Source organism: Mucilaginibacter sp. CAU 1740 (assembly GCF_039839285.1).
Lineage (GTDB): Bacteria > Bacteroidota > Bacteroidia > Sphingobacteriales > Sphingobacteriaceae > Mucilaginibacter.
This window is the reverse complement of record NZ_JBDOQS010000003.1, coordinates 346,028-403,698: the sequence shown is the minus strand read 5'-3', so window position 1 is coordinate 403,698 and position 57,671 is coordinate 346,028. Positions and strand designations below refer to the sequence as shown.

The window sequence follows — 57,671 nt, the reverse complement described above, 5'->3', positions numbered from 1 at the left end:
CGGTATAAAGATCGTACACCAGTTCATCACCTTTAAAATCAGCAAAATCGCGGGTTATCTCGTACAAACGCAACGCCTGTACCGAGTTTGTTTGATAAAACGACTTCGGGCCGATACGGAATTTGATCCCGTTCATTTCTTCGTGAATGTATTCAGGGCCTTTAAAAGCCACCACATCCTGATCAAATATGGTATCGTTCTTTTTATGGTTTACGATGTAAAGCAACGAGGTGATCTGCGAGAATTTGGCATCGATATGGCTCATCAGTTTGTCGATCTCGCTTTGCTCTGCATAAGCAAAAACAACGATCACCATATTTTCTCCTGTTGATGAGGTACGTACAACCAGGTTGCGAAGCATGCCTTCGTGGTTACGCAGATCATAATAAGTATAACCGTTTTGTAAGGTGAAATCGCGGATCTCGTTACGTAAGCTATTAGATGGTTCGGCCTGCAGGTAGCAGTGGTTTACATCCAATATTTTATCAAAACGGCCAGGGATGTGAAAACCGAGGGCGTTCATGTTCAGTTCGCCATCTTCCTTGTTTTCGCCGTCGTAAAGCCAGCGTTTGTTGGAGAAAGTGTACTCCAGTTTATTGCGGTAATATCTATCGGCCGGAGAGGGAACGATAGGCATCATGCTATCTACATTGATCTTAGCCAAACGGCTTAACGCGTCCGAAACAGATTTCTGTTTGAATTTGAGCTGAGCCTCGTACGTCATGTGCTGCCATTTGCAGCCTCCGCAGGTGCCGAAGTGTTCGCAGAAAGCCTGTGTACGGTATTCGGAAGGGGTTTTTAGTTCGGTTATTTTGCCTTCGCCAAAGTTTTTCTTGCTGCGGTATACTTGTATATCGGCAACATCGCCGGGTACGGCTTTATCAACAAAAAGTACAAAATCGTCGGCTTTGCCTACACCTTTGCCTTCTTCGGCAATATCAATGATCTGTACGTTCTCAAAAAACTTGGGTTTATTCGCTTTACTCATCAGGCTGCAAAGTTAACCCTATTTATTTAATCCTGAAAATGGGAGGGAGGTGAAAGGGAAAGGTTAAAGGCGAAAGGAAAAAGAAAGGGTTGAAGGGAGGATATTGCCTGTCAAATAAACCCGAGCGGTGGCCTGACAGAAAAGCGGGCCGGAGTTGGCCTTATGGGTAGAAACTTTTTTCTGTCTTGGGTTTTTGGTTACTTTTGGGCCAAGCCAAAAGTAACAGCCTCCGCGGCAAATGAGCGGCCAATGTTCTTAATATTGAACCAAAGCCTGTTATTTAACAAGAATAACGAATGCTGCATGCATAGCACCATTAGAAGTTAATCAAAAAGCTTAATAAATAAGCAATTGCATCTTCCTCAACCTCTATAGCTTCTATCTCAAATTGTTCATCTATCAATTCAGAAAAATAAATTAGTTCGCGGCTCATAATATTAAATTTTACTATGCTAACATAATAAAATTAAACCAAAAACCAAATTGGTATATGGTTTAATTTCGAAGGTTTGAAAAATCTTAATATTTTAGAGATATGGAAAGGACGAATGAATATATGCTTAACCGGATAATGTGGAAAGCCGGTAAACATGGGATTTACAAGAGAGCAAACCCTTATACATTGTTCTTTAATGAACTTTCTGAATCTATAAAAGCTTATTTGAAATCAAATATAAATGAAGAGGTAAGTGGACTTCCGGTCATTTTTTTTACAAAGCCCTCTAATCAATGGACATTGTTGTGCACAAAACAGGTTATCGGCTATACGGGTGAAAAAATATTCAGTATTAGCTTCCAGGATATTGCTGATATTAAAACCTACCCATTTCAGATAACGAAAAAGAATAAGCCGGAATGGGATGAATTACCCATTTTAGATAAACAAAACAATGAATTTGTTTTTCATACCAGCGATGGTTACGAACACAACCTATTGCACAATGTTTTGTTGATGTGCTGGCGATTAGTTAGCTAAACTGAAATAGCTGCTTTCACCAAATAAGGCAAAATCTCCTTCTGAAAAGAAACAAAATTCTTCCTCACATCCGAATCACTCACTGAAGTAAACGCGAAACTAAACACAATACTCTTACTGCATTTGATCAAAAAGCGTAAACGCTGCTGATAAGTTTCGTGCTTGCGGATGCCGGGTAGCTGGATAAATGAAGCCATAAGTAACTCTTCCAACTCATTAGAAAGGTTCTTTAAAAAATCCTGTGAGTTGGCCGATTCGCGGATAAAATCCCAGCCGATAAACTCGTTACAGATGGTGTAGGAAAGGCGGCAGGTTTTCATGATGAGGCCGTTAAGATAGGCTTCTTCATCAATATCCGGGGCATTGCTTTCTACCAGGTCGTCAACGCTGGCTTTAATGTAGTCCATTAGCAGTACGTGTAGTACAGCCTCTTTACTGTCGAAATATTTATAGATGGTAGCCTTGGCAATTTTGGCTTTTTTGGCAATTTCGTTTACGCTGGTTTTATGGTACCCGAATTTGCGGAAAAGCTCCTGTGCCGCCCTTTTAATACTATCTTTAATTTTATCGGCTTCCATTAATTAATTAGTCACTTGAATTTCAAACTGGGTAACAGATACCCTGTAGCTTCTTAAAGCTTTTGTGGCCGGCGCTTTAACCGGTGTGCCATCCTCTAAACTAAATTTCGAGCCGCTGCATGGGTCGGTAACGGTAAATCCGGTACCATCGGGGGTACAGGCGCATTTTTTTTCGGGCTGGTAGCTGCTGCACCTGTCGTAAGCGGCGTAAGTACCGTTTATTTTGCGATAGATGATCAGTCCGGCTACGCCATAGCCATTAATTACAACTGTTCCGCCGGCAACGTTAAGCGGCGATAGAGCAGGCGTACCCAAAGCGGCCTGGTAATTTACCGGGATGCTGGGTATGTTATCAGTTGCTTTTCCGCACGAAAAGCAACTGATAGCTACCAGTAGTATTATCGTGAGTTGCCTCATAGCATTTCAGTTTGGAACTGTTTCAGGAAGCGTATATCATTTTCAGAGAACAAGCGCAAATCGCGGATCACGTATTTAAGGTTGGCGATACGCTCCATTCCCATACCAAAGGCAAAGCCGGTATATTTTTTACTGTCGATACCGCAGTTTTCCAAAACGTTAGGATCAACCATGCCACAGCCTAAAATCTCAACCCAACCGGTGTGTTTACACATGTTACAGCCTGCGCCGCCGCAAATGGTACATGAAATATCCATCTCGGCCGATGGCTCGGTGAACGGGAAGTACGACGGGCGGAACCTTACTTTGGTACCCTCGCCATAAAGCTCCTGTACAAAGTGGTAAAGTGTTTGTTTCAAATCAGAGAATGATACATTCTCATCAACATATAAACCCTCCACCTGGTGAAAAAAGCAATGCGCACGGGCAGAAATAGCCTCGTTACGATAAACCCTGCCCGGCATAATAGCGCGGAACGGTGGTTTACCATGTTCCATCATCCTTACCTGTACCGATGAGGTATGGGTACGCAGGGCGATATCATCTTTACCGTTGTTCTTTTTAATAAAGAAGGTATCCTGCATATCACGGGCCGGGTGCTCATCTGGGAAGTTCAGGGCAGAGAAGTTATGCCAGTCGTCTTCAATTTCGGGACCTTCGGCAACAACGAAACCTAAACGTTTAAAAATATCGATGATCTCGTTACGGATTAATGATAACGGGTGACGTGAACCTACCGCGAAACCATCACCAGGTAAAGTAAGGTCAAGGTCATTGCCTTTACTTTGTGTGCTGGTGCCGATGTTTTCTTTCAGTTCGTTGTATTTGGCGTCGGCAAGTTGTTTAAACTCGTTAAGTACTTTACCAAAGGTGCGTTTCTCTTCGGGGCCAACGGTTTTAAATTGCTCAAAAAGGTCTTTAATAATACCCTTGGTGCCTAAAAATTTAATACGGAACGCTTCCACTTCATCGGCATTTGCCGGCGAAAAAGCATTGATCTCGGCGGTATATTGGTCTATCTGAGCTTGCATTATAATGTATTTAAAAATTGTTCGGCTGTTAAAACCGGTATTGTTGAGTTTGTATAGTCTTTTATATTTCGGGTGATGATTGCATCAGCCCCGGCGCTTTTTGCCGCAAAATATTGAACCGCATCTTCAAAGTCTTTAAAATCAGACTGCATAGCCTGTTCAATAGTTGTGCTGTCTTCAGGTATGATATGTACTTTATTAAATAATACCACCACTGCCTCATTGGCAATTTTTAAACCCAAATGCCTTTTTGTAACATAATGTACATTTAACAAAGCATGTACAGTGGTGCAGCAATAAAAATCTGGTTGATCAGCAAGTAACAGAACCTGGCCGGAGAACTCGTAGTGAGGGATACGATCTAAAATAACATCCAATAAAATGTCAGAATCTAAGAAAAGATTCATAGTCCGTATTTCCTCATAATATGATCACCATATTCTTTTTTGGCATCAAAATCTGGTGTCGGTTCTTTAGCAAACGTTAGCTTTTTTATCCAATCAGGAAAATCTTCCCTTTTAACCGGCACATAAGTACTGGTTTCAGTTTCTTTGATAAATAGCTTTTTTGCTAATTCTGAAAGACTGATATTTCTCTTCTCAGCTACATCCCTGATCTTGTCGATCAAATCCGGCTCAATATCTAAAATCAGCTTTGCCATAATTTTTTATTGTCAATATACAAAAATAAGACAATTTACCTTATTTCAATACCCCAAGCTCCTTACCAACCTTTGTAAACGCTGCGATAGCCTTATCCAAATGATGCTGATCGTGTGCTGCCGAGATCTGTACCCTGATCCTCGCTTTGCCTTGAGGTACTACCGGATAATAAAAACCTATCACGTAAATACCTTCATCCAACATTTTAGCAGCAAACTCCTGGGCCAGCTTGGCATCGTACAACATAACTGGGACTATAGGATGCACGCCTGGTTTAATGTCAAAACCGGCTTCGGTCATTTTTTGGCGGAAGTACTGGGTATTGCTTTCCAGCTTGTCGCGCAGTTCGGTAGTTTCGCTCAGCATATCCAGTACCGCTATTGAAGCGCCGGTAATAGCCGGAGCCAAAGTGTTCGAGAACAGGTACGGGCGTGAACGCTGGCGCAGCATATCAATAATTTCTTTACGACCAGATGTAAAACCACCTGATGCGCCGCCTAATGCTTTACCTAAAGTACCTGTAATGATATCAATACGGCCCATCACATTGTGATGCTCGTGCGTACCGCGACCGCTTTTGCCCATAAAGCCCGAGCAATGACTCTCATCAATCATTACCAAAGCATTGTATTTGTCAGCCAGATCGCAAATTTTATCCAACTGGGCAATGGTGCCGTCCATGCTGAACGCGCCATCGGTTACAATGATGCGGTGACGCAGATCCTGGGTAGCTTTTAGCTTTTCTTCCAGATCGGCCATGTCATCGTGTTTGTAGCGGTGGCGTTGTGCTTTGCACAGGCGCACACCGTCTATGATCGAGGCGTGGTTCAATTCGTCAGAAATAATAGCGTCCTGGTCATTGAACAATGGCTCGAACACGCCGCCGTTGGCATCAAATGCCGCGGCGTAAAGTATAGTATCTTCAGTGCCTAAAAATTCGGCGATCTTTTTTTCAAGTTCTTTGTGGATATCCTGAGTGCCGCAAATAAAACGTACAGAAGATAAGCCGTAACCATGCGTATCCATAGCATCTTTAGCAGCCTGGATCACTTTGGCATTGCCCGATAAACCGAGGTAGTTGTTAGCGCAAAAGTTGATCACTTCGGCACCGCTTTGCACGGTAATATCGGCACCTTGCGGCGATGTAATGATGCGTTCTTTTTTGTATAAACCGGCATTCTCAATGTCGGTAAGTTCCTGCTGTAAAACCGGCTTTAGGGTGTTGTACATAGTATGCGTGTTTTATAAGGGTGCAAAATTAAGCATTAAGCGGCATTTACTAAGGTTTATTAAACCTTAAATAATTATTAAGTGTGTAATAAAACATTTTTAGGGCATAACGCATTAAACAGTTGAAAGATATGAGAAGATATATACTACTATTCATAGCCGTTTTATGCGCCATAACCGCATCGGCACAACAAGCCCTGCTATCGGGGAAAATAACTGATAAAAACGGCGCGGTAATTCCGTTCGTGTCTATCTATATCCGCAATTCAACTTACGGTACTACCGCTAATGAGAACGGTGTTTACCAGTTTAAATTAGCGCCCGGCACCTATAAAGTAATTTATCGGAGTGTAGGTTATACTGAAAAAATAGAAGATGTAACCGTAGCCGACCAGGATCAGCAACACAACGTACAAATGGCTGATGAGCAGTTTAATACCGGCAGGGTATCTGAAACCTACCGCAAAAACCGCGATGCTGCCGATACCATCATTAAGCAAGTAATTAAAAAGCGCAAGTACTATATGGAGGAAGCCACTTCGTTTTCCTGCGCGGTTTATATAAAAGGCGTGCAAAAGCTGCTGAGTGTTCCTAAATCAATGATAGGGCAGGAGGTACAGAAAACTTTAGATCTGGATTCGAACGGCCGTGGGATCCTTTATCAATCAGAATCGTTATCAGAATATAATTTTCAAAAACCCAACAAGATCAAGGAGATAACCATAGCCAACCGTATGGCTGGTCAGAATACAGCTTTCGGCTATAAAAAAGCCTCCGACCTGCAGGCTAACTTTTACGAGAATGTATTTACTATTCCCGGTTTGGCATCAAGGGGCTTCGTATCACCTATAGCATCTTACGGACCGCAGTTTTATAATTATAAGTTGCTGGGTACATCCGTAGAGAACGGACATACTATCGATAAGATCCATATTACCCCAAAGCGCGACCATGGGCAATATTTTCAGGGAGATATTTATATTGTAGAAGGCGACTGGCGTATTTACAGTGTCGATTTTTTTGTTGATAACAAAGTAAGCAACCTTAACCTGGTTGATACATTAAGCATCAGGCAGCAATACATAGCTATTACAGATAGCGTATGGATGCCGGCCTCAACCCAATATAACTTTAAAGGTGCTGTTTTAGGCTTCAAATTTGGTGGATATTATGCAGCGGTTTACAATAATTATAAGGTAAACCCAACCTTCCCTGATGGCTTTTTTACCGGCGAGATATTGAAGGTAGATACCGTAGCTAATAGCAAAAAGCCTAATTACTGGGCCGAAGCACGCCCTATTCCTTTAACCGCTTTTGAAGAGCGCGACTACCAAAAGAAAGACGCCATTACCGAATACCAAAAAACCGATAAATATCTCGATTCGCTGCAGCATCATAAAAACCATATTAATTACCCAGGTTATTTGATATTTGGTTACGCGGCAAGTAATAAAAGCAAGCGCGATTCGCTGTACATATTCCCCTTTATTCAAACGTTTTACTACAACACGGTAGAAGGTTTTGGTATCAATGCCAAGGTAAGTTATATCCGCACTATTGATGATTTTCATTCGCTTACCATTACGCCTGCTGTGCGGTATGGCTTCTCAAATAAAATATTCAGTGCCAATGTAGGAGCCGAGTACCTGAATGATCCATTCCATTCGGCTAAGTTTTATGCCGATTTTGGCAGTGATGTACTCGATCTCAACAACGTTGGTACACGCTCGTTATACTTCAACACACTGAGTACTTTACTAAGCGAAAACAACTACGTTAAATATTACCGCAGCCATTACGGCGATTTTGGTTATCAGCGCGAGGTAGCAAACGGTGTATTGCTGAAAGGCGGTTTTTCATACTCAAGCAGGTCGCAATTGTATAACACCTCTTTTGGTAAATTAAAAGACATTAAGGAGCGAGAGTTTACATCAAATAATCCATTGGCACCTCCGGGCACGCCTCCGGAAGATCATTCATTTCTGTTCCCGGATAACCAGGCGTTGGTGTTTAATGCTTCGGCCACGTTTACGTTCGATCAGCGTTATGAAACCCGGCCTACTGGTAAATTCAACCTCAAGTCGAAATATCCGATGTTAAAAGTTAACTACCGTAAGGGCTTCAAAAGTATTTTAGGTTCGGATGTGGATTATGATTTTGCTTCGGTTGATATTTCGCAGGATCAGATCCAGGTTGGCTTATCGGGTTATTCATCGTTCAAGATATCCGGTGGTGGTTTCATTAACAACAACAAGTTGTACTACATGGATTATAACCACTTTTTAGGTAACCAGGGTACAACCTTCGATCCAACTTATGTAGGCAGCTTCCACTTCTTGCCGTTTTACACCTACAGTACCAACGGCGCGTTTTTAGAAGCGCATTATCAGCATAATTTCGCAGGCTCGTTGTTTAACCACATCCCACTGTTACGCAAAGCCAAACTGGAAGAGATCATCGGTGCCAACTATCTCACCACCAAAAACAACCGCAACTATCGCGAGTTTTACGTAGGTGTGCAACGCCTTATATTCCGGGTTGATTACGGTATTTCTTATGCTGGTGATAAAAAATACCTGCAAGGGTTTAGGATATTCTATGGTATCAGGTAATTTTGGGTTGATTGGGAGAGTGGTTGATTAGGTTAAATAAGAAGCAATTAATCTTATTAAATAAAACTGGCATCTCTTCGAACGTCATTGCGAGGTACGAAGCAATCCCCTACTTTACAGGGCAAATTCGCATGGCCTCTCTGCTTATTGGGGATTGCTTCGTGCCTCGCAATGACGGCTTTTATATATTTTAAACAGCTTCCTAAACCATTCACTTAATCAACTATTCCACCATTCACCCAAAATCATTACATTTGCGCCGCTCATTTAACACTGTTTGCAGCAGTATCAATGATTTTATGGAAATGTATAATACCCTTTTGTACTATTGTTATTCAACAATAGCTGATGGCGAGCAATTTGCTGCCGATCATTTAAAATTTTGTAAAAGCGTAGGTTTAACCGGTCGTATTATTGTGGCCGATGAAGGACTTAACGGTACCGTTTCTGGTAGTGTTGAGGCTTGCAAAACCTATATGGAAACCATACATGCCGACGAGCGCTTCGCCAAAACCGAGTTCAAAATTGATGAGGTTGATACTCCATCGTTCGTGAAAATGCATGTTCGCTATAAATCGGAGATAGTTCACTCTGGTCTGCGCGATCCTAATGTGATCGATCCGAAGCAAAAAACCGGCATCCACCTGGAACCGCAGGCGTTTTTGGCAATGAAGGATAGAGATGATGTGGTTGTGCTTGATGTGCGCTCAAACTACGAACACTCCTTAGGTAAATTCAAAAACGCGGTAACGCTTGATATCGATAACTTCCGCGATTTTCCGGATATGATTAACCAATTGGCGCAATACAAGGATAAAAAGATCCTCACCTATTGTACCGGTGGCATCAAATGCGAAAAGGCATCTGCTTTATTATTGCACGAAGGTTTCCCGGAAGTTTACCAATTGCACGGCGGTATAATTAAATACGGTAAAGAAGCCGGTGGCGAAGATTTTGAAGGCAAATGCTATGTGTTTGATAACCGCCTATCGGTTGATGTGAACAGCGTTAACCCGGTTGTTATTTCAACCTGCTTTAATTGCGGTAAAACTACGCCTAAAATGATCAATTGTGCCAACCCTGAGTGCAATGAGCATTTTACCCAGTGCGATGAATGCGGTGAAGCGATGGACGGTTGCTGCAGCGATGCATGTAAAGAGCATCCGCGCAAGCGTGTATATGACGGCACCGGTTACTATGTAAAAGTACCTCAGCCGGTAAACATCAGCAAAAATAAACTACAGCCGGTGGTTTAATCCATTTGGCCTTATAAGTTATAGCACAAAGCCTACCTAAGCGTAGGCTTTTTTATTTTGTCGGGTACAAATATTACTTTCGTGAACTGAGCCGTTTTAAGCCATGCGTAAATTCCCGTTTCTTTTTGTAGTTCTTGTACTTATCTCTGTTTATCCGGCTTTTTCGGTTGATATTAAAAGTGTAGGTGTTCCTTATATTCAAAACTACACCAAGGCCACTTACCAGTTCGGCAACCAAAACTGGTCGGTTACGCGCGACGAGCACGATATGATGTACTTTGGCAACGCCGAAGGTTTGCTCACTTTTGATGGCAAGTACTGGCAGCAATACCATATGCCCAACGGCTTGATAGTACGTTCGGTAAGTGCCGATGGCAAGGGCAGGGTTTATGCCGGAGGCTATGGCGAGTTTGGTTATTGGAGTAACAACAGTAAAGGCATTTTAAAATATACATCGCTTACCAACCTGGTACCCAAAAACTTTTTACCCGTTACCGAAGAGATCTGGAAAATATATTGCGATAAAAACAGGGTGCTTTTCCAGTCGTTCGGGGCAATATATATTTACTCGAATGGGAAAATTGAGGTTGTAAAAACACGCGAGCCTTATCTGTTTCTTTTCAAGGCCGGAAACCATTTTTTCATCGAGCAATTAACCAAAGGTATTTTTGAACTTAAAGGATCAAAGCTTGAGTATATTGCTGGCAGCGATATTTTAGGTGCAAGCGGCGTGCTATCCATTTTGCCTTTTCAGCATAATAAATACCTTATCGGTACTGCAAAAAACGGTTTGTTTATTTACGATGGCAAAACGGTAAAACCATGGGCTAACCAGGCTAACGGTTTTTTAACAACCTACCAGTTAAACAATGGCGCGGCGATAGCCGGTAAATACTTCGCTTTCGGCACTATCCTTAATGGTATTGTGATCATCGATACAGCAGGGCATGTGGTGCAGCACATTAACAAGGCAAGCGGTATGCAAAACAATACCGTTTTGAGCCTTTATACCGATGCCGGCCAAAACCTTTGGGCCGGTTTGGATAACGGGATTGACAGGATAGAGGTTAACTCTCCCTTGTACTTTTATTTTGATAAAACGGGCAGGTTCGGCACGGTTTACTCCAGTATTATTTTTGATAACAAGATCTACCTCGGCACTAATCAAGGCCTTTTTTACAGCGATTGGTTGGGAGATAACCATACCGTACAAACATTTGATTTTAGGCTCATCCCCGGCTCGCAAGGACAGGTTTGGGACCTTTCGTTACAGGATAACCGTTTGCTTTGCGGGCATAACGATGGCACGTACCAGGTAAACGGGGCCTCAATCAAAAAGATCTCGGACGTAACCGGCGGTTGGACAATCAAAAAGTTAGCGACCGATATGCTGGTGCAGGGGACCTACACAGGTTTGGCTGTTTATCGTAAAGATGCAGCCGGCAACTGGCAATACAGTTACAAGCTGGCAGGATTCAGCGAGCCGTCGCGCTACGTTGAACGGGACGCCAAAGGGCAGATCTGGGTAAGTCATGCCTACAAGGGCATCTATAAATTAACGCTCAGTGCCGATCAACGTTCGGTAGTATCACATGTTTATTACGATCAGAAACATGGTTTACCGGGTAGTTATAACATCAACGTATTTGACCTGGATAACCGCGTAGTATTCTCGTCCGATTCCGGTTTTTATGTTTATGACGATATTACCGATCGCTTTTATAAATACCAGCAGCTTAACAGCAAGTTGGGCACATTCGCCACGGCCAGTAAGATAATCAAAGCCATAGGCAAAAAATATTGGTTCATTAACCAGGGCAGGGTAGGGTTGGCCGATATGTCGGCACCGGGTAAGCTGAGTATCGATACCAACAGGTTTTCGATCCTTAACGGCCAGATGGTGCAGCATTACGAAACCATCAACAGCATCAATAATTCAACTTACCTGATAAGTGTTGACGATGGCTTTGTGATATTGAACGATGCCGATGCAAGGCAGCTTAATACTAATAAAATACCTGATGTACTGATCAGAAGGATCGAGAACGTAACTGATAAAGTTTCGCTGATCAGCGAGGCGGCAGGATTTAGCGAGCCTATTGAGATCCCTTATGCCGAAAACAACATCCGCATAAGTTATTCGCTGCCTTATTACACGCAGGCAAAAGTTCGCTTTCAATATTTTTTAGAGGGATATTCGCACCAATGGAGCGAGTGGACGCCGCAAAGCCAGAAGGAATTTACCAACCTTAACCAGGGCACTTATCATTTCAAGGTAAGGGCTAAGGTTAATGATCAATATCAATCGGGCATATCAATCATCACATTTACCGTATTGCCACCATGGTATGCAGGTAAAATAGCCATCGTGTTTTATTTGCTGTTGGCAGTGCTGTTGTATTATGCCATCAGGTATTATTATCAGCTTAAACTGGTAAAACATCAGCAACAGATCCAGCAAAAGCTGCAAACCGAAAAAGAGGAGTTTTTAAAGCAGGAAGCCATCGCCAATGAGCAGCACATCATCAACATAAAAAACGAACAATTGCAGGCCGATCTGGCAAGCAAAAACCGCGAGCTGGCTAACTCGGCCATGAACATCGTTTACAAAAACGAGCTGCTGCAAAAAATAAGCGACGAGCTAACACACCTAAAAGGTGGCGACGGCAAAAAATTGGCCGATGATCAGCTCCGTCGCATTCAGAAAGTTATTGACGAAGGAATGAGCGACGACCGCGACTGGAACATTTTCGAAACCAGTTTTAACGAAGCCCACGAAAACTTTTTCAAAAAGCTAAAAGCCGACCATCCCGACCTCGTTCCAAACGATCTTAAACTGTGTGCCTACCTGCGTATGAACATGAATAGTAAGGAGATCGCCTCGCTGCTTAACATCACCTTACGCGGGGTGGAGATCAGGCGTTATCGATTGCGAAAAAAGCTCAATCTGGAGCATGATAAAAACTTAACAGAGTTTCTCATCGAGTTATAACACTACATCATTACCTCTCATTGTGTCAATCCGAAGCATTGCTTTGTGTGCAGCTTGTGTAGTAGTAGAGGCGTATTTAACTTGTTGTTAAATAGTATGTTATGTTTTGTAAAAACATTTATTGTGAAAGTATTCTTATAGTGGTGTATTAATGTTGAGTTATATTATTTGCTAAAAGTTGAATATCTGTTCAGCTTTGCAAATCAATAAACCAATTATTTTTTCAATTCCGTATTATTTATTAACCACTATGAAAAGAATATTTACTATTTCAGGGTTGATGTTGTTACTGTTATTTTGCTATGACGCAGCGTTTGCACAAAACGTTACAATAAAAGGTAAAGTAACTGATGGCAAAACAGGCGAAGCCCTGATAGGCGTGTCTGTTTCAGTTAAAGGAACAACAGTAGGTACCCAAACAGATGTAAATGGCGCGTTCACGCTTAACGCCCCCGCAAATTCCACGTTAAATGTTGCTTATATAGGCTACACTACACAAACAGTAGCAGCAGGTACGCAAACAACTATTAACATAACACTGCAGCCGCAAACCAACGAGTTACAGCAGGTTGTTGTTATTGGTTACGGTACGCAACGTAAACTTGATGTAACCGGTTCTATTGCCACCGTGAAAGGTGCCGATGTAGCTAAACAAGCATCAACAACTGCATTAAGCGGTTTACAAGGTAAAGTATCGGGCGTGCAAATTACCAACAGCGGTTCGCCGGGTAAATCTCCTGATATTACTATCCGTGGTTTAGGAACTATCTATGGTAACACTAAACCATTATTTGTGGTTGATGGTGTTTGGTATGATGATATCAGCTTCCTTAACCCGCAGGATATCGAGAGCTTCAGCATTTTGAAAGATGCTTCGAGCACTGCTATTTACGGTATCCGTGCTGCCAATGGTGTGGTATTGATTGGTACTAAACGCGGTACTAAAGGCAAACCTGTTATTAACTACAATGGCTTCGTAGGTTTCCAGGCGGTTACCAACCAGGTTAAAATGGCTAATGGTACCGAATATGCTACAGCGGTTAATGAGCTATCAGCATTAAACGGTGGCGATCCTATTTTTGCCGATCCTGCTAGCTATGGCAAGGGTACCGACTGGTACAAGCAAATACTGCGCAAAGCATTTGTTACCAATCATGAAGGTTCAATTAGCGGTGGTACGGATAAATACACTTACAATTATTCGTTCGGTTATCTTAACCAGGATGGTTTAGCGCAAACCAACAACTATCAGCGCTACACAGTTCACTTATCTAATGATTTTAAGCCAACCAAAAACTTAAAGTTTGGTTACACTGCAAGCGGCTTATCTGATGTATCGCGTGATGTAAGCGGCGATATTTTCCACCAGTTATTTGGTGCCGCCCCTACTTTACCAGTACGCAAAGCCGATGGCGGTTATGGTGATCCTAACGATTATGGTACAGGTGATGGTAATAACTATAACCCACAAGCTACGATCGACTTTTTTAACCAACGCACCAAAAACAAGCGCTTTACTTATAACGCTTATGGCGAGGTTACCTTCCTTAAAAACTTCAAGTTTAAATCGAGCTTTGGTGGCGATATCAGCCAAAATGAGGTGCGGAATTTTACACCAGAATATCAGGCCACTGTGCGCCAACAGAGCAATAAAACCAGTTTGGATATAAACCATACCGATGTGCGTAACTGGATCTGGGAAAACACCTTAACTTATGATGTTAAATTAAAAGATCATAAAATCACCGCTTTGTTAGGTTATAGTGCGCAGAACAACACTACCAAACAAATAGCAGGTAATGCCGATTACGTTCCTTACGTAAAAAATGGTAGCATCCGTAGTTCATTTCCTGATACTACAAATGTGAACTATCTGGCAACTCCGGGCAGTCAGATTCATACTCGCGCCTTATCGCAGTTTGCCCGTGTTAACTACTCGTATAAAGATAAATACCTGTTAAATGCTTCTATCCGTAGGGATGGTGCTTCTCAGTTCTACGGCGATCATACTTATGGTTACTTCCCATCGGTAGGTGCTGGCTGGGTAGTTACCAACGAAGGATTCATGAAAGATCAAAAAGTGTTCAGCAACCTGAAACTTCGCGGAAGCTGGGGTAAGGTAGGTAACTCTGGTGTACCTATTAACCCAACCGTACAGGTTATCGCTACTGATCCTTACCTAACCGGCTTATTCGGTAATCCAACTACTATTTATCCTGGTGCAAGCATCAACTCAATAGTGCCTCCGTCTATCGTTTGGGAAAAAACAGTATCATCTGATTTTGGTATCGAAGGCGGTTTACTTGATAACAGACTTACTTTCGAGGCTGATTACTACAACCGCGAAACCCAGGATGCTATTTTCGCTATCCCGGTAGCAGGTTCATTGGGCACCAATAACAGCTCATTAATTGGTAACCAGGCCAGCATCCAAAACAGGGGCTGGGAGTTTTCATTAGGCTGGAAAGGCGCACCTTCAAGCGGTTTTACCTATAGCGTAAGCGCTAACCTTGGTATCAACAGCAATAAAGTGCTTAAAGTTGTAACCGGCGAAAACCCTATTTATGATGGTGGCGCAGGTATTGCCAATGGCGCGTTGGCAACACGTACTGTAGTTGGCCAGCCTATAGGTCAGTTTTATGGTTATAAAGTAACCGGTATTTTCCAAACAGCTGCGCAGGTTGCTGCATCTAAACAAACCGGCGCTGCTCCCGGCGATTTCATTTACCAGGATACCAATAACGATGGCATTCTGGATAGCCGCGACCGTGTAGCTTTAGGTAGTCCGTTGCCAAAATACAACTACGGTATCAACACTACATTCAATTACAAAAGTTTTGACCTTACTTTAGATTTTCAGGGTGTGGCCGGTGTAAGCGTATATAATGCCAACATTGCTTACCGCTTTGGTAACGAAAATTTCACCCAGGATTTTTACGAACACCGCTGGCATGGTGCTAATACCTCAAATACCTACCCATCGGTAAATGTTGGTAAAAACAGCAATGCCGCCCCTAACTCTTTCTATGTTGAAAGTGGTGCTTACTTCAGGATGAGGAACGCCCAGCTTGGTTACACCTTGCCTGGCAACTTCCTTAAAAAACTGAATGTATCAAGGATCAGGGTTTATGCCAATGCGCAAAACGCGATTAACTTATTCGGTTATAAAGGCTTCTCGCCCGAAATTGGTGGTGATGTAGGTAGTCGTGGTATCGACGCGAGTGTATACCCGCTATACGCTACTTATAACTTTGGTGTTAACGTTACTTTTTAATCAATATAAAGATGAAAAACAGTAAAAAATATTTGTATAAGGTTTTTGTATTAGGCTTTATCATTTCAATCATATCGTTTCAAAGCTGTAAAAAAAGCTTTTTAAATGTTGATCCGGCCCAGAATACGGCGGCAACTCAATTCTTTAAAACTCAGGATGATGCTACCAAAGCGGTTAGCGCTATGTATGCTAACCTCAGGGAGTATAACAATATTGCTTTCCCGCCTATCGCTATCGAGAGTATGGGATCTGACGATGTGGAAAAAGGTAGTAGCGCCAGTGATGCTACGTTCTTTAACGATTATCACAATTTTACTATTACCGCTGGTGATGGACAGTTAGGTGGTTTTTGGAAATCTCAGTATCAAAATATCAATTTTGCTAACCAGATCCTGACCAATGTACCGGGCATTACTATGGATGAAACTTTGAAAGCACGTTACCTGGCCGAGGCTAAATTTATCCGTGCTTATTCATACTTCAGGTTGGTTAGGGCTTTTGGCGATGTGCCCTTGCGTTTAACTTTGCCTAAAGATGCATCAGAATATAACCTGCCCCGTACTGCTAAAGAGCAGGTATGGGCTGCAATTGAAACCGACCTGACCGATGCAGCTAACGTTTTACCTCAAACTTATAGCGCTGCCGATATTGGCCATGCTACAAAAGGTGCAGCTGTTACATTACACGCTAAAGTAGCCATGTACCTGAAAAAATGGGCTGATGTATTAACCTACACCAACCAGGTAATGGCAATGGGCTATTCGTTGTTCCCTGATTATGAGCAAATGTTCCGCACTAATCATAAAAACAATCAGGAATCGATATTTGAAATTCAGTGTGCTTTGATCCCTAACAACCCTGATGCATCAAACTCGCAATACTCGCAGGTACAGGGTGTACGTGGTTCAACCGGTGGCGGCTGGGGCTTTAACGTGCCAAGCGCAGGCTTAGCGGCAGCTTACGAAACCGGCGACCCACGCAGGGATGCTACAATCATCTTCAGAGGTGAAACTACTCCGGAGGGCGATAAGATCCCGGCTACAGGTGATAACCCGATGTATAACCAAAAATCATACGTTCCATTCAGCATGTATGTTTCTGGTTTTAACGAAGGTTGCCAGCAAAACAAAATTGTATTACGTTATGCCGATGTTTTGTTGATGAACGCTGAGGCTAATAATGAGCTTGGAAATTCGGCAGCGGCCATTGCTCCATTGGAGTTAGTTCGCGCTCGTGCCCGTGCAGGTAACAACGCAATCTTGCCTAAAGTAACTACAACAGATCAGGCTACTTTACGTACTGCTATCTATCAGGAAAGACGTGTTGAGCTGGCTATGGAATTTGAACGTTATTTCGACGTTATCCGCCAGGGCAGAGGTACGGCCGTGTTTGGTTCACGTGGCTTCAAAGCAGGCAAAAACGAAGTTTGGCCCGTGCCACAAAATGAAATTGACCTGAGCGGTGGCGCTTTAACACAAAACCCGGGTTATTAATTAATCCCCCTGTTTATAATATTCACAGTTGATTGATTATGAGGTTGCCTTGTTGGGTTTACAGGCAGCCTCTTTTTTATCCGTTTGTTTTTACAAAGCATCATTTTTAATGGTGAGATAAAACAGCTTTATGAAAAAACTATTTATTACCCCGATCCTGCTTTTACTTACATTTTCTGGCTTTGCCCAAAAGCAAACCAAAAAGGCCGAGGATGGCATTAAACCGGTAGGTGTTATCAAAAACCTTACGGATAGTGCCTTGCTTGATGTGGTGCAGCGCCAGACCTTCAGATACTTTTGGGATTTCGGTCACCCGGTAAGCGGCTTGGCCCGAGAGCGCAGCAATAAATCATTTGATTATGGTGATGAAGTGGTAACCACCGGCGGCTCGGGGTTTGGTGTAATGTCATTAATTGTAGCCGATAGCCGTAAATGGATCACGCACGAGCAGGCGGTTGACAGGATGCTAAAGATCGTGAGGTTTTTAAGCAAGGTCGATGAGTTTCACGGAGCTTTCCCACACTGGTTAAACGGCGAAACCGGTAAAGTGATCCGTTTTGGCCGTAAGGACGATGGCGCTGATATTGTTGAATCTGCCTATCTGTTCCAGGGGCTTTTGTGCGCCAGGCAGTACTTTAATGCCGATAACCCGAAAGAAAATACCATCCGGGGTATGATCAACGGTTTGTGGGGCGATATGGAATGGAACTGGTTTACCCGCGACGGTCGTGATGCTTTATACTGGCACTGGAGCCCTAACAATGGCTGGGCCATGAACTTCCCTATCCATGGTTTTAACGAGTGTTTGATCACCTATGTATTAGCCGCTTCGGCAGATCGTTACCCTGTTAGTGCCGATGTATATCACCGTGGCTGGGCGCAAAGCGATTTTTTTAAAAACGGTAAAACTTATTATGGTTTTAAATTGCCTTTAGGGTTTGATTATGGTGGTCCGTTGTTCTTTTCGCAATACTCGTTTTTGGGTTTAAACCCAAAAGGTTTAAAGGATGAGTATGCTGATTACTGGGAGCAGAACAGAAACCATACGCTTATTAACCATGCTTACTGCGTTGATAATCCTAAAAAATACAAAGGCTACGGCGAAAACTGCTGGGGCTTAACCGCCAGCGATAACTACGAAGGTTATAATGCCCATGCGCCAAACAATGACCTGGGTGTGATCACACCAACGGCCGCGCTATCTGCATTTCCATACACTCCGGAGTACTCAATGAAAGCCTTACGCCATTTTTACTATGATCTTGGCGATAAGATCTGGGGCGAATACGGTTTTACTGACGCCTTCAGCGAATCGCATAACTGGTATGCTAATTCGTACCTGGCAATCGATCAGGGGCCGATCATTGTAATGATCGAGAACTATCGTACCGGTTTACTTTGGAAACTTTTTATGAGCTGTCCTGAAGTTCAGGGTGGTTTGAAAAAGCTGGGTTTTGAAAGCCCTGCTATCGCCAAAAATTAAATCGACCAAAAAAATAAACAAAAGGTGCTTAAAGAGGTTAAATTTGTTTTCGTACACTAAATCTGTGCGAAAACAGTTTAACCTTTTATCTATGATCAAAACAATACTCACTATAGCAATGCTAAGCTTATTCTTAGCATTCTCTTTCTCTGCCGGGGCCCAAAATGTGTCGTCGTATGATAGAGGCAGTTTTCTTTTTAAGGTAGATACACTACCATATCGCATATTATTCCCAAAGCATTTTAATCCCACACAAAAGTACCCCCTGGTGTTTGTACTTCACGGCTCGGGCGAGCGTGGTAACAATAATGAATCGCAGTTGGCTTATGGCGCGCAAAGGTTTTTGCAGGATAGCGTGAGAGAGATGTACGAGTCTATTGTAGTTTTTCCTCAATGCCCGGCTAAAAGCTACTGGAGTAATGTTAAACAGGTAACTGATTCGGCAACTAATAAGCGCAAATTCATTTTTCAGGAAGATGCCCCACCTACCATGGCCATGGTAATGCTGATGGGCCTGGTTGAGCAGTTTTTAGATAAACCTTTTGTTGATAAACACAAAGTGTATGTAGGCGGCCTGAGTATGGGCGGGATGGGCACATTCGAGATCATTGGTCGCGAGCCTAAGGTATTCGCAGCGGCGTTTGCTATTTGCGGTGGCGATAATACGTTAAACGCTAAAAAATATGCCAAGAAAGTACCGTTGTGGATCTTCCATGGCAATAATGACCCGGTAGTCCCGGCAGATCATTCGCAGGTTATCGTAGATGCTATCAAGGAGGCAGGAGGGAACCCACGGTTTACTTTATATCCGGGCGTTGGCCATAACAGTTGGGATAATGCTTTTAAAGAGCCTGATCTGTTGCATTGGCTGTTTTCGCATAGTAAGTAAAATAGCAAAATCGGAAACTGGTTGAAGTTTAGCGATAGTGTAACTTCGACCCTTACTGTGTTAAGCTTTCAGCTTAACTCGGAGCCGTTGTTGGTGTTGTCACCAACAACTCTGCGCCATGCGTCATGGATTTAGTGCTCAACAAAAGATTTTCGTTAACAGAAGTTGTTGGTGACAACACCAACAACGGCGGGGAAATGACAAAGTATTTTAAAGTGCTGGAGTGGTTATTGTATTTAGCCCCGGAAGCAGAATGCTTCCGCCAGTTTAGGACGAAGTTACGCTATCGCTAAACTTCGACCAGAGATCGTGACAGTGAAAAATATTATTCTTCTCCCTCAGATTTCTTAGGAGTAGTTTTAGCGTTAAAGCGCGGTTTAAAACCAAGTTTAGGTGCAGGAGTTTCAGCTGCAGGTGGTTGGGGCTCTTCCGGTGTGGGCTGCTCATCCTTTTTCTCCTCGATTGGTGCCTCGTTCTCAACTGCCGGTTTAGGCTTAATTGTAGCCGCGTTAAAACGTGGTTTGAAGCCTAGTTTGGGTGCCGGAGTATCTGTAGCTATTGTTTGAGGCTCTTCCGTGGAGAGTTCTTCCTTTTTTTCTTCAACGGGGGCTGTTGCCTCTTCGGTAGGCTTAGGCTTCATGGTTGCCGCGTTGAAACGCGGCTTGAAACCTAATTTTGGCGCAGGAGTTTCTGTGGCTTGTGCTTGAGGCTCTTCAACAGGTGTGTCCTCTTTTTTATCTTCAACAATCGGGGCTTTCTCTTCAGCAGCAGGTTTGGGTTTAACCATCGCTGCATTGAAGCGTGGTTTGAAGCCCATTTTCGGAGCAGGTTTCTCTTCGGCGGGTTGAGGTGCTTCAGCTACTGGGTCGTCGATTTTTTCTTTAGCCGGAGCATCTTCCACTGGTTTAGGCTTCATGGCCACGGCGTTGAAGCGCGGTTTAAAGCCCATTTTAGGCGCTGGTTTTTCTTCAGTTGTTCGTGGCGCTTCAGTAGTGATTTCTTCGGTTTTATTTTCTGTTGATGCTTCCGCTTCGGCAGGCTTCGGTTTCACCATGGCCGGGTTAAAGCGAGGTTTGAAACCTGGTTTAGCAGTTGCTGGTGTCTCGGTTGTTGATGCCGGGGTATCGGTTTTGGCTTCGGCTGGTGTTTCCTGTGAAGGTGTTTCACTATCCGTTGGTTTGGCTTTCGCCATTGCCGGGTTAAATCGCGGCTTAAATGCCGGTTTAGCTGTAGTTTCGGTATCGGGTGTTTCAGCAGTGGTTGGTTCTGTAACCTGTTCCTTAGGCTCTTCAGCAGGGGGTGTTGGCTTAGCGGTAACCGGGGCGCGGAATTTAGGCGTAAAGCCAACTTTGGAGGCTGTACCGGGTTCGACCAAACTTTCGGTAATGGTTTGCTCGGCCAGTGGGTTTTTGATATGTACTTTTTCGGTTTTTACCTCAACCGGGATAGGGAACTGGCGGCGCAGTTTATTGAACCAGTACTTTTTGGTATGGTCGAAGCTTTTTTCGCCCATCTGCTCAAAATGGTTTTGAAATTCAGAAAACAAAGCGGGCTGATCCTGTTGTAAGGCTGCCAGATCAATTCTTTTCTTCTTAAAAAAATCTTCAAAAACCATATTTGTTTAGATGTGAGAATCAGGAATCAAGAGTGTAAGACAGAAGAGGTTTTAATCTTATTTTCTGACTCTTTTTCTTGCTTCCTGACTCTTGCCGTCTTGAGTTTCACTCAGAGCGTTACGTCAGTATCCAGTTTATTAAACCTGATGCCTTTTTCGGTCTGGCTCCAGTCTTCACGTTCCTCATCGGTTGCGTTAAGCAATTTGGGAAACCATTCCAGTGGGAAAGCCTGTGGTTTGCCGCCATCACTCTCAACAAAAAGCAGACCGTTAGCAAAAGTTACCTTTACTTTACGTTCGCCTTTTCGTGTGTTTAGTAGTGGCATATTATTTAATTAAACCGTCATTGCGAGGTACGAAGCAACCGCGAACTATACAGGGCGGACCTGCCTGCGTGAGATTGCTTCGTACTTCGCAATGACGAGTTGGTATAAATTTCAGGGCTTATTCCGCCATGTTATGGTAAACCGCCTGCACATCGTCATCCTCTTCCAAACGATCAATCAGTTTCATGATCTCCGGAACCTGCTCTTCAGTTACTGAGTGGAATGACTGTGGGATACGCTCTAACTTGGCCGATTTGGTTTCGATACCCATCTCCTCCAAAGTTTTCTGCATTTTGCCAAAATCTTCAAAAGCGGTATGGATCACGGCTACGTCATTACCGTTTTCGTCGGCTTCAACGAATATTTCTTCCAAGCCTGCATCAATCAGTTCCAGTTCCAATTCTTCTAGGTCACGGTCGCCAGGCTCAAAGGTGAAAACTGATTTACGGGTGAATATAAAATCAAGTGAACCGGTTTTACCTAACGAACCGCCGTATTTAGTAAAATAGCTGCGTACGTTGGCAACGGTACGGTTGGTGTTATCGGTAGCGGTTTCAACCAGTACAGCAACACCGTATGAGGCATAACCTTCGTAAACAAGTTCTTCGTAGTCTTTTTCGTCGCGGCTTGATGCACGTTTAATAGCGGCCTCAACACGGTCTTTAGGCATGTTTACGGCTTTGGCGTTTTGAACGGCTGTACGCAGGCGCGAGTTGGTGTTTACATCGCCGCCGCCGGCTTTAACAGCCATCACAATCTCTTTACCTAAACGGGTAAACTGCACCGCCATTTTGGCCCAGCGCTTAAATTTTCTTTCTTTACGGAATTCGAATGCTCTTCCCATGTGTTTTAGTTCATTGTTCGTGGTTGATGGTTCATGGATCAACCTTGTTGTTTCACAAGCGCTTGCCATAAAAAGCAAGGCTGTAAATATAATATTTGTTTAACTAAAGGCCGATAAAAACCTTTAACCTTTGTACTTTCGTTTTAAACCTTAAATTGAATACGGATAAAAACCTTTAACCTTTCGCCTTTACCCTTTTACCTATCTTAAACGATGTTTTTCAGGTTGCTCAGCATATCAGCCACCATTTTAGGTAGATCATACTCCAACTGCCAGCCCCAATCATTTTGAGCGTAGCTGTCATCTATCGATTTGGGCCAGCTATCGGCAATAGCCTGGCGCGGGTCGTTGTCACTGTAGCTGATCTCAAAACCGGGAATCAGTTTCTGGATCTCGGCTGCTAACTGCTCGGGAGTAAAACTAATACCTGCTAAATTATATGATGAACGGATGCTGATCTTTTCGGCCGGGGCATCCATTAGGCTAATAGTAGCGCGGATAGCATCGTCCATATACATCATGGGCAAGGCAGTACCTTCGGTCAAAAAGCTTTCGTATTTGCCGGTTTTTAAAGCCTGGTGAAATATGTGTACCGCGTAATCGGTAGTTCCGCCGCCCGGATTGGCTTTCCATCCTATCAGGCCGGGGTAACGGATGCTGCGTACGTCCAGCCCGTATTTATTAAAGTAGTATTCGCACCAACGCTCGCCCGCAAGTTTACTGAAACCATAAACCGTGTTAGGATCCATTACGCAATACTGCGGCGTATTATGCTGCGGCGAATGCGGACCGAATACGGCTATCGAGCTTGGCCAGAAAACTTTACTCACCTTAAACTCTACCGCAAAATCGAGGATATGCAGCAGGCCGGTCATGTTCAGATCCCAGGCCATTTTGGGTTTTTGTTCGCCTACGGCCGATAAGATAGCCGCTAACAGGTAAACCTGCGTTGGGCGGTGTTTATCAAATATGTGGTGCAGATTATCTTTATCAAGCACGTTCACCAGTTCGAACGGGCCTGTGCTGCTGCGCATAGCATAGGTAGGGCTGTTGATATCCGAAGCTACAACCGCCTCGGCCCCATGTATATTTCTCAAAGCCATTACCAGTTCGGTGCCTATTTGTCCGTTAGCCCCGATCACTAAAATCTTTTCGCTCATCAATTTTGAGTTTTACGGGGCAAAGGTAGGAAATTGACCGTTGATTATGTTTGATTGCGTTGATTGCGCTGATTTCTTTTTGGGGTGATTATAATGATTGATTTGATTTTGGGGATTACACCGATTTTGTTTAGTGGTTTGTTTAATGTTCACGAAAACTGCGTTAGCGATAGTAGCGGATACCGGCCTTGTGGCTAATGCCCGTGCAGTATGAGCGGATAGCGCGGGCCGGAGGTAACGCCATGATTAATTCGGATTTGTGATTTTGTCTGAACCCGATTTTTAATGAATTTTGAGAATTTATTGAATTTGCTCGGCATTCTGTCTAATTCCTTAATTCCCCCAAATTCGAGTTCAGACAAAAAATCAGCGAAATCAACGCAATCAAAATCATCAGCGGTTCAAAATCTGTGTAACCCCAAAAACAAAACAACCACTCTCCTAATCCAACCCAATCAACCATTCACTAATCCCCACCAAAACCATAGACTTAATATTTCTCCGATACCAAAAAAATGTGCATATTTGAGGGTTTAACTTTTAAAACACATAAATCAAATAAAAACGGACCGCTGTGAAGCAGTCCGGATACATTCAAAAACAATTTAAAAATGAAAGTCGCAGTAGTAGGTGCTACAGGATTAGTAGGCACCAAAATGTTGCAGGTTCTTGCAGAACGCAACTTCCCCGTTACAGAATTAATTCCCGTAGCTTCAGAAAAAAGTATTGGTAAAGAAATTACTTTTAAGGGTAAGCAATTTAAGGTGGTTTCTGTTGAGGATGCGATTAAGATGAAGCCGGACGTAGCGATTTTCTCGGCCGGCGGAAGCACTTCATTACAGCAAGCTCCATTATTTGCGGCTGCTGGTACAACTGTTATTGATAACTCATCGGCATGGCGCATGGATCCAACCAAAAAACTGGTTGTTCCTGAAGTTAACGCTGATGTTTTAACTGCCGAAGATAAGATCATTGCCAACCCAAATTGCTCAACTATACAAATGGTAGTGGCCTTAAAACCGCTGCACGATAAATATAAAATTAAAAGGGTGGTAGTTTCAACCTACCAATCAGTTACCGGTACAGGTGTTAAAGCTGTTGATCAGTTGTTTAACGAGCGTAACGGTGTTGACGGACCGAAAGTGTATCCTTACACTATCGACCTGAACGTGATCCCGCAGATTGACGTATTTACCGAAAACGGTTATACAAAAGAGGAAATGAAAATGATCCTCGAAACTAAAAAGATCATGGGCGATGACAGCATCAAAGTTACCGCTACTACTGTGCGGATCCCGGTTATGGGCGGCCACTCGGAATCGGTTAATATTGAGTTTGCTAACGATTTTGACCTTGCCGAAGTACGTGAGCTTTTAGCTAACGCGCCGGGTATTGTTGTGGTTGATGATACTGCTAACCTGAAATATCCAATGCCGCTTGACGCGCACGATAAAGATGAGGTGTTTGTAGGCCGCATCCGTCGCGACGAAACTCAGGATAATACCCTGAACTGCTGGATAGTATCAGATAACCTGCGTAAAGGTGCTGCTACCAATGCAGTGCAAATTGCTGAGTATTTGGCTGCCCAGCATTTGATCGGTCAGCCGGTTGAGGCGTAAGCAGAATATAATTATTAACGAGCCCCGTAGTGCAAGCTACGGGGCTTTTTTTGTGCGGATAATATTCTTAAATTTGAGTATGAACGAAATATTTTTCCTTGTTGAAGATGCGATAGAAGGGGGATACAATGCCCGTGCGATGGGCGAATCTATTTTTACCCAGGGAGATACGCTGGATGAGCTTAAAACTAATATCCGGGATGCAGTCCATTGCCATTTTGATGAAGATAAATTGCCGAAGATGATTCGCTTGCATTTTGTAAAAGAGGAAGTTATTACCGTTTGAATTTCCTGAAACAAATATGTCTCCTAAAGCGCCTCGCAATGTATCAGGGAAAGATCTGATCAAAGTCTTATCGAAGTATGGTTACGCAGTAGTACGACAAACAGGAAGCCATATCAGGTTGTCAATATCTCTTAATGACGGTATTAAAAGTATTACCGTTCCAAATCATGATCCTATCAAACTGGGAACACTTATGGCGATTATTAATGATGTGTCCGAGCAGTTAAAAATCAACAAGGATGATATAATTAGCAAGCTTTGAAATTTTATTGACGAAATTTTTTGATAGGGATAATCATTAGGCTATCCCTATTTTTATGCAGCAATATTTAACATGAAAACTTTAAATACATTATTTTTTCTATGCTGTTTGGCTGTTTCGGCTTTCGCCCAATCACCACAGGCCGTTGAAGCCGATCTGCTTAAATCATTTAAAAAAATAGAATACTGGCATCAAAAGCAAGATAACGGCGACGATGCCGCGAGCGATGCACTTGGCGATGCCAACGATGAGTTTGGCAATAAACTGAAAAATTACGCCGAGAGTTATCCTGCTTCAATAACCCAGCCTTTTGCTTCGTTGAAAAAAGAGCATTTGGATATGTTAACATCTGTAGATGGTTTATTCAGGATCTACTCGTGGGATACCTGGCAGGGAGGCACTATGCGCGATTTTTCAAACGTGCTGCAATACAAGATTGGGACTAAAACCAAATCGGTTTTGCTTACCGGCAGCCAGGAAACTTATATTCCTTTTTATACCAACCTGTATACTTTTAAAGCGGGCAGCAAAACTTATTACCTGGCTGTTTATGGCACTATCTATTCAACTAAAGATGCCGGGACGGGGATCAAAGTTTTTGATATTGAAAACGGAAAGCTGAATGACGATGTAGAGATCATTAAAACAGGCTCTGGTCTGAAAAGTAAGATCTACTATGATTATGATTTCTTCTCCGTAGTAGATATCGCTTTTGAAAAACGCCCGACCATCACTTTTGATCAGGCTACCCAAATAATCCATATCCCATTAGTTGAGGCAAAAGGCAAGGTAACCAAAAAGCTGATCAACTATAAATTTAACGGACAGTATTTTGAAAAAATAAAAAGCTAAAAAACAGGTTACTGGCGGCGATTATTGCCAAATATCCGCGCAAATTGCTTTTTTTGCGTATCTTGTTTACCGATGAAAACCTTTAAGTTTATAATTGTTTTCTTTTGCTGTTTTTACTCAGCTAATTTGTTTGCGCAAACTCCGCAGGCTATTGAGGCCGATTTGCTCCGGATTTTTAAACGGGTAAATTACTACGGCTCGCACAAAAAAGAGTGGAAAGCTATTGATTCATTGCAGAAAATGAACCAGATCTTCGGCTTTAAATTGAAGTACTATACCTCCAAATATCCCGAAACCATAAGTTATCCTTTTACCGAACTGAAAAAGGAGCGGGTGGTAATTGCAACTTCTGCCGATGGTTTGTTTCGTACTTATTCGTGGGATACCCGGTTAGGTTCGGCAGGTTATGATTTTGATAATGTGCTGCAAATAAAGGTGAACGGCAAAGTATCGTCTTCGCTTAAAATGGATTCGGTAGGGAAGAAGCATAACCCGGTTTTTTGGTACTCAAAAATTTACACCTTAAGCTCTGGTAGCAAAACCTATTATCTTGCGGCCTATAATTCGGTGCGCTCAAGTATTGATGCTACCCAGGGAGTTCAGTTTTTTGCAATTGAGAACGGTAAATTGAACGGTGCGGTACTGTTGGTTAAAACCCCTACAGGCTTGCATAGTAAGATATATTTCGACTACGATTTCCTTTCGGTAGTTAATATGAAGGTGATCCCGGTTATTTATTACGATGCCAAAACACAAAGCATCCATAGTCCGTTAGTTAACGCGAAACGACAAGTTACCCGCGACTATATCGTTTATAAATTCACCGGTAAGTATTTTGAGCGGGTAAAAAATTAACTTTGCCCACATGATCTCATTTGCCCATCGCGTATTTATGGAAGTTGCCGCCAACCTGAGTTTCAGTAAGGCCGCGCAGGTGCTTTTTATTACGCAGCCTGCCATTAGTAAGCACGTAAAGGCTTTGGAAGATCAGTATAAGGTGCCCCTTTTTGAACGTAAAGCCAATAGCATTTTATTAACTGAAGCAGGTAACAAATTAAACGAGTACCTGCTGCAAGCTACCGAAATTGAGCGGAAGATTGAATACGACCTATCTGTATTAAGTAACTTATCGCAAGCCGCGGGGCATTTGCGGTTGGGAGCCAGTACTACCATCGCCTTATATATTTTACCATCGATATTATCGGGTTTTCAGCGAGAGTATGCCAATGTTGATGTGCAGTTGGTGAACCGCAATAGCGAATACATATTGAACGCGCTGCTTAATCATGAGGTTGATATAGGTATTATTGAGGTTGATAATAAGCTCACCACAGTATCTTACACGCCCTTTATGAGTGATGAGGTGATCCCGGTATGTTCGGCTAAAAGTCCGCTGGCAGGTAAATCGCTTACCTTGAAGCAGTTTGTTAAAACGCCGCTTGCAGTGCGTGAGCGAGGATCTGGCACTTTAAACGCGGTATTAAAATCACTATCGGCTTTACATATTAAGCCGGCCGATCTATCTGTGAAGATCCGCTTAGGTGGTACCGAGGCTTTAAAGAATTTCCTCCTGGCCGATCAGTGCCTGGGCTTTATGCCGCGCCCATCTATCATCCGTCAACTGGCCGAGGGTGATCTGGTAGAGGTACCTATTGAAGGACTGAAGATCACACGCGATTTCTTTTTTATCCGCCGGAAAGGGACTGAGGATTACGGGTTGACGAGTAATTTTATCAATTTCGCATCGCAGCATTGACCATGATGCGCTTGATTAAAGGATTTCCTGATATAGCGTTTATCCTAAACTTTTTTCAAGGCGAGACTGTTTGAAACATCAAGGTAATCCTCAAATCAACAAATCAAGGTTCATGCCATCTCCCCAAAAAGTTTTAATCATCGGTGCCGGAATTGCAGGCGTTGCAACGGCCATCAGGTTGGCAGTAAAAGGTTACCGGGTTGAAGTTTATGAAGCCAACGGTTATCCGGGCGGCAAGCTAAGCCAGTTTACTCAGGATGGCTATCGCTTTGATGCCGGGCCAAGTTTGTTCACTATGCCGCAATATGTGGATGAGCTTTTCAGGCTGGCAGGTAAAGAACCATCGCAATATTTTAGATATCAGAAATTAAATGAGGTTTGCCGGTATTTTTATGAAGACGGCACACGGTTAACTGCTTATGCCGATGTTGACAAATTTTCAGCCGAGATTAACAAGCAAACGGATGAAGCCGAAAGTGCTGTTAAACATTATCTAAAAAATAGCAGCACTATCTACAATATCACCAATCACGTTTTCCTTGAACGCTCACTGCATTTACTCAAAACGTATTTGCGTTGGGATACTTTCAAATCGATATTAACGTTCGGGAAGATCGATCCTTTTCGTACCATGCATAAGGCTAATGAAAGCTTTTTTAAGGATGCCCGCATGGTGCAGTTTTTTGACAGGTATGCTACTTACAATGGTTCAAACCCTTACAGTGCCCCGGCCACGCTAAACGTAATTCCTCATCTGGAACAGCATTTTGGTGCTTATTTTCCGGAAGGAGGGATGTACAGCATTACCGATAGTCTGGTACAATTGGCTGAGGAGTTAGGCGTAAAGTTTCATTATAATACGTCGGTTGATGAGATAGTTTTAGATGGCCGGATTGTGAATAGTATTAAGGTAAACGGCGAGGTAAATAAAGCTGATACGATAGTATCCAACATGGATGTATGGTTTACCTACCACCGTTTGCTCAATAAATATCCCCAACTAAAACCTCAAAAAATACTAAGCCAGGAACGTAGCAGTTCTGCATTGATATTTTATTGGGGGATAAAAAAGCAGTTTGAGCAGCTTGATCTGCACAACATCTTTTTTAGTGCCAATTATAAGGCCGAGTTTGATGCTATCTGGAAGGATAAAAGTATTTACCACGATCCTACAGTATATCTGAACATCAGTTCGAAATATAAAATTGACGACGCGCCAGAAGGGTGTGAAAACTGGTTCACGATGATCAATGTACCGGCCAATACAGGACAGGATTGGGATAAACTTATAGCCGAAGCGCGGCAAAACATACTAATTAAGTTAAGCCGCTTGCTTAATGAAGATATAAGCAAATTGATAGTTAGCGAAAGTATCCTCGATCCGCGACGCATTGAAAGTCGCACCTCATCGTACCAGGGTTCGCTTTATGGTACAAGCTCAAATAACCAGTTCGCGGCTTTTTTGAGACATGCTAATAAGTCGTCAAAAGTTGAGGGTTTGTATTTTTGCGGAGGAAGTGTGCATCCGGGCGGAGGGATTCCGCTTTGTTTGTTATCTGCGAAGATAGTGAGCGAGATGATTGAGTAAAGTTACAGAGTTGGCGCCGGTGAATAAAAAAAGACGTCATTGCTTCGTTCCTCGCAATGACGTTTCTTAATATAATATAAGGCTTTATTTCACCATCCCAGCCAAAGCCTCAATAAACTTAGGCGAATCGTTCAAGCTCTCCACCAACTGCACATGCTCGCCGCCTAAGGCTTTAAATTCATCTCCATATTCGGTCGTAACCTCGTAAATGGTTTCCAGACAGTCGGCAACAAAGGCAGGGCAAAATACCAATAGGCGTTTTTTACCTTCAGCAGCCAGTTTAGCTACAATTTCGCTGGTATAAGGCTGTACCCATGGATCATTACCTAAACGTGATTGGAAGCAGATGGTATATTTCTCTTTCGGGATATTCAGTTTTTCGGCAATCAGTTTGGCCGTATGGTGCGATTGTGCTGAGTAACAGAACCTGTTAGCATCGGTAAGTGTTTCGCAGCAGGTTGATGATTTAAGGCAATGGTTGTGTGTATGATCGGCCTTAACCAACTGACGTTGCGGCAAACCGTGGAAACTGAACAATACGTGATCATAAGTCTCAGGATTATATTTCAGCGCATTATCGGCAAAAGTTTCGATCATCAGTTCGTTATCATGAAAGGAGTTGATGAAGCTGATATTTGGCGATGTTGGCCATTTCCCAACCAGGCCCATGATCTTTTCATAAACCGAACCTGTACTTGCCGAAGCATATTGCGGAAACATCGGGATAACCTGGATATCTTCAACTAAGGATGCTTTTAACCTTTCCAAAGCCGATTCGATAGATGGTTTTTGGTAGCGCATAGCCAACTCAACCATGTATTCATCACCAAGACGTTCCTGCAAGCCTTTCTGTTGTAAAAGGCTATAATGTAAAAGTGGGGAGCCGGTTTTAGGATCCCAGATGGCCTGGTATAATTTAGCCGATTTTGGTGAGCGGAATGGGGTGATGATCCCTCTTACTAAAAGTGTACGAGCTATCGGGTTGATATCAATAACCCGTGGGTCCATCAAAAATTCGTCGAGATAACGCTTAACATCTGCTGCAGAGGGGCTATCCGGCGTGCCCAGATTAACCAGTAAAATTCCTTTTTTAGCCATAATTATCAGGCACAAAAGTAGCAAAAAATGGATGGGGAATTGTGATGGCGGTCACAAATTACAAAATTGTGAACCTTGATGGGATGATTATTAAGAAGCGCTTTTCTACTTCACGTCATTGCGAGGTACGAAGCAATCGCGAGCTATACAGGGCGGACCTGCCTCCATGCGATTGCTTCGTACCTCGCAATGACGCCTTATTTAATTACCCAGTTCAGACCTTTCTCCACAACTTCCACCACGGCACACCCGGCGCTTCGTGATGCTCATAATGATACCCGAAAAAGTAACAGCTAAAAAAAGCAACCAAATGATTCCGCGGCTGGCTCCGGGCAAAGTGCTTGTTATCATGCTCGCCCTTATGGGGCTGATAAGTTCCAAAGTAAAATAGCTGCAAGGTACTAAGTAAGGATGGCAAAACCCAAAACATGATGAGGTTTTGCTGCGGGACCCAAAGCTTTAATATATTGAATAGAACAGCCATCACCACTATTTGCCATACTGAAAGATAATTGCGGATAAATTGTACGTACCAGCGCCAAAAACCACTGCTATGATAATCCGGGTCATCGGCGGTATGTACGTGGCTATGGTGCAGGTGGTGTTTGGTGTATAGTTGCGGATACCAGAACGATGCATACAGGAAAGTACACAGGTATCCCACAAAATCATTTACACTTTTTACAGGCGATACAGTATGGTGCATGGCATCGTGAGCAGTGATGAACAGGCCGGTGTACAGGTGCATTTGCACTAATATCATTAAATAAACAAGAGGGTTACTGAAGCTGAAATGCCACTGCATGAGCAAAACAATGCTTGTTGCCCAGCATCCTATAACCAGCATGGCTACAAACAAACCGGTATGTGAAGGTTTTTTTTGCATGTGGCTAATTAACCAGCAAAAAGCGTGCTGTTAAAAATTTTCGAGGGCGGCTTTTACTTCCTGCATCAGCCACATAGGTGTGGAGGTAGCGCCGGCAATACCGATGGTATCGTTTGGTGCAAACATGTTTTTATCCAGCTCATCAACCGATGATACGAAATAAGTGTCCGGGTTATGCTTGCGGCACACCTCAAATAGCACCTTGCCGTTTGATGATTTTTTGCCCGACACAAAAACTATTTTATTAAAGCGGGTTGCAAATTTGGGAAGGTCTTTATCACGGTTGCTTACCTGGCGGCAAATGGTATCGTTAGCTTTCAGATCATACCCACGGGCAATCAGTTCATCTTTTACTGAGTAGAATTTCTCCATACTCTTGGTGGTTTGGCTGTAGAGGGTAATGTTATGCGGCAGCTCGATATTATCCAACTCGGCAATATCCTGGAAAACGATGGCCTCGTTGTTAGTCTGACCTTCCAAGCCAATTACTTCTGCGTGGCCATGCTTGCCGAAGATCAGGATATTCTCTTTAGCATCGTATGATGTTTTGATACGGTTTTGCAGTTTAAGCACTACCGGGCATGAGGCATCAATGAGGGTAATATTATTCTCTAAAGCGGTACGGTAGGTATCCGGCGCTTCACCATGAGCGCGGATCAGCACTTTTTCGTTGTGAAGATCTTTAAGGGCGGTATGCTCAATAATACGCAGACCTTTGGCTTTCAGGCGTTCAACTTCCTCGTCGTTATGTACAATATCGCCCAGGCAGTACAGGTAGCCATCCTCTTCCAAAATCTCTTCGGCCATATCAATAGCGTAAACCACTCCGAAACAAAAGCCCGAATCTTGATCGATAGTAACCTTTAACTGATAATCTCCCATGGTGTTGCAAATTTACAGCATTTTAAATGGATGGTGGTAATGTGAGGGTCGATTTTTAATTGATTGGATTGCGCTTTTTTTAATACACAAAATTCAATACCGCGAAAAACACAAACTGTGTTACAAATAAAACAGCTGCGACTATGCTCTGTCGCTTAAAGTCAAACCGCTCAAAAATGAAAAGCAATACTGCACTTACCAAAAACCAGCATAAATAGTTTTTTATGGGGATGATGCCTCCCGTCCAATGCCAGTAATCAAAGCGAATGGCTATGGGTTCTATCAATACATCGAGCAGGGTTAAGATAACGGCTCCTATTATCACCCTTAAATATTTATTACCTATCCGGCTCCGTTTTAAAGTAACTCCGGTCGCATAAATCAGCAAGAACCAGTTTACGCCTATCATCAAAGGCACCTCAAATAGTTTTGAACCTAAAGTACCGCCATAGTTGTAATTGCCAAATAGCCAACCGGTGTGCACACCAACGCATTCGGCAATAAATCCGGCAGTGGCGATGATCAGCGCAAAGAGGAAAAACCTATTATCCCGTTCGTCATGACTATAAATGATCACGCCCAGCATCAACAATAAATGCCAATGAACCAAAGCCATGAACAATACTATTAGCGAAGGGATAATAAACCCGATAAGCCCCACCAAATGAAACAGCAGGATCACAATTACGCAAATCCTCGTTTTATTTGAGAGCAGTGTACTCATATTTTGCGCCCTTTCCAGCTGGTAGTTTTAGTAAGATGTTTCTGAACAGATACAATGGCTACCACCAGCAAGTTAAACATTTGAAAAGGGTGAAGCAGAATATTATACCCTGTATTTTGCTGTGCCGAAAGGGAGATCATGATCCGAGTTAGCAAAATAAGTCCAACGGTAAACAGTATGAGTGGCAGGTTAAGTGTGGCTAAAATAAAAATAGGCCCGCCGATGATAAGCGTAATGTATATCAGGAAGCCTATAATGCTGTAGTTAAACGCCGCCAGGAAGTTTTTGCTAAAGCCGTTGATGGCTTCATTATAGCCATGGTACATGCGGCAACTGATCATGCCATTGGCCAGCAGGGCTTCGCCGTTATAGTTTTCAGCTTTGATGAGGCGCATGATCTCTACGTCTTCTACAACTTTATTTTTAACTGCCTTGTGCCATTGATGTTTATGATAAATGGCAGCATCAAACAGCATAAACTGTCCGCTTGCAGCAGCAACCGAAGCATTTTTTACCAGAAATACCAAACGCAGCGGTAGCAGGTTAAGCAATATGTAATGCATGAGCGGCACCACAGCGTTCTCGCCCAGGGTTAGCATAGTTTGGTTGGTGAAGAGGCTCAGCAAGCCCAACTGGTGGAGGTGCATGCGGTGTACGGCGCTGTTGATCAGTTTTACATCTACCTGTTCGTCTGCATCTAAAAACAACAGGTATTGACCAGTGGCCTGTTTGGCCAATTGGTGGCAGGCGTAGTTTTTCCCTATCCAGCCTTCGGGAAGTTTGGTGCCTTTAATAACTTTGAATAGGGGATGGGTAGCTGCAAATTCCGAGCAAACCCGGTAAGTATCATCACTCGAGTCGTCATCATAAATAATAACCTCGTAGTTTTTATAATCCTGCTGATGGATGGATTGTAGCAGGGGCAGGATATTGCCGGCCTCGTTGCGCGCCGGGATCAGAATGGATACTTTATCGGTGTAATATTTGCCAATATGCGGCAGTTTAGGGTTGGAGATGTAGTTAAACAGCGTAACTGCAAACCGGATAATGATAAAAAATAGGGTTATTAATATGGCTATTGTCACGCTTTATATATCAAATTCGGTTTGGAGTGCTTTTGATGCCTCAAAATGTTGCTGGTAAGCCTGTTGCAGCGCTGTTACATCCTTGCCCGAATAATTTCCGGTTTCGTTTTTAAGATAAACGGTTGCCGTTGGCTTTTTATGTTTAAAGTACTGAATAAAAGTTGAAGCGAAAAGTAATTGAAAATTTCCTTCCGCTTTTTCAATTATCCTCATAACGCCTTTTTCAAAATTTATGTTTGTAACAAAGTTGGCATACAGCCTACCCTGCGGAAACATCAAAACCAAATTTGCCGGATCGTTCAATAATTCGGCCGCATAATCAAGCGATTGTACGATACTTTTCGAATCTTTTTTTACCGAGAAAGCGCCTACATATTTTAAAAACTTTTCTTTGCGGGAAGTTTCTTCCAGTATCATCACATGGAGTTTTTTCTTCAGCAGGGTATCGTTAATACAGTACAAAATCAATCCATCCCAAAAGCTGAAATGGTTGGCGATGAGTAATATCGATCTGTTAGGGTCAACAGGGATATTATCAAACAACAATTCATGAAATTCACGCCTCACTATTCGCTTAATGTAATAGTGAACTATGCGGTTCAGGAAATAGTTGTTTTGGTTGCGGATCATATCTTGACACGAATGTATGGTATGGCAACGGGAATTAGTGCTCCATATTGATCTGATTTTTCAATGCTTGTTGATGGGCAGCGTTGATGTTTTCCTTCAACTGATCGAAAGTAAGTTCGTTAGCTACGCCTAAATCAAACAAGTGCACATAGGCCCTCGGTTTCAGGCTTTCAAAGTAATCAATCAAAATACAGTGATACACTACCTGGCAAGGGCCTTTAACCTGCTGCATCAGTTTGTACACGCCTTTCTCCACATGAATGTGCGTTTCATGATTGGAATAGAGTTCGCCTTGCGGAAAGATCACGATCAGGTTATCCGGCTGGTCCAATATTCCGGCAGAGTAGGTGAGTGATTCCAGCATCGCCCTCGATGCTTTTTGGATAGAATAAGCACCTATGTAACGCAGGTAACTCCTTTGATCAAACTGATCCTGCTGCATCATTACATAATATTGCTTCTTGAGATTAAAAACAGCCGTCCAGTTAGCTATAAAGCCATCCCACCAGCTAAAGTGATTGCTTAGTAATAGTACCGAATGACCGGGCCGTGGTTCAAAAGTCTGTACATTAACCTCTTTAAAATTGCGGCTTATCCACCACCGCACATAAGTGATATATAATTTACTCCAGAATTTCTTTTTGCGCGACGGAACCATTTTTCTACTTAACTAAATACTCATCCAATGCTTTGGTAACCAACCAGTGCCCAAGTTCAACCTCATGCACTTCGGCATTATCCAACATGCCTAAAAAAGGCATCGCTGCCGATTTGGGAAACAACTGATCATGCTTACCAAATATCAGCAGGCATTTTATTTTATGCTGATTAATTTGCTGTGCGATGTGTTTTACATCAGGCTTCAGCAGGCGGATCAAATTTAGGGTATAATATGTATCCAACCGTTTTTGTTCGGTGTCAATTTCATTATAGGCTATGGTGTACAGGCTTTCATCAATAAAACGAAGCTTTTTTAAGCTTTTGATAATGAAGGGTGCAAGCCATTTGCTTTTGGTAGCCGTACGGAATATGCCACGGCCAAGCTTGTTGTGCAGTATAAAATGAAAACCTTTAAATACAGCAAGGCCATCGGGTGCCATTAGTATCACTTCATCAATCAGATCAGCATATTCCTCAACTAAAATCAAGGCGATGTTGGCACCGATGGAATAACCCATTACTGAAAAACGCTGTCTGCCGTAAAGCTCAAACCACTCTTCCATGTAATTCCGCACCATGGCTTTGGGCATGCCGGTCAGGATCTGCTGCTCCGTCCAGCCATCAAGCCTGCTCTCGCCATGAAAAAAATGATCGAAACCGTATATGTGGTATTGAGGGATGATGGATTGCTCGAGTACGTGAAACTGTTTGCCAGTCATGCCATAACCATGAAAGGCCAGCAAGGGCTTCCCGCCGGTACCATATTCATGAAAATGCGCTTTGCCCAAGCCGGGCAGATGTAAATAACCCATTAAGGCAATATTAATAAATTATGTATTGTGCAACAGTAATTATTGAAAATGTCATTTCGATAGAGCAGAGGGTAGGATTGAGCACCGGGGCGAAAGAGAAATCTTGTACGCCCTGCATTAACGCTATGCAAGGCCGTTTGTCCGGGCGTATAAGATTTCTCACTCGTTCCTCGTATCGAAATGACATTTTTATTAGGTAGCTGCTATTTTATCGATCAATATGCTTCATTATCGCCTCCGTAGCCCCCACATTCTCCTCAACATAACTCAATATCTTTTTGCGGGTAAAACTGTAAAAGCCTTCATCAGTAACCAAAGTTTCAACAATGCCTTTCAATTCAGCCTCATTACTGATGCTAAAGCCAGCTTTAAGTTTGATCAGTTCTTTAGCCTCATTAAATTTCTGGTAATTAGGCCCAAAAATAACAGGCAATCCAAATGCCGCGGCCTCTAAAGTATTATGGATGCCAATACCAAATCCCCCGCCTATGTAAGCTATATCGCCATAAGCATAAAGAGATGAGAGCATACCGATGTTATCGATAATTAAAGATTGGAGGTTAGAGCTTAGAGATTGGTTACCTGTTTCTGACTTTTGGCTTTCGACTTTGGACTTCAAAACCGAGAACCGGATAGCCGTTCCCTCCGGTAATAAATTCATCAATGCGTTCACCTTCTCCTCCGGGATCTCATGCGGGGCGAAAATGAATTTCCAATCCGGGTAATCAGTTACAAGTTTGGCCAGCAATGCCTCATCCTGTGGCCAGGTGCTGCCGGCGATAAACAGTTTCTGCCCGTTTTTAAATTGCTCAATCAGCGGCAACGCCTTTGGGTTTTGAGCGTTGGCCCAAACCCGGTCAAAGCGGGTATCGCCGCTTACGGTAGCGTTTGTAATGCCGATGCCTTGCAATAATTGTTTTGATACTTCATCCTGCACAAAAAAATGCGATACCAGTTTCAATATCCTGCGGTTAAAACCACCGTACCATTTGAAAAATACCTGCCCCGGCCTGAATATGCCCGATACTATATATAAAGGTATATCGCGTTTATGAGCCTCGTTAAAAAAGTGGTACCAGTATTCGTATTTAGTAAAAATGGCAATCTCGGGGTTGATGGCATCTATAAGGCGGCGGGCATTACCGAGGGTATCGAGTGGGAGGTAGTAAACGTAATCGGCCAGTGGGGTATTTTTTCTGATCTCGTACCCCGAAGGAGAAAAAAAGGTAACTACTATTTTTTTTGTGGGGTGCAAATTCCTCATAGCCTCCAGTATTGGGCGGCCCTGCTCAAACTCGCCAAGTGAGGAGAAGTGAAACCAAATACTACCCTCAACACGTATAAACGTTATGTTTTTGCGCCCCTGAACCCAAAGTTTTGCTTTATTGTTAAATAATGAAGCAACAAGCACAAAAAAGGAATATAATTTGATACCTATATTGTATAACAACATCAATTTAATAGTATGAATGATTACCTTAGCCGGGCATAAAAGTAACAACAATAATTACAATAATAGTTTTTACAGCCTGCCCGTTGGTGTAATTATACTCATGCTTAATCTTATAAGAAACTGCTTACCTTTAAATTAAAAAACGCTAAAACACTATGAAAATTGCTGTAATTGGTACCGGCTATGTTGGATTGGTTACCGGAACTTGTCTGGCCGAAACAGGTAACGAAGTAACCTGTGTGGATATAGTTGAAGAAAAGGTTAATAAAATGCGTAATGGTGAAATGCCAATTTACGAACCTGGTCTTGATCTGTTATTCCACCGTAATATAAAACAGGAACGGTTAACTTTTACTACCGATCTTGCCGAAGCCATCGCACCTGCAAAAGTTATATTTTTAGCATTGCCAACCCCTCCGGGTGCCGATGGCGCTGCCGATTTAAGCTACGTGCTTGGTGCCGCTAAAGACATTGCCAAATTAATTACAGAGTATAAAGTTATCGTAACCAAATCAACCGTACCGGTAGGTACTGCTGATAAGGTTACCGCTGTATTGAAAGCCAATACCGATGTACCTTTCGCGGTAGTATCAAATCCAGAGTTTTTACGCGAAGGTGTAGCGGTTGAAGATTTTATGAAACCTGATAGGGTAGTTATTGGTACTATGGACGAAAAAGCCCGCACCATTATGGGCGACTTGTACGCTCCATACGTGCGCCAAGGTAACCCTATTTTATATATGGACGAGCGTTCGTCTGAATTAACCAAATACGCTGCCAATTCATTCCTGGCTACCAAAATCACTTTCATGAACGAGATCGCTAACATGTGCGAGCTTGTTGGGGCCGATGTGGATATGGTACGTAAAGGTGTTGGTGCCGATGCCCGTATTGGCAAACGCTTCCTGTTCCCGGGTGTTGGGTACGGCGGCAGCTGCTTCCCTAAAGATGTTCAGGCGCTTGCAAAAGCTGCCGAAGAAAATAAATACGACTTCAAGATCCTTAACTCTGTAATGGAAGTTAACGAAACCCAGAAGAAACGTTTGGTTGTTAAACTGCGCGAACATTATGGTGTTGATGGCTTAAAAGGTAAGCATTTTGCACTGTGGGGATTGGCTTTTAAACCAGAAACCGACGATATCCGCGAGGCACCTGCTTTGTACATCATTGAAGATCTGATAGCTGCCGGTGCAACCGTTACAGCTTACGATCCTGAAGGTATGCCAAACGTTAAAAAACTTTTGGGCGATAAGATCTCTTACGCTAAAGACAGGTATTCGGCGCTTGACGGTGCCGATGCTTTACTGGTTGTTACTGAATGGCCGGTATTCCGCACACCTGATTTTGATTTTATGAAGGAAAAATTAAACGCGCCTGTTATATTTGACGGACGTAACCTTTATGATCTGGACAGAATGAAAGATCACGGTTTTTATTATAACAGCATCGGTCGTAAAATAGTTAGTTAATAATGGGAGAACGTAAAAGAATACTGATAACCGGCGCTGCCGGATTTTTAGGATCGCACCTTTGCGATAGATTTATTAAGGAAGATTATCATGTTATTGGCATGGATAACCTTATAACCGGTGATCTAAGGAACATTGAGCATTTGTTTAAACTTGAAAATTTTGAGTTTTACAATCATGATGTGTCAACGTTTGTGTTTGTACCAGGCGATTTGCACTACATCCTGCACTTTGCTTCGCCTGCAAGCCCTATTGATTATCTTAAAATCCCAATCCAAACTTTGAAAGTTGGTTCGTTAGGAACACATAACTTGCTTGGTCTGGCGAGGGTGAAAAAAGCAAGGATGCTCATCGCTTCAACATCCGAAGTTTATGGCGACCCGAACGTAAACCCGCAGCCCGAAGAATATTGGGGCAACGTGAACCCGGTTGGGCCACGTGGGGTTTATGATGAGGCCAAGCGTTTCCAGGAAGCTATCACTATGGCTTACCACACCTTCCACGGTTTGGAAACCCGCATTGTGAGGATCTTTAATACGTATGGCCCAAGGATGCGATTGAATGACGGTCGTGTATTACCGGCATTTATTGGTCAGGCTTTGAGGGGCGAATCATTAACCATGTTTGGCGATGGCTCACAAACCCGTTCGTTTTGTTATGTAGATGATTTGATCGAAGGTATCTATCGCCTGTTGCATAGCGATTACGCGCAGCCGGTAAACATTGGTAACCCTGATGAGATCACTATCCGCGAATTTGGCGAGGAGATCATCAAATTAACGGGTACCGATCAACAACTGATCAGCCTGCCGTTACCAACAGATGATCCCAAACAACGCCGACCGGATATTACCAAAGCCAAAGCCATTTTAGGCTGGGAGCCGAAGGTATCAAGGAGCGAGGGTTTAAAGATCACTTACGAGTACTTTAAATCATTGCCCGAGAAAGAAATAAATCACAAAGATTTCACTTATTACAATAAATAAGCAACCGTCCCCTTCACCTAAGGGGACTTGCTTTATACACACATTACCATTATGAAGATTTTAGTTACAGGCGGCATGGGCTTCATCGGCTCGCACACAGTTGTTGAATTAGTTAATGCCGGCTACGATCCCATTATTGTTGACGACCTTTCAAACTCCGATCCTAAAATTCTGGATCAGTTAACCAAAATTTTAGGTTTTACCCCAGCTTTCCACAAAGTTGATCTTTGTGACGAGGCAGCAGTACTGGCTTTGGCAGCTGCCGAACCGGAAGTTGGCGGTATCATTCACTTCGCGGCATTTAAAGCCGTAGGCGAATCGGTTAAAAAACCGATGAAATACTATCGCAACAATTTTTACTCGTTGATAAACCTGCTTGAAGCTTATAATGGCAAGCCTGTAAACTTTGTGTTTTCATCAAGCTGTACAGTTTATGGTCAGCCGGAAATACTGCCTGTTACCGAGAATGCACCGGTGCAGCCAGCGCAATCGCCTTATGGCAATACCAAACAAATAGCCGAAGAAATTTTGGTTGATATGGTAAATTCAGGTACCGGTTACAAAGTAATTTCATTAAGATATTTTAACCCGGTTGGCGCGCACGAATCAGCATTGATTGGCGAGTTACCAATCGGCGTTCCGCAAAACCTGGTACCGTTCATCACCCAAACCGCTATCGGCAAACGCGAAAAAATTACCGTTTTTGGCGATACCTACAATACGCCTGATGGCAGCTGTGTTCGCGATTATATCCACGTAGTTGATTTGGCCAAAGCACACGTTGCTGCGCTTAAACTTGCCGAGCAGGATAGCTTTAAAGGTTATGATGTATTTAACCTGGGTACAGGTAATGGTACATCGGTACTGGAAGTGATCCACGCTTTTGAAAAATCTACAGGTGTAAAAGTGAACTACGAAATTGGTCCGCGTCGCGAAGGTGATGTGGAGCAGGTTTGGGGCGATGTTACCAAATCATCAACCAAACTGGGCTGGACAGCACAACTGGGCATTGGCGAAATGATGTCATCGGCCTGGGAGTGGGAAAAATATATTGCAGCAAATCCTTTTTAATTAATATCAGCAGCAGAGATACGGAATGAAAAAGATCATTATAACAGGCGGCGCGGGTTTTATCGGATCGCACGTGGTACGGAGGTTTGTAAAAAACTATCCCGATTATTCTATCATCAATTTAGATAAACTTACCTACGCAGGCAACCTGGCCAATTTAAAGGATATTGAAAATGAGCCTAATTACAAGTTTGTAAAAGGTGATATTGTTGATATGGCTTTTATTAATGAGCTTTTCGCTGCAGAAAATCCGGATGCAGTGATCCACCTCGCAGCCGAATCGCATGTGGACCGCTCTATCACCAATCCGCTCGAGTTTGTGATGACCAACGTAGTAGGTACCGTAAACCTGCTCAACGCAGCCCGCCAAAACTGGAAGGGTAAGTATGATGAAACCCGTTTTTACCATGTATCAACCGATGAGGTTTATGGTACTTTAGGTGAGGATGGCATGTTCACCGAAGAAACAGCTTATGATCCGCATTCGCCATACTCAGCATCTAAAGCAAGTTCAGATCATTTTGTGCGTGCTTACCAGGATACTTATGGCATTAATAACGTGATCTCCAACTGCTCAAATAACTACGGTTCGTTCCATTTTCCGGAGAAGTTGATCCCGCTGGCAATCAACAATATCAAACAAAATAAACCAGTACCTGTATATGGTAAAGGGGAGAATATCCGCGATTGGTTATGGGTTGAAGACCATGCCCGCGCTATCGATGTGATATTCCATACGGCCAAATCCGGAACTACTTATAACATAGGTGGCCATAACGAATGGAAAAATATTGACCTGATTAAATTGCTTTGCAGTATATTGGACAAAAAATTGGGCAGGGCAGAAGGCGAATCGGCAAAACTGATCACCTTTGTAACAGACCGTGCCGGTCATGATCTAAGATATGCTATTGATGCCACCAAACTTAAAAATGAGTTGGGTTGGGTGCCAAGCATTACCTTTGAGGAAGGACTGGAAAAAACGGTTGACTGGTACCTGGCCAATGAGGAGTGGTTGAACGATGTAACATCGGGCCATTATCAGCAATATTATAACGACCAGTATAACGAGAGATAGAAAATGTTCGGGCTTTTTAAGAAGAAGAAGGAAGTAAGGGAAGCAAAATTTAACTACGGTAGTATCATGGTTGATATGCACTCGCATATTTTGCCAGGGATAGACGATGGTGCAAAAACGCCTGAGGAATCGGTAGAGCTGATCAAAAAAATGATGGCATTAGGGATAAAAAAGTTTATCGCTACGCCTCACATCATGATCGATTTTTATCGCAATACGCCCGAAACCATTGGTAACGCGCTAACCCTGCTTAAGGCCGAACTGGCTAAACAAGGCATTGATGTGCCGGTTGAAGCCGCCGCCGAGCATTACTTCGACGAAACTTTTGAGGCCCGGGTTGATAATGGGCCGATAATGACCATGGGCGATAATTATGTGTTGTTCGAGTTTTCATTCATCAATCAGCCGCCAAACGTTTATACAGTTATTCAAAAGCTTCATGATAAGGGGTATAAACCGATTCTTGCACACCCGGAGCGATATCAGTATCTTGATATCGAAGCGCTTAAAAACCTGCGGAGCTGGGGGCTTGATTTTCAGTTAAATACCATATCCCTCACAGGCTATTATGGCAGAGAGATCAAAAGAATGGCTGAAGCATTGGTGGATAACGATATGATCGATTTTATATCGAGCGATATGCACCACCTTAAACACGCCGCAGCTTTTGAGGATGCTTTGAGGACAAGTTATATAGAAAAACTATTGACGGACTATCCGTTGAAGAATAAGATGTTTTTATAAATAGAGAGACGTTATATAACGAAAAAAGGTGCGGTTAATGCGCCTTTTTTCATTATATAATGTAATGTGGGCAATAGCAGTTTTGCTTCGTTATTCGTATCTCAAAGCCTCCACCGGATCAAGTTTAGCCGCTTTTTTAGCAGGGTAATATCCTGATATCAAACCAATAAAAGTACAAAGGATCACCGCGAACATCAGCCATCCCCATGGTACCACAAACGTACCGCTAATTTGTACCGCTATAAGGTTACCTACAGCCATACCCAATAGCATGCCCGCCGCGCCGCCTATAAGGCAAATCACAATAGCTTCTATCAAAAACTGTTTACGAATGATTGCTGGCGTAGCGCCGATGGCCTTGCGTACGCCAATCTCGCGGGTGCGCTCGGTTACTGATACCAGCATAATATTCATGAGGCCAATGGCAGCGCCAATAAGCGTAATGATCCCAATGGCAAAACCTGCAACAGTGATACCTGCAAGCTGGCCCGATAATTCTTTCTGGATCGAGTCGCTGCGCGTTATTTCAAAATTATCCTGGTTAACTACGTTTAAGCCGCGCACATTTCTGAACAGGGAAGTGGCCTCGCCAATGGTGGCATCCAATGCTGCTGGGGTGGCTACTTTTAAGGTGATGGTGAACGACGCGTTTTTGGTACTATCTATTTGCTTGGCCTTAAGTACCGGGATAACGCAAAACTTATCACCTCCGCCAAAAGAGCTTGACCCTTTCGACGCGAATACGCCAATGATCCTGAATTTATCGGTGCCGAGATATACTGATTTATTGATCGGGTCTTCAGTTTTAAATAACTTCTTTTTGATCTCATCGCCTATGATCACCACGTTCGAGCCGTGTTCCAGTTCGGAGGCCGAAAAGTTACGGCCGAAGGAAAGCTTCTTGCCCGCGGTTGATAAATAATTTTCGTTCGAACCACTGATGTAGATATTTGGATTGGTTTTTTGATTGCCGTATTTGGCTACCGCTGTACCTGTTACATCTAAATTAATGGCGGTAACTACGGGCAGTTTAAAGTTGTTTTTAAAGCGAACGGCCTGATCATAAGTTATGGCCGGATATACCTTGCGGTGGCCGCCGTTGCCAAAGTTAAGCCCTTCGCCCCGGTTTTGCAGGGTGAAGGTATTGGCACCCAGATCGGCAAAGGCATCGTTGGTAAACTGCCTGATCCCTTCTATCGCTGTTAAAATTCCTACCAGCGCCATAATGCCGATAGCGATGATCAGTGCGGTTAGCGCTGTACGCAAACGGTTGCCGGCTATTGATTGCAGGGCTATCGAAATATTTTCTTTGTAGGAGGTTTTTACCGGCATGGTATAAATATAAAAAACTTAGCGCTTTGACTATGTAATGTGTCGGTTTGTTACAGGGGTAGGTAAGTTAATTTTTAGATACCACGTTTGTTTACAGGTAAATAATATTGCTTATTTGTTATATATATATATATATATATATTGCTACGGGTATATTATATTTGGATAGATCTAATCCGATATCATGAAATATATCTATCTCTGCCTTCTGTGTGTATTATTTAGCATTCATCTGCGTGCCCAGGATGCGCCGAAACCCAGTTCTGTTGTCACGCGTACTTTTAGCATCGACCAAAAATCGGTAGTGAAAGATTCGACCGGGAAAAGGCTTGAATACAAGGAATGGACCGCGCTGATGCGTACAAGGCAATATGTTTTATTTCCTGAAAATGTTGAAGATGCTGTTCCATCTTTTGTTGTAAGAAAAAAAGGCTATAAACAAGTTAGTTATACAACGGAGGAGCCGGCCCAGGCAGAACCCGAATCGCAAAAGCGATTTTCTGCCGAAGAGCTAAGAGAGCAAATGCTGGCGTCATTACCAAAACCAGAAGAATCGACCTATTTTACCACCGGTGAAGAAATGGAGACTTTCAATACCCGCGATCTCAACAATAATAAAATAAAACTAAAAGAGCTGCGTGGAAAAGTAGTAGTGCTTAACTTTTGGTTTATAAACTGCCCGGCATGTATGCAGGAAATCCCGGAACTGAATAAGTTGGTTGATACTTATAAAGACAATCCGAATGTTGTTTTCCTGGCCATAGCGCTCGATTATAGTTACGAGCTCAGAAAGTTTCTGAAAACAACCGCGTTTAATTATGATATTATAGATAATGGCCGCGATATAGCCAACAATTATAAAATACACCTTTACCCAACCAGCGTAATATTGGATAAAGAAGGGAAAGTGGCGTTCCATACTGTAGGATTTGCACCTAATGCGCCTATCTGGATGAAGAAGACGATTGACGAAAGCCTGAAATAACAGAATCAATATAAATAAAAAGGCCGTTTTATGCAAATCATAAAACGGCCTTTTTTAATATTTTACCGGTTGTATTTAAACCGAGAACGATGTACCGCAGCCACAAGTGCTTGCAGCATTAGGGTTGTTGAAAGTGAAACCACGGGCGTTTAAGCCGTCCTGGTAATCGATCTGCATGCCGGCGAGGTACATGCCGTGGGCTTTGTGCATAAACACTTTGATGTCATTGATATAGTATTCCTGGTCTCCGTCTTTTTTCATGTCGAAGCCTAAAATATAGTTCATGCCCGAACAGCCACCGCCTTCAACGCCAACACGTAAACCAAATTCGTCGTTTATCTCTTGCTGATCGCGCAATTTAAAAAGTTCTTTCACCGCGCCAGGGGTAAAGCTAACAGGTGCAGTTTCAACAGCTATACTCATCTTATTTTTATTTATTCTACACAAATATAACGTAAAATGCAGATTTTTGTTAGTGTCATAATTTTATGACCCCGGTATAACATTATAAATATGCTTGCTCTACCTTTTTTGTTTGATATTTTAAAGTACACGGTTTCTGGTTTAGGTGTGGTTTACATCGCCTTTTACCTGTTTAAACCCTATCTCGATAAATCCGAAAGTATCCAGCTATTGGAGTTAAAACGGACCATCAGTAATCAAACCCTGCCTCTGCGCTTGCAGGCCTATGAAAGGGTTGTACTTTTTATTGAAAGGGTTAACCCTGCAAGTTTGCTGATCCGCCTGAACGGATCCGCCGATAGCGCTGCCGAATTGCAGGCTATTATTATTAATGAAGTGCGTAACGAGTTTCAGCACAATATTACCCAGCAAATTTATGTAAGCGCGCCGGTATGGGCCGTTGTAAAAAGGGTTAAGGATGATACCATTAATATGATCAATAGCGCGGTGCAGGCCTTGCCGCCAGGCACCTCGGCGCTTGATTTGAGTAAAACTATCCTTGTGCACCTGAGCAAACTGGAAGATAATCCTTATGATGTGGCTTTAGGTTTGATCAGGCGAGATATGGAAGAATTATATTAAGCTGAGATGGCCGGCAAAAAGATCATTACCACATCGGGTATCGAAATAAAGGAGGTTTACACCGAACCTTCCGGTATGAACGAGCAACCCGGCGAGTTTCCCTTTACCCGGGGAATCCAAAAGGATATGTATCGCGGCAAACCCTGGACCATGCGCCAGTACGCCGGTTTTTCAACCGCCGAGGAATCGAACAAACGCTATCACTACCTGCTAAGCCAGGGAACCAATGGGCTTTCGGTAGCTTTTGATCTACCCACCCAAATAGGTTATGACTCTGACCATGCCCTTGCCGAAGGTGAGGTTGGCAAAGTAGGTGTAGCTATCGACTCGCTAAAAGATATGGAGGTGCTTTTTAATGGGATCAAACTACAGGATATTACCACCTCCATGACCATCAATGCCACGGCTGCCATTTTGCTGGCCATGTACATCGCGTTAGCAAAAAAACAAGGGGCAGATATGACGCAGATCTCCGGCACTATTCAAAACGATATATTAAAGGAGTACGCCGCCCGCGGTACTTATATATATCCCCCCGCGCCATCCATGCGACTCATTACCGATGTGTTTGAGTATTGCAGCAAGGAAGTGCCTAAATGGAATACCATATCTATCTCAGGCTATCATATCCGCGAAGCAGGATCGACCGCGGTACAGGAACTGGCCTTCACGTTAGCTAATGGTAAAGCCTATTTAAAAGCGGCGTTGGAAAAAGGGTTAGATATTAATGTGTTCGCCAAGCGCCTGTCTTTCTTTTTTAATTGTCATAGTAATTTTTTTGAGGAGATAGCCAAGTTCAGGGCAGCGCGAAGGATGTGGGCGCACATTACTAAAGAGTTAGGCGCTACCGACATCGGCGCGCAAAAGCTTCGTTTTCATACCCAAACAGGTGGCTCCACACTTACAGCTCAACAACCCCTCAATAATATAATACGTGTAAGTAACCAGGCTATGGCCGCTGTATTAGGCGGTACGCAATCCTTGCACACCAATGGGTACGACGAGGCGCTTTCTCTGCCAACAGAAGCCGCCGCAAAAATAGCCCTGCGCACCCAGCAGATCATCGCTTTTGAAAGCGGTGTTACTGATACCGTAGATCCACTGGCGGGATCCTATTTTATAGAAGCGCTAACGGATGAGATCGAAGCTGCCGCGCAATTATATATAGATAAGATAGATGCCATGGGGGGCGCGGTAAAGGCCATTGAGCAGGATTACATTCAACAGGAGATCGCTGCCGCAGCGTACCGTTATCAACAGGAAATAGAAAGCGGCGAAAAGGTAATTGTAGGCGTTAATAAGTTTACCCAGCAGGAACCTGCTCCCGAAAATGTATTTAGGGTTGATGATAGCATTCGTTATTCACAATCTGAAAAGATATCCACATTGAAAAAAGAGCGGGATAATTTCGTCGTGAAAAATAACTTAAACCTTTTACGAATAGCAGCCGCCGGAACGGAAAACTTAATGCCTTTTATTGTAACTTCGGTGGAAAGCTATGCAACCCTGGGCGAGATATCGGATGTTTTGCGCGGAGTTTTCGGGGAGTATTAGCATCACACTGTGGTAGCGGGAGCATTGCCGGGTCGGGAACCACAAAATCAAAAAAAAATAAAGAAAAATTTTATAGGTCACAAAACCAGAAGGTTACTTTTTGGTTTGTGATTTTGAGCTTTCAGCGGCTCAACAATTGCCCTCGTTTAGGCGTATAACTAAGGGTTGACGCGCTTATTTTTCTTCAGATTTTTTTGGAAATTTCAGAAAGAAAAAAATTTAATTATGAAATAATTGCATTGCGGTTTTTTCAATGCTTACACAGGCGCATATACGGATTTTTCATCGAAAAAGTGAAATTGTTAATAAAAAGCGAAATGTTAAAAAAGTGAAAATTTAATTTTTTTATAAGCTTTTTTTGGCAATATTCGATGTTCCGTAGCAGGGCCAAAGTTTGTTTCGCTGGGGGTTGGAAATCAATATTTTACTTTTATCTATATGGAAAAAACTTGTACGAACGTTTGGAATAGCTGCCTTCAGATCATCAAAGACAACATACCGGCCCAGAGCTTTAAAACCTGGTTTGAGCCGATAAAAGCTTTGAGGATGGAGGGGAGCGTATTAACCATACAGGTGCCAAGTTTATTCTTTTACGAGTGGCTTGAAGAGCACTATGTAGGGTTACTGCGCAAAACAATTAAGAAACAATTGGGCGATGAAGGGCGTTTGGAATATAATATAGTTGTTGAGCAATCATCAACTAAACCATATACAACTAATATGCCTTCAAACGGAAATGGCGCTGATTCAAAACATCAGAGTATGCCGATACCTATTTCTATTAACAAGGACATTAAAAATCCATTTGTTATACCCGGCCTCAAAAAGTTGAACGTTGATCCGCAACTTAACCGTAACTACACCTTCGAAAATTTTGTTGAAGGCGATTGCAACCGTTTGGCCCGTTCGGCCGGATACGCGGTTGCTGCCAAACCGGGTGGTACTTCATTTAACCCGTTAATGATTTATGGTGGCGTAGGTTTGGGCAAAACCCACCTGGCACAGGCCATCGGTAACGAAATTAAACGCACCCTGCCCGATAAGCTGGTGCTGTATGTATCGTGCGAGAAATTTACACAGCAATTTGTTGATGCCCTGAAGCACAACAACATTAATGATTTCGTGAACTTTTACCAAGCCATTGATGTGTTGATCATGGATGATGTGCACAACTTTGCCGGTAAAGAGAAAACTCAGGATTTCTTCTTCCACATTTTTAACCACCTGCATCAATCAGGCAAACAGCTGATCATTACATCAGATAAAGCGCCTAAAGATCTGGCTGGTTTGGAAGAACGTTTGCTTTCAAGATTTAAATGGGGTCTATCTGCCGATCTGCAGATCCCTGACCTGGAAACCCGTATGGCCATCCTGAAAAACAAAATTTACCAGGACGGTATCGAACTATCAAACGATGTGGTTGAATACGTAGCCCACAACATTGATAACAACGTACGTGAGTTGGAAGGTGCCATGGTATCACTACTGGCACAATCAACCCTTAACCGTAAAGAGATAGACCTGAACCTGGCTAAACAAATGTTGAAAAACTTTGTGAAAAACTCATCTAAAGAAATTTCGATGGAGTACATCCAGAGCCTGGTTTGCGAGTACTTTGAAGTGCCAATCGAGATGGTTAAATCACAAACCCGCAAACGCGAAATTGTGCAGGCCCGTCAAATTTCAATGTACCTGGCCAAAGCGCACACTAAAAGTTCGCTTAAATCAATCGGTCACTTCTTCGGCGGCCGCGATCACTCTACCGTGATCTACGCTTGCCAAACAGTTGAGGATTTAATTGATACTGATAAGAAATTTAAAGGCTACGTTGCCGACATTCAGAAGAAATTGAAAATGAGCTAAGTTTTGCTCTGGGTTAAAAATTGTTAAAGGCCGGTTCATTGAATCGGCCTTTTTTGTTTAATAAGGTTTTAAATGTAACTTTAATAACTCCAATACATCTGAACCTTATATGAAAAAACTAAACCTGCTATTACTTTCATTCCTGTCTTTTTGCTTTTTTAATACCTATGCTCAATCTGTTTCGCTTGAAAAAGGGAAGGAGTTTGAAGTTGCCGTTCACGAAAAAGTTAACAATGCCGAACGCAACGAAGATAACCAATACGTTTTTGCTTTTAAGGTTACCGGAAAAAGCGATGGTAATACAATACTCGAAACCAAATTGGTACGTGTAATTATCAATTTTAAAAGCCCCAAATACCCATTGGCTAATTACCGGTTTAATACCGATAGCCTCCGTAATTTAACTTTTAGCAACTGGTCTGTTACGTTGCCTATGGTATTACTTCACCAGCCTTTAGGTATTACTGTAAATGCCAAAGGGGAGGTGTTGAATATAACCGGGATTGATGCTGTTTTAAAGCAGGCCGAAAAAAATATCGGATTTAATGAAAACGCGAATGATTTTTTAAAACACTTTGCTGAAGAGTTCCCGAAGAAAATATTGGAGCAGGTTTTTCCGGTATTACCTGCGCAAAGTATCGGCTACCAGAGCAGTTGGACCACTGGCAAGTTTAGTTATAAAGTGAATGCTATTAACGGACAATTGCTTTACCTGGCCATTAATAGTGCAAAGGAACCGGCGTTTATCGGTTCGGCCGTTTTTAACGAAGTGACTGGTTTGGCAGAAAAGCTGCAATATTCAACTGCTGTTCAAAATAGTAAGGTGAAAGCTGCTCTTCCTGAATACGCCTATCAGCAACAGGTAGCTTATGGGGCAAGGCAATATGGCATTGATACCGCGTGGATCAATATGGCTTTAGCAAGCGAAGGTTCGCTTTCTAATAAACTTGCTTTAAATAGCCCTGTCGATAGCTCGAAAGTATTGAAGTATTTTAGGGAGCGGGATGGCCTTTTTAAAAACGACCCTTATTATACCATGGCCAAGCTCACTAATTATCAACATATAGATAGAACCGGCAGCCTGAACTTTTACGATGGCTTATTAAATATTACGCCAAACTATCTTATCAAAAAAAGTGAGATCCACCTGGCCAACAAATTTTCGAACGGGCAGTTGGCCCCCGATTCTGCTTTGCAGATCTTGAAGTATTTGCATAAAACCAAAATGTTTGATGAGCAAATACACCTGTTCTTTGCGCAAAATTTTGTTGAGTTACAGGGAGCCGAACAAAGCGAACGCCGGGTAGAGATTAGAAATAATTCGATGAAGATTTTATTGTTAATGCATAATGAACAAAACCCACTGATGCATCAAAAAACAGACGCGCTTTACACCTGGGTAAATGCTTTAAACCATAAAAATGATGATGCCGTTTTGCTGGCAGCGGGTAAGCGGTTTTTAAATATGGGCGAAGCCGAAATAAAAGCCGGCAGTCACGGCGAGCGGTATGCATTAATGGTTTACAAAATGTTGGCAGAAACTACGCATACCTCGGAGGCTAACAAATTACTTGATCAAACTATTAATACTTTGGAGAAGCTTGCTAATGATACGCTCAATAAAGAAAGGTTGGCGCATAAAAATATTTTGACCTATGCCTATTATGTTAAATATCAAAATGCGCTGAAAACTGATTCGGTATTGGCATTTAGTTATCTGGCAAGGGCTGCCTATAATTCGCCAAAGCAAAACGAGCGAAAGGTTTGGAGTAGCTTTTACGATCATTTTTTTCTCAATTCAAAAGAAAACTATCGTACTGATTTTATCCGGGAGGTACTGAAAAACAAGGATAACAAAGCTCAGGCTTCTAAGTTATTAGCCGAGCAGTTAACCAATGATCCAACAACAATAGACGAGGTGCGTGATATTTACAAGGCGAATTATCCGGATCAGAACTTTGAGGTTTTTTTTAGAGAAAACGTAATTGAAAACTGGTTGCCCGCGCCCGATTTTGCGCTTACCGATATCAAGGATAATAAACATTCATTATCCGATTTTAAAAATAAATGGCTAATGCTTGATTTTTGGGGAACCTGGTGTAGTCCCTGCTGCGCCGAAATGCCCGAGCTTAACCGCTTTAACCAGGAACTGAAAGAGGATAAATTTAAAGGTGTGAAGTTTTTGAGTGTGGCCTGCTCTGATACTAAAAATAAAGTAAGCGCGTACCTGCAGCGAAATAACTTTGATATTACAGCTGCTATGGCCAATGGAGATATCGAAAAACAGTATGGTGTTACAGGTTATCCTTTCAAGGTTTTAATAGCCCCAAATGGTAAAATGATGAAACTGAAGTTTGGCGACGACTGGCATGCTATAGTTGAAAAGTTGAAAGACTTTTATCCTGCAAGTAACAACTAACCCCAAAAACGGCGTTGTTTAATATCTAACCTTAAATTATAATTACTGTAAACCTGTTTTTTAACGTTATGAAGTCTAAAATTCTGATCCTGTTGCTCGCTGTGGCAGTGCTACCATTGTTAACCTCTCTTAAGCGTTCAGATTACGAGGTTGTTGCCTTTTTCAAGCCCCTGGAAACACCTCGCAATACATATTCGTTAAATACTGATGAAGAAATATCCGAAACCAAGTTGATACTCGTAAAACAACAACTGCACGATGGAAAATATGTAGTTAAAATAACCAAGGTAGCTAAAGACCTGTACCGGGTAGATGGAAAAAAGATAGATGACAAAGAAATCTACATTCAAACTAAGTATTGCTACGAGCCTGCTTACGGGAAGGAAGTAATGTTGAAGATAGACGACAATTATAGCTTTTCGAAGGGAAGGCTAATATTTTAGTTAAGCGACATTAACTGCTTTGCTGGTGATGGCAAAGTTTGATGCTAATAAATATTCGCTAGGCAAATTAGTGATTGGCACCTATTGGTATTGATGTATTTGATTTATATTTAGATATGAAAAAACTGATCGCCGTCGCCTTGATCCTGCTATCGTTAAGATCCTTCGCTCAGCAAACCGAACAGGATGCCATTAAGCAAACTATCAATACCATGTTTACTGCCATGCGTAAAGGCGATAGCACCATGCTGCGTTCCACCTTTGCCAAGGGCATAGCTTTCCATAGCGTTGCAACTAAAAAAGATGGCTCAACCGCTTTAGAAATTGAAAACCCGGATGATTTTATAAAGCTGGTTGGCACGCCGCACAAAGGTGTGTACGATGAACGTGTAACCTTCGGCGATATTAAAATTGATGGCCCATTGGCCAGCGTTTGGGCACCGTATAAATTTTATTTGGATGACAAGTACAGCCACTGCGGGGTGGATGTTTTCCAACTGATGAAAACAGCGGAGGGCTGGAAGATCATTTATATTGTAGATACCAGGCGTAAGGATAATTGCTCAGAGTAATGCTTTTTAAAGCAAAACGTCATTGCGAGGTACGAAGCAATCGCGAACTATGCAGAGCGGCTCTGTAAGTCGGGGATTGCTTCGTACCTCGCAATGACGTTTTTTTATGATGTTTCCTTTACAACACCCCCAGCTTCATCATCCCATAAAATAACCCCGCGCAATGCATGGCTTGTGTTATTTTATTATCAAGCAGCAATTGCTTTACTTCTTCAATGGTGTATTCTTCAACAATCAACTCTTCATGCTCATCAAGGTGTTGGCCTTGTACCTTTTTACCGCCTTTGGTAAAGTAGGTGAACGTTTGGTTGTTGGCGGTTGAAGGGTTGCCGTACACGGTACAGATCAGTTCGAACTCATCAAACTGGTAGCCTGTCTCTTCCAATAATTCGCGACGGATGGCTGTTAACGCGTCTTCACCCGGATCAACAACGCCGCCCGGAATTTCGAGCGAGATCACGCCGGCGGCATGGCGGTACTGTTTTACCATTAACACCTTGTTATCTTCGGTGATGGCTACGGCGTTAACCCAGCTCGAATATTCTAATACATAATAATCTTCAACTATTTTACCACTGGGCATTTCGCATTTATCAATGCGTAGGGTAGCCCAGGGGCCTTTGTGTATGTATGATGATGATAGTAGTTTCCAGGTGAGGTCTTTATTCATAGTTTTCTTTAAGGAACTGATAGATAGTATCGCGTTTATTGATGTTTTCGAACGAGGTCCGGTGATGCCTTTTCTCCAGGCGGTTAAATATAGAGATGATCTTTTGTAAACCGATTAATGTTTCATCGTTAACAACGAATGGCTCATAATACATATAGAGTAATTGCGCCAGGGCGTCCAGTTTTTCGGGCGAATAGTTTCGGTCGTCAAGCAAAAGCTCGAAATCGTCGGTGCTTAGTTCAAGCAAGGCCGGAAGGTTAATATCGTATTCCTCCTGAAGCATTTGATCAGCATACTGATCAAATGCTTCAGGGTTTGTGGCGTTTTTGAAGCCTGCAAGCCTGGTGATGGAATAGACGATCTTTTCGATCTCTCTTAATATAAAGTCTTTTTGCATAAAGCTTGACTTAGGTTAAATAATGGATCAAGGTTACCAGCTGCCACTGCTTCCGCCGCCACCGCCACTTCCGCCGCCAAAGCCGCCGAAACCACCTCCGCCACCACTATCGCCGCCTCCAGAGAAGCCACCCCAATCGCTGCCTCCGCGGCTACTGCCGCCAAGCATATTACCGGCCATAAACCACCAGAATGGGCTTGCGCCACCACGACGACCGATGATCTGTCCGCCGCCACCGCCGCCTCTCCTGCGAAATACCAGGGCAAGTATTACCACCACTATGATGAGTATGATAAAACCCGATGCGCCGCCATTGCCTTGTTTGCTGGGCTTCTTTTCGGCCTTGTACTCACCCTTCATGGCTTTCATGATGTTGGTGGTACCGGCATCAAGTCCGCCGTAGTAATCGCCTTGTTTAAAGTGGGGCTTAAAATCGTTTTGTATTATTTGCTGGGTAAGTATATCCGGAACAGCGCCTTCGGCACCATATCCGGTTTGGATAGATACCTTGCGGTCGCCCACTGCAACCAGTACCAGGATACCGTTGTTTTTATCTTTTTGGCCAATGCCCCATTTGCGCAATAGTTGCTGGGCGTAGTCATTAATATCGTAGTCACCTGTCGATTTCATGATCACCACCGCTATTTGCGTAGAGGTAGAATCGTTATAAGCCACCAACTTACTTTCCAGTTGTAGTTTATTATCAGGGCTTAGCGTGTTGGTATAATCGGTAACCAGGGTATTTGATCGTTGGGGGAAATCCTGGGCAAATGCCAGCAAGGTGCATAGCACCAATCCCAAAGAAAATATGATCTTTTTAAACATGTTTTTCATTTTTTAATCGCCATCCATAAAAGCGATATCATCGGGCAGTTCGTTTTGGTCGCCATCCTGGTGCGGGAAATATTTTTGCAGCTGTTCACCGGCAATTTTGAGGCCGGTAATAATGCCTTCAACAATATCGCCGTACTTAAAATGCTGCAGCATCTCGTCGCGGGTGCTATCCCAAAAGTTTTCGGGTACAACGGCATTAATGCCAGCATCGCCTATAATGGCAAATTTCCTGTCGACCGTAGCCACATATATCAGCACGCCATGACGCAGCCTGGTTTTGTGCATATTAAGCTGCTGGAAATATTTGGCAGCACGATCAAGCACTTCCTCGCTGCAACGCTTTTCGATGCACACCCTGATCTCGCCCGATGAGCGGCTTTCGGCCTGCTCAATGCCCTGGCGAATGCGCTGCTGTTCATCTTCGTTAAATACAGCCATTTTTTTAGTTAGTGAATTATTGAATTAGTGATTTGGTGAATTGAATGCTTTTAGTGAGAGATCGAATTAGCTTATTGTATAGTTTTATAATTCACTAATTCAATCCATCACTAATTCACTAATTGAACTCCACCTTAGGCGCTTTGTCTGCACCCGGCTCGGCAGTGAAGTATCCTTTTTCGGAAAAACCGAACATTTTAGCTGTTAAATTGGCAGGGAACGAGCGGATCTTGCTGTTGTATTCCTGTACGGCATCGTTAAAATCTTTGCGCGATACATTGATCCTGTTTTCAGTACCTTCCAGCTGAACCTGTAAGTTTTGGAAGTTGGAATTCGATTTCAGATCAGGATAGTTTTCTGTGATTGAGATCAATTTTCCTAAAGCTGTTGACAGTTCGCCTTGTGAAGCCTGGAACGCTTTGATCGATTCGGGAGTAAGCTTGGTTGGATCAACCTGTACTGAGGTTGCTTTGGCACGCGCCTCAACTACAGCGGCTAATGTACCTTTTTCAAAATTGGCAGCACCTTTTACTGTGTTTACCAGGTTAGGGATCAAATCGCTGCGGCGTTGATAGTCGCTTTGTACTGCGCCCCATTTTGCTTTAACGGTTTCATCAAGCTTAACCATGCTGTTGTAGCTGCACGAACTTAATGACATGGCCGCTACTATAACTAAGATTACAGAAAGTAACTTTTTCATTTGTTTTTCTTTGTTTTTGTGATGTTTGAGGATTAGAGTGCAAATTGCATACCGTTGTTACAAAACGGCTGTTTAGATGCCAACGTGTCAAGGTACGGAATTTTAGGGAGATGTGGGATTTGAGACGTTAGATATGAGACTTTTTGACTTTTATAAAAGCAGAAAGCCCCATATGGGGCTGTAGCTTTGCAGGTGATCAGTAAAAACTCCCGGATGGGCAGGATAGCATTATCCTGCCAGGCAATGCTCTTCGCGGATGGTAAGTTTGGCCACCATATCTTTTAATAAAGTACGGGCGCGGTGCAGAGTGGTGCGCGATAATAATTCGCTCATGCCTAATGATGAACCTATTTCCTGGTGCGAATAACCCTCGATAGCGTACATATTAAATACCGAGCGATAGGTTTTTGGTAGTTTTTGTACGAGTTTCATCAAGTCTTTAGCTTCAAGGCCGTTATCGTTGTAGGCTTTGCTAACCGGCATGGCCGAGGCTTCTTCGCCCGCAAAATCGTCAACCAAAACCATCGGTTTTAATTTACGATAACGGGAGATAGCGCAATGTACCATAATACGGCGAATCCATCCTTCCAAACTACCTTCGCCGCGGTAGTTGTTCATGTTGCGGAACATTTTGATAAAACCTTCCTGTAATA

At 42.9% G+C, this 57,671-nt stretch carries 56 protein-coding genes (2 of these 56 running past the window's edge); 28 read left to right on the top strand and 28 right to left on the bottom strand.

The features are described from left to right. Positions 1 to 988, bottom strand: the 5' portion of a protein-coding gene (gene rlmD / locus AAFN85_RS09290) for a 23S rRNA (uracil(1939)-C(5))-methyltransferase RlmD (protein WP_347526889.1). The gene continues 419 nt to the left of window position 1, outside the view; only the first 988 of its 1,407 coding nucleotides appear in the window; the start codon lies at positions 986 to 988; the stop codon falls past the left edge of the window. Positions 989 to 1,523: 535 nt separating this feature from the next. Here rlmD and AAFN85_RS09285 point away from each other — a divergent pair. Continuing rightward, positions 1,524 to 1,964 carry a hypothetical protein gene (locus tag AAFN85_RS09285; RefSeq protein ID WP_347526888.1) on the top strand — a complete coding sequence of 147 codons (441 nt, stop codon included), beginning with the start codon at positions 1,524 to 1,526 and terminating at the stop codon, positions 1,962 to 1,964. On the opposite strand, the gene AAFN85_RS09280 is transcribed toward AAFN85_RS09285, so the two are convergent. Genes AAFN85_RS09280 through kbl form a run of 6 tightly spaced genes read right to left on the bottom strand, consistent with a single transcriptional unit; the run spans position 1,961 to position 5,882 of the window. Beyond that, the gene (locus AAFN85_RS09280) at positions 1,961 to 2,542 is read right to left on the bottom strand and encodes a TetR/AcrR family transcriptional regulator (RefSeq protein ID WP_347526887.1); all 582 of its coding nucleotides are present in this window, start codon (positions 2,540 to 2,542) and stop codon (positions 1,961 to 1,963) included. The genes AAFN85_RS09285 and AAFN85_RS09280 overlap by 4 nt on opposite strands. Before the next feature lie 3 nt (positions 2,543 to 2,545). After that, positions 2,546 to 2,959 carry a hypothetical protein gene (locus tag AAFN85_RS09275; RefSeq protein ID WP_347526886.1) on the bottom strand — a complete coding sequence of 138 codons (414 nt, stop codon included), beginning with the start codon at positions 2,957 to 2,959 and terminating at the stop codon, positions 2,546 to 2,548. Further along, positions 2,956 to 3,990, bottom strand: a complete 1,035-nt coding sequence (pheS, locus tag AAFN85_RS09270) for a phenylalanine--tRNA ligase subunit alpha (RefSeq protein ID WP_347526884.1) — start codon at positions 3,988 to 3,990, stop codon at positions 2,956 to 2,958. The genes AAFN85_RS09275 and pheS overlap by 4 nt, the downstream gene beginning before the upstream one ends. Continuing rightward, positions 3,990 to 4,397: a PIN domain-containing protein gene (locus AAFN85_RS09265; RefSeq protein ID WP_347526883.1), complete on the bottom strand. Its 408-nt coding sequence runs from the start codon at positions 4,395 to 4,397 to the stop codon at positions 3,990 to 3,992. Before AAFN85_RS09265 ends, pheS begins: the two co-directional genes overlap by 1 nt. Beyond that, positions 4,394 to 4,651 carry a DUF6364 family protein gene (locus AAFN85_RS09260; RefSeq protein ID WP_347526881.1) on the bottom strand — a complete coding sequence of 86 codons (258 nt, stop codon included), beginning with the start codon at positions 4,649 to 4,651 and terminating at the stop codon, positions 4,394 to 4,396. The genes AAFN85_RS09265 and AAFN85_RS09260 overlap by 4 nt, the downstream gene beginning before the upstream one ends. Positions 4,652 to 4,691: 40 nt before the next feature. After that, positions 4,692 to 5,882, bottom strand: coding sequence for a glycine C-acetyltransferase (gene kbl, locus AAFN85_RS09255; RefSeq protein ID WP_347526880.1), 1,191 nt, complete (start codon positions 5,880 to 5,882; stop codon positions 4,692 to 4,694). A gap of 131 nt (positions 5,883 to 6,013) precedes the next feature. On the opposite strand from kbl, the gene AAFN85_RS09250 reads away from it, so the two are divergent. From AAFN85_RS09250 to AAFN85_RS09215, 8 genes are all read left to right on the top strand, one after another. After that, complete coding sequence (locus AAFN85_RS09250) at positions 6,014 to 8,494, top strand: DUF5686 family protein (protein ID WP_347526879.1); 2,481 nt, start codon at positions 6,014 to 6,016, stop codon at positions 8,492 to 8,494. Between the two features lie 299 nt (positions 8,495 to 8,793). Continuing rightward, entirely contained in the window at positions 8,794 to 9,750 is a 957-nt protein-coding gene (locus AAFN85_RS09245; RefSeq protein WP_347527115.1) for a rhodanese-related sulfurtransferase, read from the top strand. Between the two features lie 103 nt (positions 9,751 to 9,853). Then, positions 9,854 to 12,742 carry a triple tyrosine motif-containing protein gene (locus AAFN85_RS09240; protein ID WP_347526878.1) on the top strand — a complete coding sequence of 963 codons (2,889 nt, stop codon included), beginning with the start codon at positions 9,854 to 9,856 and terminating at the stop codon, positions 12,740 to 12,742. Positions 12,743 to 12,992: 250 nt separating this feature from the next. Beyond that, the gene (locus AAFN85_RS09235; protein ID WP_347526876.1) at positions 12,993 to 16,016 is read left to right on the top strand and encodes a TonB-dependent receptor; all 3,024 of its coding nucleotides are present in this window, start codon (positions 12,993 to 12,995) and stop codon (positions 16,014 to 16,016) included. An 11-nt stretch (positions 16,017 to 16,027) separates the two neighbouring features. After that, a complete protein-coding gene (locus AAFN85_RS09230) occupies positions 16,028 to 17,509 on the top strand; it encodes a RagB/SusD family nutrient uptake outer membrane protein (RefSeq protein WP_347526875.1) in 1,482 nt (493 codons plus the stop codon). A 130-nt stretch (positions 17,510 to 17,639) separates the two neighbouring features. Continuing rightward, positions 17,640 to 18,992 carry a glucoamylase family protein gene (locus tag AAFN85_RS09225; RefSeq protein WP_347526874.1) on the top strand — a complete coding sequence of 451 codons (1,353 nt, stop codon included), beginning with the start codon at positions 17,640 to 17,642 and terminating at the stop codon, positions 18,990 to 18,992. A 91-nt stretch (positions 18,993 to 19,083) separates the two neighbouring features. Then, a complete protein-coding gene (locus tag AAFN85_RS09220; protein WP_347526873.1) occupies positions 19,084 to 19,881 on the top strand; it encodes a prolyl oligopeptidase family serine peptidase in 798 nt (265 codons plus the stop codon). Between the two features lie 125 nt (positions 19,882 to 20,006). Further along, positions 20,007 to 20,174, top strand: coding sequence for a hypothetical protein (locus AAFN85_RS09215; RefSeq protein WP_347526872.1), 168 nt, complete (start codon positions 20,007 to 20,009; stop codon positions 20,172 to 20,174). A gap of 32 nt (positions 20,175 to 20,206) precedes the next feature. Here AAFN85_RS09215 and AAFN85_RS09210 read toward each other — a convergent pair whose 3' ends face one another. From AAFN85_RS09210 to AAFN85_RS09195, 4 genes are all read right to left on the bottom strand, one after another. Next, positions 20,207 to 21,496 (bottom strand): hypothetical protein, encoded by a 1,290-nt coding sequence (locus tag AAFN85_RS09210; RefSeq protein WP_347526871.1) that lies wholly within the window; start codon positions 21,494 to 21,496, stop codon positions 20,207 to 20,209. Between the two features lie 110 nt (positions 21,497 to 21,606). After that, on the bottom strand, positions 21,607 to 21,822 hold the full coding sequence (locus AAFN85_RS09205; RefSeq protein WP_347526870.1) for a DUF2442 domain-containing protein: 216 nt from the start codon (positions 21,820 to 21,822) through the stop codon (positions 21,607 to 21,609). A 118-nt stretch (positions 21,823 to 21,940) separates the two neighbouring features. Next, positions 21,941 to 22,666, bottom strand: coding sequence for a YebC/PmpR family DNA-binding transcriptional regulator (locus AAFN85_RS09200; RefSeq protein WP_347526869.1), 726 nt, complete (start codon positions 22,664 to 22,666; stop codon positions 21,941 to 21,943). A 206-nt stretch (positions 22,667 to 22,872) separates the two neighbouring features. Then, complete coding sequence (locus AAFN85_RS09195; RefSeq protein WP_347526868.1) at positions 22,873 to 23,826, bottom strand: NAD-dependent epimerase/dehydratase family protein; 954 nt, start codon at positions 23,824 to 23,826, stop codon at positions 22,873 to 22,875. A gap of 611 nt (positions 23,827 to 24,437) precedes the next feature. Here AAFN85_RS09195 and AAFN85_RS09190 point away from each other — a divergent pair. The 7 genes from AAFN85_RS09190 (at position 24,438) to crtD (ending at position 30,189) form a co-directional block, all read left to right on the top strand. Beyond that, complete coding sequence (locus AAFN85_RS09190; RefSeq protein ID WP_119409192.1) at positions 24,438 to 25,445, top strand: aspartate-semialdehyde dehydrogenase; 1,008 nt, start codon at positions 24,438 to 24,440, stop codon at positions 25,443 to 25,445. A gap of 79 nt (positions 25,446 to 25,524) precedes the next feature. After that, positions 25,525 to 25,731, top strand: coding sequence for a 2-oxoisovalerate dehydrogenase (locus AAFN85_RS09185; protein ID WP_347526867.1), 207 nt, complete (start codon positions 25,525 to 25,527; stop codon positions 25,729 to 25,731). 16 nt (positions 25,732 to 25,747) lie between these two features. After that, positions 25,748 to 25,993: a type II toxin-antitoxin system HicA family toxin gene (locus AAFN85_RS09180; RefSeq protein WP_347526866.1), complete on the top strand. Its 246-nt coding sequence runs from the start codon at positions 25,748 to 25,750 to the stop codon at positions 25,991 to 25,993. 72 nt (positions 25,994 to 26,065) lie between these two features. Further along, positions 26,066 to 26,845 (top strand): hypothetical protein, encoded by a 780-nt coding sequence (locus AAFN85_RS09175; RefSeq protein WP_347526865.1) that lies wholly within the window; start codon positions 26,066 to 26,068, stop codon positions 26,843 to 26,845. Between the two features lie 72 nt (positions 26,846 to 26,917). Further along, complete coding sequence (locus tag AAFN85_RS09170) at positions 26,918 to 27,700, top strand: hypothetical protein (protein WP_347526864.1); 783 nt, start codon at positions 26,918 to 26,920, stop codon at positions 27,698 to 27,700. Positions 27,701 to 27,710: 10 nt separating this feature from the next. Then, positions 27,711 to 28,601 carry a LysR substrate-binding domain-containing protein gene (locus AAFN85_RS09165; protein ID WP_347526863.1) on the top strand — a complete coding sequence of 297 codons (891 nt, stop codon included), beginning with the start codon at positions 27,711 to 27,713 and terminating at the stop codon, positions 28,599 to 28,601. 112 nt (positions 28,602 to 28,713) lie between these two features. Continuing rightward, complete coding sequence (crtD, locus tag AAFN85_RS09160) at positions 28,714 to 30,189, top strand: 1-hydroxycarotenoid 3,4-desaturase CrtD (RefSeq protein WP_347526862.1); 1,476 nt, start codon at positions 28,714 to 28,716, stop codon at positions 30,187 to 30,189. 84 nt (positions 30,190 to 30,273) lie between these two features. Here the strand turns inward: crtD and hemH are convergent, their stop codons facing one another. The 9 genes from hemH to AAFN85_RS09115 all read right to left on the bottom strand — a co-directional run bounded on the left by hemH (position 30,274) and on the right by AAFN85_RS09115 (position 38,419). Beyond that, entirely contained in the window at positions 30,274 to 31,287 is a 1,014-nt protein-coding gene (hemH, locus tag AAFN85_RS09155; protein ID WP_347526861.1) for a ferrochelatase, read from the bottom strand. A 214-nt stretch (positions 31,288 to 31,501) separates the two neighbouring features. After that, a complete protein-coding gene (locus AAFN85_RS09150; protein ID WP_347526859.1) occupies positions 31,502 to 32,173 on the bottom strand; it encodes a fatty acid desaturase in 672 nt (223 codons plus the stop codon). Positions 32,174 to 32,203: 30 nt separating this feature from the next. Further along, entirely contained in the window at positions 32,204 to 33,055 is an 852-nt protein-coding gene (locus AAFN85_RS09145) for a 4-hydroxy-3-methylbut-2-enyl diphosphate reductase (RefSeq protein WP_347526857.1), read from the bottom strand. Positions 33,056 to 33,134: 79 nt separating this feature from the next. Further along, positions 33,135 to 33,779, bottom strand: a complete 645-nt coding sequence (locus AAFN85_RS09140) for a carotenoid biosynthesis protein (RefSeq protein ID WP_347526856.1) — start codon at positions 33,777 to 33,779, stop codon at positions 33,135 to 33,137. After that, the gene (locus AAFN85_RS09135) at positions 33,776 to 34,864 is read right to left on the bottom strand and encodes a glycosyltransferase (RefSeq protein WP_347526854.1); all 1,089 of its coding nucleotides are present in this window, start codon (positions 34,862 to 34,864) and stop codon (positions 33,776 to 33,778) included. The genes AAFN85_RS09140 and AAFN85_RS09135 overlap by 4 nt, the downstream gene beginning before the upstream one ends. A gap of 3 nt (positions 34,865 to 34,867) precedes the next feature. Further along, a complete protein-coding gene (locus AAFN85_RS09130; RefSeq protein WP_347526853.1) occupies positions 34,868 to 35,494 on the bottom strand; it encodes a lysophospholipid acyltransferase family protein in 627 nt (208 codons plus the stop codon). 34 nt (positions 35,495 to 35,528) lie between these two features. Beyond that, entirely contained in the window at positions 35,529 to 36,152 is a 624-nt protein-coding gene (locus AAFN85_RS09125; protein WP_347526851.1) for a lysophospholipid acyltransferase family protein, read from the bottom strand. 4 nt (positions 36,153 to 36,156) lie between these two features. Further along, positions 36,157 to 36,966 carry an alpha/beta hydrolase gene (locus tag AAFN85_RS09120; RefSeq protein WP_347526849.1) on the bottom strand — a complete coding sequence of 270 codons (810 nt, stop codon included), beginning with the start codon at positions 36,964 to 36,966 and terminating at the stop codon, positions 36,157 to 36,159. A 208-nt stretch (positions 36,967 to 37,174) separates the two neighbouring features. Further along, positions 37,175 to 38,419 carry a glycosyltransferase N-terminal domain-containing protein gene (locus tag AAFN85_RS09115; RefSeq protein ID WP_347526848.1) on the bottom strand — a complete coding sequence of 415 codons (1,245 nt, stop codon included), beginning with the start codon at positions 38,417 to 38,419 and terminating at the stop codon, positions 37,175 to 37,177. Between the two features lie 155 nt (positions 38,420 to 38,574). Here AAFN85_RS09115 and AAFN85_RS09110 point away from each other — a divergent pair, with 155 nt between their 5' ends. From AAFN85_RS09110 to AAFN85_RS09090, 5 genes are read left to right on the top strand one after another with little or no spacing between them, the layout of a single operon-like run. Next, positions 38,575 to 39,888, top strand: coding sequence for a UDP-glucose/GDP-mannose dehydrogenase family protein (locus AAFN85_RS09110; protein ID WP_347526847.1), 1,314 nt, complete (start codon positions 38,575 to 38,577; stop codon positions 39,886 to 39,888). A gap of 2 nt (positions 39,889 to 39,890) precedes the next feature. Further along, entirely contained in the window at positions 39,891 to 40,874 is a 984-nt protein-coding gene (locus AAFN85_RS09105; protein ID WP_347526846.1) for a UDP-glucuronic acid decarboxylase family protein, read from the top strand. A 48-nt stretch (positions 40,875 to 40,922) separates the two neighbouring features. Beyond that, the gene (gene galE / locus AAFN85_RS09100; protein ID WP_347527114.1) at positions 40,923 to 41,945 is read left to right on the top strand and encodes a UDP-glucose 4-epimerase GalE; all 1,023 of its coding nucleotides are present in this window, start codon (positions 40,923 to 40,925) and stop codon (positions 41,943 to 41,945) included. Positions 41,946 to 41,970: 25 nt separating this feature from the next. Next, positions 41,971 to 43,023: a dTDP-glucose 4,6-dehydratase gene (rfbB, locus tag AAFN85_RS09095; RefSeq protein ID WP_347526844.1), complete on the top strand. Its 1,053-nt coding sequence runs from the start codon at positions 41,971 to 41,973 to the stop codon at positions 43,021 to 43,023. A gap of 3 nt (positions 43,024 to 43,026) precedes the next feature. Then, entirely contained in the window at positions 43,027 to 43,767 is a 741-nt protein-coding gene (locus AAFN85_RS09090; RefSeq protein ID WP_347526843.1) for a CpsB/CapC family capsule biosynthesis tyrosine phosphatase, read from the top strand. Between the two features lie 90 nt (positions 43,768 to 43,857). Here AAFN85_RS09090 and AAFN85_RS09085 read toward each other — a convergent pair whose 3' ends face one another. Then, positions 43,858 to 45,099 carry an ABC transporter permease gene (locus AAFN85_RS09085; protein ID WP_347526842.1) on the bottom strand — a complete coding sequence of 414 codons (1,242 nt, stop codon included), beginning with the start codon at positions 45,097 to 45,099 and terminating at the stop codon, positions 43,858 to 43,860. Positions 45,100 to 45,283: 184 nt separating this feature from the next. On the opposite strand from AAFN85_RS09085, the gene AAFN85_RS09080 reads away from it, so the two are divergent. Further along, complete coding sequence (locus tag AAFN85_RS09080) at positions 45,284 to 46,084, top strand: TlpA disulfide reductase family protein (RefSeq protein WP_347526841.1); 801 nt, start codon at positions 45,284 to 45,286, stop codon at positions 46,082 to 46,084. 75 nt (positions 46,085 to 46,159) lie between these two features. Here the strand turns inward: AAFN85_RS09080 and AAFN85_RS09075 are convergent, their stop codons facing one another. Then, complete coding sequence (locus AAFN85_RS09075) at positions 46,160 to 46,507, bottom strand: iron-sulfur cluster assembly accessory protein (protein ID WP_347526840.1); 348 nt, start codon at positions 46,505 to 46,507, stop codon at positions 46,160 to 46,162. Between the two features lie 90 nt (positions 46,508 to 46,597). Here AAFN85_RS09075 and AAFN85_RS09070 point away from each other — a divergent pair, with 90 nt between their 5' ends. The 6 genes from AAFN85_RS09070 to AAFN85_RS09045 all read left to right on the top strand — a co-directional run bounded on the left by AAFN85_RS09070 (position 46,598) and on the right by AAFN85_RS09045 (position 53,979). Continuing rightward, on the top strand, positions 46,598 to 47,128 hold the full coding sequence (locus AAFN85_RS09070) for a hypothetical protein (RefSeq protein ID WP_347526839.1): 531 nt from the start codon (positions 46,598 to 46,600) through the stop codon (positions 47,126 to 47,128). 6 nt (positions 47,129 to 47,134) lie between these two features. Further along, positions 47,135 to 48,682 carry a methylmalonyl-CoA mutase family protein gene (locus AAFN85_RS09065; RefSeq protein ID WP_347526838.1) on the top strand — a complete coding sequence of 516 codons (1,548 nt, stop codon included), beginning with the start codon at positions 47,135 to 47,137 and terminating at the stop codon, positions 48,680 to 48,682. 438 nt (positions 48,683 to 49,120) lie between these two features. Then, a complete protein-coding gene (gene dnaA, locus AAFN85_RS09060) occupies positions 49,121 to 50,545 on the top strand; it encodes a chromosomal replication initiator protein DnaA (protein WP_347526837.1) in 1,425 nt (474 codons plus the stop codon). Between the two features lie 109 nt (positions 50,546 to 50,654). Continuing rightward, positions 50,655 to 52,964 (top strand): DUF6263 family protein, encoded by a 2,310-nt coding sequence (locus AAFN85_RS09055; RefSeq protein ID WP_347526835.1) that lies wholly within the window; start codon positions 50,655 to 50,657, stop codon positions 52,962 to 52,964. 68 nt (positions 52,965 to 53,032) lie between these two features. After that, positions 53,033 to 53,407: a hypothetical protein gene (locus AAFN85_RS09050; protein ID WP_347526834.1), complete on the top strand. Its 375-nt coding sequence runs from the start codon at positions 53,033 to 53,035 to the stop codon at positions 53,405 to 53,407. A gap of 116 nt (positions 53,408 to 53,523) precedes the next feature. Continuing rightward, complete coding sequence (locus tag AAFN85_RS09045) at positions 53,524 to 53,979, top strand: nuclear transport factor 2 family protein (RefSeq protein ID WP_347526833.1); 456 nt, start codon at positions 53,524 to 53,526, stop codon at positions 53,977 to 53,979. Between the two features lie 118 nt (positions 53,980 to 54,097). Here the strand turns inward: AAFN85_RS09045 and AAFN85_RS09040 are convergent, their stop codons facing one another. From AAFN85_RS09040 to AAFN85_RS09015, 6 genes are all read right to left on the bottom strand, one after another. After that, positions 54,098 to 54,649, bottom strand: a complete 552-nt coding sequence (locus AAFN85_RS09040) for an NUDIX hydrolase (protein WP_347526832.1) — start codon at positions 54,647 to 54,649, stop codon at positions 54,098 to 54,100. Beyond that, positions 54,642 to 55,046: a hypothetical protein gene (locus AAFN85_RS09035; protein ID WP_347526831.1), complete on the bottom strand. Its 405-nt coding sequence runs from the start codon at positions 55,044 to 55,046 to the stop codon at positions 54,642 to 54,644. The genes AAFN85_RS09040 and AAFN85_RS09035 overlap by 8 nt, the downstream gene beginning before the upstream one ends. 33 nt (positions 55,047 to 55,079) lie before the next feature. After that, on the bottom strand, positions 55,080 to 55,880 hold the full coding sequence (locus tag AAFN85_RS09030) for a TPM domain-containing protein (RefSeq protein WP_347526830.1): 801 nt from the start codon (positions 55,878 to 55,880) through the stop codon (positions 55,080 to 55,082). Between the two features lie 3 nt (positions 55,881 to 55,883). Continuing rightward, on the bottom strand, positions 55,884 to 56,318 hold the full coding sequence (locus tag AAFN85_RS09025; protein WP_347526829.1) for a TPM domain-containing protein: 435 nt from the start codon (positions 56,316 to 56,318) through the stop codon (positions 55,884 to 55,886). Between the two features lie 118 nt (positions 56,319 to 56,436). Next, positions 56,437 to 57,018 carry a LemA family protein gene (locus AAFN85_RS09020; protein ID WP_347526827.1) on the bottom strand — a complete coding sequence of 194 codons (582 nt, stop codon included), beginning with the start codon at positions 57,016 to 57,018 and terminating at the stop codon, positions 56,437 to 56,439. Positions 57,019 to 57,246: 228 nt separating this feature from the next. Next, positions 57,247 to 57,671, bottom strand: the 3' portion of a protein-coding gene (locus AAFN85_RS09015) for a sigma-70 family RNA polymerase sigma factor (protein ID WP_347526825.1). It continues 151 nt past the right edge of the window; 425 of the gene's 576 nt are visible here — the last part of the coding sequence; its start codon lies beyond the right edge, outside the window; the stop codon is at positions 57,247 to 57,249.

Excerpts from the sequence above, each read along its gene's own strand:
- AAFN85_RS09285 (WP_347526888.1), top strand. The coding sequence starts at position 1,524 with ATGGAAAGGACGAATGAATATATGCTTAACCGGATAATGTGGAAAGCC.
- AAFN85_RS09280 (WP_347526887.1), bottom strand. The coding sequence starts at position 2,542 with ATGGAAGCCGATAAAATTAAAGATAGTATTAAAAGGGCGGCACAGGAG.
- AAFN85_RS09275 (WP_347526886.1), bottom strand. The coding sequence starts at position 2,959 with ATGAGGCAACTCACGATAATACTACTGGTAGCTATCAGTTGCTTTTCG.
- pheS (WP_347526884.1), bottom strand. The coding sequence starts at position 3,990 with ATGCAAGCTCAGATAGACCAATATACCGCCGAGATCAATGCTTTTTCG.
- AAFN85_RS09265 (WP_347526883.1), bottom strand. The coding sequence starts at position 4,397 with ATGAATCTTTTCTTAGATTCTGACATTTTATTGGATGTTATTTTAGAT.
- AAFN85_RS09260 (WP_347526881.1), bottom strand. The coding sequence starts at position 4,651 with ATGGCAAAGCTGATTTTAGATATTGAGCCGGATTTGATCGACAAGATC.
- kbl (WP_347526880.1), bottom strand. The coding sequence starts at position 5,882 with ATGTACAACACCCTAAAGCCGGTTTTACAGCAGGAACTTACCGACATT.
- AAFN85_RS09250 (WP_347526879.1), top strand. The coding sequence starts at position 6,014 with ATGAGAAGATATATACTACTATTCATAGCCGTTTTATGCGCCATAACC.
- AAFN85_RS09245 (WP_347527115.1), top strand. The coding sequence starts at position 8,794 with ATGGAAATGTATAATACCCTTTTGTACTATTGTTATTCAACAATAGCT.
- AAFN85_RS09240 (WP_347526878.1), top strand. The coding sequence starts at position 9,854 with ATGCGTAAATTCCCGTTTCTTTTTGTAGTTCTTGTACTTATCTCTGTT.
- AAFN85_RS09235 (WP_347526876.1), top strand. The coding sequence starts at position 12,993 with ATGAAAAGAATATTTACTATTTCAGGGTTGATGTTGTTACTGTTATTT.
- AAFN85_RS09230 (WP_347526875.1), top strand. The coding sequence starts at position 16,028 with ATGAAAAACAGTAAAAAATATTTGTATAAGGTTTTTGTATTAGGCTTT.
- AAFN85_RS09225 (WP_347526874.1), top strand. The coding sequence starts at position 17,640 with ATGAAAAAACTATTTATTACCCCGATCCTGCTTTTACTTACATTTTCT.
- AAFN85_RS09220 (WP_347526873.1), top strand. The coding sequence starts at position 19,084 with ATGATCAAAACAATACTCACTATAGCAATGCTAAGCTTATTCTTAGCA.
- AAFN85_RS09215 (WP_347526872.1), top strand. The coding sequence starts at position 20,007 with ATGGATTTAGTGCTCAACAAAAGATTTTCGTTAACAGAAGTTGTTGGT.
- AAFN85_RS09210 (WP_347526871.1), bottom strand. The coding sequence starts at position 21,496 with ATGGTTTTTGAAGATTTTTTTAAGAAGAAAAGAATTGATCTGGCAGCC.
- AAFN85_RS09205 (WP_347526870.1), bottom strand. The coding sequence starts at position 21,822 with ATGCCACTACTAAACACACGAAAAGGCGAACGTAAAGTAAAGGTAACT.
- AAFN85_RS09200 (WP_347526869.1), bottom strand. The coding sequence starts at position 22,666 with ATGGGAAGAGCATTCGAATTCCGTAAAGAAAGAAAATTTAAGCGCTGG.
- AAFN85_RS09195 (WP_347526868.1), bottom strand. The coding sequence starts at position 23,826 with ATGAGCGAAAAGATTTTAGTGATCGGGGCTAACGGACAAATAGGCACC.
- AAFN85_RS09190 (WP_119409192.1), top strand. The coding sequence starts at position 24,438 with ATGAAAGTCGCAGTAGTAGGTGCTACAGGATTAGTAGGCACCAAAATG.
- AAFN85_RS09185 (WP_347526867.1), top strand. The coding sequence starts at position 25,525 with ATGAACGAAATATTTTTCCTTGTTGAAGATGCGATAGAAGGGGGATAC.
- AAFN85_RS09180 (WP_347526866.1), top strand. The coding sequence starts at position 25,748 with ATGTCTCCTAAAGCGCCTCGCAATGTATCAGGGAAAGATCTGATCAAA.
- AAFN85_RS09175 (WP_347526865.1), top strand. The coding sequence starts at position 26,066 with ATGAAAACTTTAAATACATTATTTTTTCTATGCTGTTTGGCTGTTTCG.
- AAFN85_RS09170 (WP_347526864.1), top strand. The coding sequence starts at position 26,918 with ATGAAAACCTTTAAGTTTATAATTGTTTTCTTTTGCTGTTTTTACTCA.
- AAFN85_RS09165 (WP_347526863.1), top strand. The coding sequence starts at position 27,711 with ATGATCTCATTTGCCCATCGCGTATTTATGGAAGTTGCCGCCAACCTG.
- crtD (WP_347526862.1), top strand. The coding sequence starts at position 28,714 with ATGCCATCTCCCCAAAAAGTTTTAATCATCGGTGCCGGAATTGCAGGC.
- hemH (WP_347526861.1), bottom strand. The coding sequence starts at position 31,287 with ATGGCTAAAAAAGGAATTTTACTGGTTAATCTGGGCACGCCGGATAGC.
- AAFN85_RS09150 (WP_347526859.1), bottom strand. The coding sequence starts at position 32,173 with ATGCAAAAAAAACCTTCACATACCGGTTTGTTTGTAGCCATGCTGGTT.
- AAFN85_RS09145 (WP_347526857.1), bottom strand. The coding sequence starts at position 33,055 with ATGGGAGATTATCAGTTAAAGGTTACTATCGATCAAGATTCGGGCTTT.
- AAFN85_RS09140 (WP_347526856.1), bottom strand. The coding sequence starts at position 33,779 with ATGAGTACACTGCTCTCAAATAAAACGAGGATTTGCGTAATTGTGATC.
- AAFN85_RS09130 (WP_347526853.1), bottom strand. The coding sequence starts at position 35,494 with ATGATCCGCAACCAAAACAACTATTTCCTGAACCGCATAGTTCACTAT.
- AAFN85_RS09125 (WP_347526851.1), bottom strand. The coding sequence starts at position 36,152 with ATGGTTCCGTCGCGCAAAAAGAAATTCTGGAGTAAATTATATATCACT.
- AAFN85_RS09120 (WP_347526849.1), bottom strand. The coding sequence starts at position 36,966 with ATGGGTTATTTACATCTGCCCGGCTTGGGCAAAGCGCATTTTCATGAA.
- AAFN85_RS09115 (WP_347526848.1), bottom strand. The coding sequence starts at position 38,419 with ATGTTGTTATACAATATAGGTATCAAATTATATTCCTTTTTTGTGCTT.
- AAFN85_RS09110 (WP_347526847.1), top strand. The coding sequence starts at position 38,575 with ATGAAAATTGCTGTAATTGGTACCGGCTATGTTGGATTGGTTACCGGA.
- AAFN85_RS09105 (WP_347526846.1), top strand. The coding sequence starts at position 39,891 with ATGGGAGAACGTAAAAGAATACTGATAACCGGCGCTGCCGGATTTTTA.
- rfbB (WP_347526844.1), top strand. The coding sequence starts at position 41,971 with ATGAAAAAGATCATTATAACAGGCGGCGCGGGTTTTATCGGATCGCAC.
- AAFN85_RS09090 (WP_347526843.1), top strand. The coding sequence starts at position 43,027 with ATGTTCGGGCTTTTTAAGAAGAAGAAGGAAGTAAGGGAAGCAAAATTT.
- AAFN85_RS09085 (WP_347526842.1), bottom strand. The coding sequence starts at position 45,099 with ATGCCGGTAAAAACCTCCTACAAAGAAAATATTTCGATAGCCCTGCAA.
- AAFN85_RS09080 (WP_347526841.1), top strand. The coding sequence starts at position 45,284 with ATGAAATATATCTATCTCTGCCTTCTGTGTGTATTATTTAGCATTCAT.
- AAFN85_RS09075 (WP_347526840.1), bottom strand. The coding sequence starts at position 46,507 with ATGAGTATAGCTGTTGAAACTGCACCTGTTAGCTTTACCCCTGGCGCG.
- AAFN85_RS09070 (WP_347526839.1), top strand. The coding sequence starts at position 46,598 with ATGCTTGCTCTACCTTTTTTGTTTGATATTTTAAAGTACACGGTTTCT.
- AAFN85_RS09065 (WP_347526838.1), top strand. The coding sequence starts at position 47,135 with ATGGCCGGCAAAAAGATCATTACCACATCGGGTATCGAAATAAAGGAG.
- dnaA (WP_347526837.1), top strand. The coding sequence starts at position 49,121 with ATGGAAAAAACTTGTACGAACGTTTGGAATAGCTGCCTTCAGATCATC.
- AAFN85_RS09055 (WP_347526835.1), top strand. The coding sequence starts at position 50,655 with ATGAAAAAACTAAACCTGCTATTACTTTCATTCCTGTCTTTTTGCTTT.
- AAFN85_RS09050 (WP_347526834.1), top strand. The coding sequence starts at position 53,033 with ATGAAGTCTAAAATTCTGATCCTGTTGCTCGCTGTGGCAGTGCTACCA.
- AAFN85_RS09045 (WP_347526833.1), top strand. The coding sequence starts at position 53,524 with ATGAAAAAACTGATCGCCGTCGCCTTGATCCTGCTATCGTTAAGATCC.
- AAFN85_RS09040 (WP_347526832.1), bottom strand. The coding sequence starts at position 54,649 with ATGAATAAAGACCTCACCTGGAAACTACTATCATCATCATACATACAC.
- AAFN85_RS09035 (WP_347526831.1), bottom strand. The coding sequence starts at position 55,046 with ATGCAAAAAGACTTTATATTAAGAGAGATCGAAAAGATCGTCTATTCC.
- AAFN85_RS09030 (WP_347526830.1), bottom strand. The coding sequence starts at position 55,880 with ATGAAAAACATGTTTAAAAAGATCATATTTTCTTTGGGATTGGTGCTA.
- AAFN85_RS09025 (WP_347526829.1), bottom strand. The coding sequence starts at position 56,318 with ATGGCTGTATTTAACGAAGATGAACAGCAGCGCATTCGCCAGGGCATT.
- AAFN85_RS09020 (WP_347526827.1), bottom strand. The coding sequence starts at position 57,018 with ATGAAAAAGTTACTTTCTGTAATCTTAGTTATAGTAGCGGCCATGTCA.